Below are 44,180 nucleotides of genomic sequence, written 5' to 3'. Positions count from 1 at the left end.
CAAGAATCTTCCATGGAATTTTCCGTCGAAAGCCTCGAAACGCCCGCGCTCACCAAAGCGCATCTTGCCGAATTGTTGTTTGAGCAAATCGGGCTGAACAAGCGTGAATCCAAAGACATGATTGACGCGTTTTTTGATCTGGTGTCTGACAGTCTTGTTGAGGGCAAAGACGTAAAAGTTTCCGGCTTTGGCAACTTTCAGATTCGGACCAAGGCCCCGCGACCCGGTCGCAATCCCAGAACCGGAGAACCTATTCCTATCCAGGCTCGCCGGGTCGTAACGTTCCATGCGAGCCACAAACTCAAAGACCATATTCAGGGTAGCGGCTCGGCCAATTGAGTCGGCACCGTCCTTGCGCTTGGGATGTCGCAAGACACGGCACCGGACGTAAATAAATGTCATGATTGTGACAAAACAACACTTTACCGAAAGTGTCTGTAACTATTTGCGCTTGCTTTAGAGTTGGAGTAGATTTAGAGGTTTCCTCTCTACCGCATTGATTTAATTGGAGAAAACACTCCCTCCCATTCCCGCGAAACGCTACTTCACTATTGGTGAAGTTGGTGATCTATGCGGCGTCAAACCTCACGTGCTCCGTTATTGGGAGCAAGAGTTTACGCAGTTGCGTCCGATGAAACGGCGTGGCAATCGCAGGTATTACCAGCACCATGAAGTTTTGATGATCCGCCGAATCCGCGATCTTTTGTACGATCAGGGATTCACCATCAGTGGTGCTCGTAACAAATTGCAGGAGATCGTTCAGGTTGAGCGGGACAAACGCCGCAATGGGGAAGTCATGCTCGAGGGCGTTGAAGTGCTAGAGGGGGGCGACTCAGTTCTGGACGACTTTGAAGACTCTACAGATTTTGAGGAAAGTGAATTTGTAAGCGCCGATCTACCAACCGGATCTCTGGCGCAGCAGCGATTGGAACTGTTGAGACGTGAACTGGTTGAACTCAGGGACCTGTTGGGCCCCGGCTTCTAACGCACAAGAAAAATCGCAATCGGGGAGCGCTATACTTGCGGTTTTATCGGTGTGTGGCGCAGCCTGGTAGCGCACTTGCATGGGGTGCAAGGGGTCGCGAGTTCGAATCCCGCCGTCCCGACCAAGAAGACCAAAGCCCAGCAGGCGGTGCCTGCTGGGCTTTTTGTCGCCGTGCGACGACGTCACGGGCCCGCGTTAGGCGAATTTGTCGACGGCCTTTGCTCAGGGCGTCAGAAGATGCCGGATTGAGAGCAGTTCATCGCGCAACGACGCAATCGAGCCCGGTGGGCTCACCCGCACCAACGTGACTGCTGCCGTTGATGACCGAGCCGCCAACGCGTCGGCCATTGCCTCGTTTGTTACAGCGTTAATGGCGACGTGATCGGCTTGGAGCGGCTGCGTGAGCGCTTCACTGGCCTCACCGGACGCATGGCGCAACGCCGACTCAGACAGGCGGTTGCGCGCCCCGCTGATGGTGAAGCCTTGCTCGTACAGCAACTCACGGATGCGCCTGATGAGCAAGACCTCGTGGTGCTGGTAGTAGCGGCGATTGCCCCTGCGCTTCATCGGCTTGAGCTGCGAGAACTCTTGCTCCCAATAGCGCAGCACGTAAGGCTTTACGCCGCAAAGCTCGCTGACCTCGCCAATCGTGAAATAGCGCTTGACGGGGATCGGTGGGAGCAGTTTTTCCATTTCAAATCAATGCGATGCATAACATTATCTAATACTTTACTCGAACTTTGATGGCGCGGTTCAAGTGACGACACAGCACAGCGTCGCCAGAGGCGCAAAAGCGAGTCTCTGTTCAAAAAACATCACACAAATAAACTAAATACTTATTTAAAATCAAAAACTTATATGACTTATGTGTTTCATCACTCGAACTCGTCTCCAGTCGGTGTGTCCCCCTGAACGACGCCTTTGAGCTTGTGGCTCGCATGGAAGGTCACGACGTTGCGCGCCTTGATCGGAATGGCTTCGCCGGTGCGTGGGTTGCGTCCCGGTCGCGGCGCCTTGCGGCGGATCTGAAAGTTGCCGAAACCCGACAACTTGACATCGGCAGCCCCGACCAACTGGCCATGGATCAACTCGAAAAAAGCCTCGACCATGTCCTTCGACTCACGTTTGTTGAGGCCCAGTCGCTCGAACAGCAAGTCGGCCAACTCTGCCTTGGTCAGCGTTGGCGTGTCGAGGGTGGGAAGCAATACACGGTCCATCGTCCATTTCTCCACTGAGGTGTCAGCCGCGCAAACGCACGATCACGCCGTCGGCGGTCAGTCGGTCGAGCAAGGTCTTCACCGCGGCGTCGATGCGCTCATCCGTCAGCGTAGCGTCGTCGTCGCGCAGTTCCAGCCGCACTGCCAGGCTGCGTTGTCCGCTCGCCAGTTCGGCCGTCGGCCGCTGCGGGCGGTAAACGTCGAACAGCCGAGCGCTGCGCACGATGCCCTCGGACGACGCGGTGTCGATGGCTTTCATCAAGGTGGCGTGGCTGATCGCATCGTCGACGATCAGTGCCACATCGCGCAGAGCGGTCTGTTGCTTGGCAAGCGGCACGTGGGTTGGTAGCGCCCGATCGCTCAGCGATTCGACGTCGATTTCAAACATTACCGGAGCCTGGGGCAACTCGTAACCCTGGCGCCAGCGCGGATGCAATTCACCGATCCAACCGATCGCCCTGCCGTCGAGTTCGATACGCGCACTGCGGCCCGGATGCAGAGCCGGATGCTCGGCCGGCAAGAAGCGCGCAATCCGAGGTGCGAGCAGCGCTTCGAGGTCGCCCTTGAGATCGTAGAAATCGACGCTGCGCTCCACGGCGCCCCATTGCAGGCCGTCGGCAGGCCCGTAGGCGAGCGCGCCGAGCCTCGTCGGCTGGTCGATGCCAGCGACGCTGCGCTCGCCGTCGACAACGCGGCTGTCACGCCGGAACACGCGGCCGATCTCGAACACACGCACACGCGGCGCGCGGCGCGCAAGGTTCACCTTCAGCACAGCCAGCAAGCTACCCAGAACGCTGCTGCGCATCACCGCCAGCGGTGCAGCGATCGGATTGAGCAAGCGAATCGGATCGGCGTTGCCGGCGAGTTCTCGTTCCCAGCGCTCTTCGACGAAGCCGAAGTTGACCGTCTCCTGATAGTCGAGAGCGACCATCAGGCAGCGTAGCCGCCGCAAACCCTGCCGGGCAGCGGGCGGCAGTCGCGGCGTCACCGCAGCGAGCGGCGGCACGTCGGGCAGGCGCGAATAGCCGAGGATGCGGATCACCTCCTCGACCAGATCTTCTTCCGTCTGCAGATCAAAACGCCAGCTCGGCGGCGTGATGGTGATCGTGCCGTCGCCTTCGACAAAGCCCAGTCCGAGCCGATTGAACACGTCGGCGCATTCCGCCTGGCTGACGGGCATGCCGATGACGCGGCTCGCCCGCTCGATGCGCAGCGTGACGGGCGCGCGGTCGGGCATCGCGCAAATGCGGTCGTATGTCGGCCCTGCTTCACCACCGCAGATGTCGATGATGAGCCCCGTGATGCGCTCCACATGATCCAGCGTGCGCGCCGCATCGACGCCTCGCTCGAAGCGGTGACCGGCATCGGTCGTGAAGTTGAAGCGCCGCGAACGCCCGGCCACCGCCTGTGGCCACCAAAACGCCGCTTCGACATACACGTTGCGCGTGCCCTCGCCCACCGAGGTGGCCTCGCCGCCCATGATGCCGGCGAGCGATTCGACCTGCAGGTCGTCGGCGATCACGCCCACGCCCGCGTCGACTTCAATGGTGCTGCCATTGAGCAGGGAAATCGTCTCGCCGCCACGCCCCCAGCGCACGCGCAGGTCGCCGTGAATCTTGTCAAGATCAAAGATGTGTGAGGGCTGCCCCGACTCGAACATGACGTAGTTCGATATGTCGACCAAGGGGCCGACCGGACGCTGTCCGCACCGGGCAAGTCGCTCGGCCATCCATTGCGGCGTCACCGCCAGTGCATTGACGCCACGCACGACACGGCCCGAGAAACGGCCGCACAGGTCCGGTGCATCGACATGGACTGGCAGACGGGTGTCATGCGTCACGGCCACTGGCGGGTAACTCGGAGCCCGTAACTCCGCGCCGGTGAGTGCGGCCAACTCGCGCGCCACCCCATGCACGCTCAGACAATGCGCCAGGTTGGGTGTGAGTTTGAGCGTGAAGATCGTGTCGTCGAGACGAAGGTGCGCGCGTAGGTCAACGCCGATCGGCGCGGCGCCGGACAGCTCCAGCAGGCCGCCATGCGCGTCAGAGAGCTTCAACTCACGCGCCGAACACAGCATGCCCTGGCTTTCGACGCCACGCAATTGACCGAGCTTGATCACGAACGCCGGTTCGCCTTGCTTGGCCGGCGGCAGCGCCGCGCCCACCAGTGCGCACGGCACTTTGATGCCCGGCCTGACGTTCGGCGCGCCGCAGACGATCGCAAGCGGCGAACCGGTGCCGACATCAACCTGACAGACATTGAGGCGGTCGGCGTTGGGATGTCGCTCGATGCTCAACACCTGCGCCACGACGACACCCGAGAACGGCGGCGCCACCGGGCTCAGCGCCTCCACCTCGAGGCCCGCCATGGTCAGCGTCTCGGCCAGTTCGGCGGTGGACAGCGGTGGGTTGCAAAACTCGCGCAACCAGGATTCTGGAAATTGCATGGTCGGTGCGTTGCCTTACTTGAACTGCGTCAGGAACCGCAGGTCGCCCTCGAAGAACAGCCGCAGATCACTCACGCCGTAGCGCAACATCGCGAGCCGGTCGACGCCCGAACCGAAGGCAAAACCGATACAGCGCTCGGCATCGAGACCCATGTTGCGAATCACTTGCGGATGCACCTGACCGGAGCCCGAGACTTCCAGCCAGCGCCCTTGCAGCGGCCCACTGCCAAACATCATGTCGATCTCGGCGCTGGGCTCGGTGAAAGGAAAGTAACTGGGCCGAAAGCGAATACGCAAATCGTCGGTCTCGAAGAAAGTGCGGATGAAGCGCAGGTAAACCGCCTTCAGGTCCTTGAAGCTGATGTTCTCGCCGACCCACAGACCCTCCACCTGATGAAACATCGGCGAGTGGGTCGCGTCGCTGTCGACGCGATAGGTACGGCCGGGCGCGATGACGCGAATCTCCGGCATCGGGTCGGCGCCAGCGTGTTTGCGCGCATGCGCCTGGGCGTAACGAATCTGCATCGGCGAGGTGTGCGGGCGCAGGTTCAGCGGCCGCCCTTCGCCGTCATTGACGTCGACGTAGAAAGTGTCTTGCATCGAGCGCGCCGGATGGTTCTCCGGGTTGTTCAGCGCCGTAAAGCTGTACCAATCGGTCTCGATCTCGGGGCCATCGGCGACGTCAAAACCCATCGATCCGAAGATCGCTTCGATGCGCTGCGCGGCCAGCGTGATCGGATGCAGCCCACCGGTTCCGCGGTGGCGCCCCGGCAAGCTCACGTCGAGCGATTCGGTGCGCAATTGCTGCGCCAGCTCGGCATCGGCGAGCGCCTGCCGACGCTGCCCAAGCAGGAATTCGACCTGCTGCTTGGCCGCGTTGATTTCGGCGCCGCGGGTTTTTTTTTCATCCGCCACCAAGGTGGCGAGTTGTTTGAGCTGCATGGTCACCGCCCCGCTCTTGCCCAGAAAACGCGCCTTGGCGTCCTCGAGCTCGGCCGGCGTGCGTGCAGCCGCGAATGCCTGCTCGGCTTGTCCGACCAGCAGACTCAATGCTTCCATCATGAAAGTCGTTTCAAGAAAAACGAAGGGCCGACGCTTGCGCCTCGGCCCTGACGGTGCATCGCGGGCCCGCAGGCCCACAACTGCATCAAGCGAGCTGGGCCTTGACCTTCTCGACGATGCTGCCGAATGCAGCCGGATCACGGACCGCCATGTCGGCCAGGACCTTGCGGTCGAGGTCGATGGCGGCTTTTTTCATGCCAGCCATGAAGCGGCTGTAGGTGATGCCGTGGCTGCGTGAAGCGGCGTTGATGCGCGCAATCCAGAGGCGCCGAAATACGCGCTTGCGGTTGCGGCGGTCACGGTAGGCGTACTGGCCTGCCTTCATCACCGCCTGCTTGGCGATGCGATAGACGTTCTTGCGGCGGCCGCGGTAGCCCTTGGCAAGTTCCAGGACCTTTTTGTGGCGGGCGCGTGCGGTTACACCACGTTTTACGCGAGGCATGTTTCTATTCCTTCAAGCGTTGAATCTCGAGACGGGTCGTGCGCGGCTCAGAGGCCAGCAAACGGTAGCATCTGGGCCATGTGGCCCATGTTGGTCTCGTGCACCGAGGTCGTGCCACGCAGGTGGCGCTTGTTCTTGGTGCTCTTCTTGGTGAGGATGTGGCGCTTGAACGCCTGACCCCGCTTGACGGTGCCACCCGGGCGAACGCGGAAACGCTTGGCAGCGCTCTTCTTGGTCTTCATCTTGGGCATGACTGCTCCTTCTTGCTTGTTCCCGAGAGGCGCCGCGAACCATTCGCGAACTTTCCAGGTGGCCATCGGGAACTTGTACCGTCGCTGTGGTGACCAGACCGCAGCGACGCTGAACACTTTCCAAACTACTTCTTCCGCTTCGGCCCCAGCACCATGATCATCTGGCGGCCTTCGAGCTTGGGCATGTTCTCTACCACGGACACGTCGGTCAGTTCATCGCGGATCCGCTCCAAAAGGCGCATGCCGATGTCCTGGTGTGTGATCTCGCGGCCCCGATAGCGCAGGGTGACCTTGCCCTTGTCGCCCTCTTCCAGGAAACGCCGAAGATTGCGCATCTTGATCGCGTAGTCACCCTCATCTGTGCCCGGACGGAACTTCACTTCCTTGATGTCAATGACATGCTGCTTGGCCTTGGCCTCGGCAGCCTTCTTCTGCTCCGAATACTTGAACTTACCGTAGTCCATCAAACGGCAAACCGGAGGGTCGGCTGTTGCAGCGATCTCGACCAGATCGACGTCGGCCTCACCGGCCAAGCGCAAGGCCTCCTGGATGCTGACGATGCCCAAGGGCTCGTTCTCGGGGCCGTTCAGGCGCACTTCCAGCGCCATGATTTCCCGATTCAGTCGGTGCTTGCGTTCGTCATTGCGGGTACGACGATCAAAGAAATTAGCGATGGTCAGAATCCTTTCGAGCCCTGTTCATTTGCGAGATCAGGCTCCACGTTGAACACACGCGCGCCGGGCAACCAAGCGCAATCAGCAAAAAACTCTGCCGCATCACACCCAATCACGACTTGAGGGCGACGTCACTAGCGATTCTCTGGGAGAAGGCATCTAGGGGCATCACGCCGAGGTCCTGGTTGCCGCGGGCGCGCACCGCAACCGCCGCCGCAGCTTTCTCCTTGTCACCAACGACCAGGATGTACGGCAGCTTCTGCAACGAATGCTCGCGTATTTTATACGTTATTTTCTCGTTGCGCAAATCAACCACCGCTCTAACTCCTTGTTTTTGAAGAGTTTTCGCAATGTGGATCGCGTATTCGGCTTGGCTGTCGGTGATATTGAGAACTACCACTTGCGTGGGCGCAAGCCAGGCGGGGAAGGCGCCCGCATGCTGTTCGATCAAGATGCCAATGAAGCGCTCGAAACTGCCCACGATGGCACGGTGCAGCATCACCGGATGGCGGCGCTCACCGGTCTCTGACACGTACTCGGCGCCCAGCCGCTCGGCCATTGAGAAATCGACCTGCATTGTGCCGCACTGCCACGGGCGCCCGATGGCGTCCTTAAGCGTGTACTCGATCTTCGGGCCGTAGAAGGCGCCATCGCCGGGGGCAATCTCAAATTTGCAAGCGGAGCGGCGCAGGCTCTCCATCAAGGCGGCTTCGGCCTGATCCCAGATCGCGTCGGAGCCGATTCTCGCTGCAGGCCGCGTCGCGACCTTGTAGACGATGTCGTTGAAACCGAAGTCGCGGTACACGTGCTGCAGCAGCGCCGTGTAGTTAACGCACTCCTCGAGGATCTGTGCCTCGCTGCAAAAGACGTGACCGTCGTCCTGGGTGAATCCGCGCACCCGCATGATCCCGTGCAGGCTGCCGGTGGGCTCGTTACGGTGGCACTGGCCGAACTCGCCGTAGCGCAACGGTAGATCGCGATAACTCTTGATGCCCTGCTTGAAGATCAGGATGTGACCAGGGCAGTTCATCGGCTTGAGCGCGTAGTCGCGCTTCTCGCTCTCGGTGACGAACATGTTTTCGCGGTACTTGTCCCAGTGTCCCGTTTTCTCCCAAAGACCTCGGTCAAGCAGTTGCGGCCCCTTGACTTCGAGGTAACCGTTGTCGCGGTAGACGGCGCGCATGTACTGCTCGACTTGCTGCCACACCGTCCAGCCTTTGGGATGCCAAAATACCAGCCCCGGCGCATGCTCGTCAAGGTGGAACAAGTCGAGCTCTCGGCCGAGCTTGCGGTGGTCGCGTTTCTCGGCCTCCTCGAGTCGGTGCAGGTACTGTGCAAGCTCATCCTTTGTGGCCCATGCGGTGCCGTAGATGCGCTGGAGCATTTCATTGCGGTGGTCGCCGCGCCAATAGGCACCCGCGACTTTCATCAGTTTGAAGTGCCTGAGCTTGCCGGTGCTGGGCACGTGCGGGCCGCGGCAGAGGTCTTCGAAGCCACCTTCGCTATAGAGCGACACATCTTCGCCTGCCGGAATGCTGGCAATGATCTCGGCCTTGTAGTGCTCGCCGAGGCCTTTGAAATAGGCGATGGCCTCGTCGCGCGGCAACACGCGCCGCTGGACTTTCTCGTCCTTGCGGGCAAGCTCAGTCATCTTGGCTTCGATCGCAATTAGGTCCTCGGGCGTGAAGGGCCGCTTGTACGAGAAGTCGTAATAGAAGCCGTTGTCGATCACCGGGCCGATCGTCACCTGCGTCTCGGGAAACAGCTCCTTGACGGCGTAGGCAAGCAAATGGGCGGTGGAGTGACGGATCAGCTCCAGGCCATCGGTGTCCTTGTCGGTGACGATCGCCAGCGCGGCGTCGCTTGCAATCGTGTAGCTGGTATCGACGAGCCGAGCCTGGTCGCCCCGCCCCAGGCGCCCGCCGAGCGCTGCCTTGGCCAGCCCCGCGCCGATCGCCGTCGCCACGTCACCCACCGTGACCGGGCCGGAAAACTCGCGCTTGGACCCGTCCGGCAATTCGATCGAAATCATGCTTTGAGCCTTCTGAGAAACAAAAAAGCGCGGTGGGAACCGCGCTTGGAGACGAGACAGGGAGACGTGCTCAGGCCGCGGTCGGGAACAGTTGCTGGAAGCCAGTGTTAGTTCGCAGTGTCATAACCCGTCTCGCCTTTCTCGCTCTTGTCGGTCGCGCAAGGGGGCAATATTAGCAGCGCTTGCGACGAAGCACTTGAATCCGGACACCAACTGCTGGCGCCCGTCCGACGCCTGCACTAATGTCTTCGTACCCAATGACAAAGGAGGTGTCCCATGCAGTTTCGCTGGCTTCTTGCTGCCCTGCTTGCTGCCGCGTCAGCTTTGACGCAGGCCGCGCCAAGCCGCACTGTCACTGATGGCGCGCTCGACGTGCCAGTCAACGCACGAATCCGGCTGACCTTTGAATGCCAGCAAAGCACCACGGGTGCTTGCCACAACACGCTCGTCGGCGAGTCTGGCTGGGTGGCAGAGCGATTCTCGGTGCCGGTCGGACAAAAGCGCGTGCTGTACGACGTATCCGAATCGCTGAGGCTCTGGATGACCGATGCGCCGATACATGACGCCTCGCAGTGCAATGCGCAGCCGCTTCGCGCGTTGTGGGCGCCGCTCGTGCGCAACTGAAGCGCGCTCCTCTTGTGCAACTGCCCACGCTGACGGCGGCAGCGTGGGCGGCTGACTTGACTGCGCGGTCAGATCAGCGGCGCCTCTTAGCCGTGCTTCTGGTCGAAAAACTGCTCGTCTTCGGTCGAGCCCTTCAGCGCGCCCGTCGACGCTTCTTTCTCGATGGTGGTCGTGACGGCGTCGAAATAACCGGTGCCGACCTCGCGCTGATGCTTCACGGCGGTGAAGCCCCGCTCGGCCGCCGCAAACTCGCGTTCTTGCAACTCGACGAAGGCGCTCATGTTGTTGCGTGCGTAGCCGTAGGCCAAGTCGAACATCGAGTAATTGAGGCTGTGAAAGCCGGCCAGCGTGATGAACTGGAATTTATAGCCCATCGCGCCGAGCTCGCGCTGGAACTTGGCGATGGTGGCATCGTCCAGGTTCTTCTTCCAGTTGAACGAGGGCGAGCAGTTGTAGGCCAGCAGCTTGCCCGGAAATTTCTTGTGGATCGCGTCGGCGAAGGCTTTCGCGAACGCTAGGTCGGGCTTGCCGGTTTCGCACCAGATCATGTCGGCGTACTCGGCATAGGCCAAGCCGCGGCTGATGGATTGGTCCAGACCGTTCTTCGTGCGGTAAAAGCCTTCAATGGTGCGCTCGCCGGTGCAAAACGGCCTGTCGTTGTCGTCGACGTCGCTCGTCACCAGATCGGCAGCCTCGGCATCGGTGCGCGCCAGCAGCACGGTCGAGACGCCCGACACATCGGCCGCAAGACGCGCCGCCACCAGCTTGGCAACCGCTTCCCGCGTGGGCACCAAGACCTTGCCGCCCATGTGACCGCACTTCTTGACCGAAGCGAGCTGATCTTCGAAGTGCACGCCGGCAGCGCCAGCTTCGATCATCGATTTCATCAGCTCGAAGGCGTTGAGCACGCCACCGAAACCGGCTTCGGCATCGGCCACGATCGGCGCGAAGAAGTCGGTGTCGTTCTTGCCTTCGGACCACTGGATCTGGTCGGCGCGTTGAAAAGTGTTGTTGATCCGGCGCACCACCATCGGCACCGAGTTGGCCGGGTACAGCGACTGGTCGGGGTACATCTCACCCGCCAGGTTGGCGTCGCCCGCAACCTGCCAGCCCGACAGGTAGATGGCCTTCAAGCCGGCCTTGACCTGCTGCATGGCCTGGTTACCCGTCAATGCGCCAAGCGTGTTGACAAAGGGTTCGGTGTTGACGAGGTTCCACAACTTCTCGGCGCCACGCTTGGCCAGCGTGTGCTCGATTGGTAGCGAGCCGCGCAGACGGACCACGTCGGCCGCGGTGTAGCCGCGCTTAATGCCCTTCCAGCGGGGGTTCTCGGCCCAGTCCTTCTCGAGGGCGGCGGCTTGCTGTTCACGGTTGGGTTGCGTCATTTAAAGCTCCAGATGGTTGAGAAGCGCGGTCGGAAACAATGGATCAAGCGTATCCGGCGCACACGCCTTTTGCAAACTTATATCTTATATAAGAGTAAACAATATTCTTATTGTAATCAATTACTTACCGACAAAATTTCCGCATGTGAAATGGCGTTCTCCACAATGAAAAAAATGCGGCATTGCAGCATCGTCGTTTTTCGCGATCCGAAATCGACGCTGCTCATCGTGAAACGGTGGCTTCCGATCGGGGGCCTTGGCAATGCGCGCTGCGGCCCAGCGGCTCACCGAGCGTGGTGGCTGGCGTCGCGAGTCGTACGCGCCCGCCGGCCAGTGCGTGCGCCACGCCATGCGGCAAGCAGTGGCCACAGGAGCAGCAACGCTGCAGCCGCAGCCAGCAGCGCGCGCAGGTCGACACGGGTGGGCGCAGGACGTGCGAGCGAGCTCTCAAGTGCAGGCTCGGCAAGTATGTTCGCCAAGCTCGCTTCACCAGCCAACCGGACATAGATCAATCCGGTCTCCGAGGCGAGAAGCTCGAGGTAGCCCTCGCGCAAGGACGACAGGTGTTCGTTGCCGGGCGAGGCCCCCGGCAGGGGCGCGACGATGCGCTCGTCGTCGTCTGCCATCTGCTCGCCGCTGACGCTGCCGCCGCGGCCCTGGCTGCGCGGGTCGATCTGCAAGACTTCGTCGGCGCCCCATTCGCCCAGTGGCCGCCCGAGGGGGTCGACCTTGGGAATCGGCAGCGGCGTCTCGCCGCCCACACCGACGATCAAGCCACGAACATCGCCACGCGCGAGGCTGAAATTCGGTCGGTAACGCGGGTTGATCGGCGGCGCCTCGTGGCCGTCGGTCACGAACACAAGCGCGGGCTGGGCGTCGAGCGCCTTGGCGATCTGCATGCCGCTGTTCAGTCCCTTGGCCACCTCGCTGTTGCCCGACCAGGCCATGCGACCGTCGATGCGCCGCAGTTCGTCGCGCAACTCGCGGTGGTGCTCGCAGACTTCAATGGGCGAGAGCAACAGGAAGCTGCGGTGCTCGGTGAACAGGCCCCAGCCGATCTTCGAGCCGCAGGGCAAGGCGTCGAGCAAATGCTCCAGCGCCAGCTTGGCCGCGGCCAGGCGAGAAACCGGCTTGCCCGCCACGGAGGCATCGACCACGTTCATACTTTGCGTGATGTCGAGCACGACGACGAGTTCAAGCTGTGGCCGCAGCGCCTGCACGCCCGGGCCCAGGAAGGTCGCCGCGAGCGCCAGCGCCGCCAACGCCAGCAACAGCGCCTCGCGACGCTCGCCAAGGGCACGCACCAGCCGGCCCACGCGACCTCTGCCCATCATGGCAAGCCGGGCGAGATGCCGCGCATGGTGGTCGCGGCGCGCTCGGCATCGTTGCGCGGCTCGGCGATCGCCGGGTCGCTGCCGTCGGGATCGGGTTGCAGGCGCTGGGCGCGTTCGTAGTTGTAGCGCGCGTCCCAGTGCAAAGGCTCGGAGCGAAGCACGTCGCGGTAGCCCTGCTTGGCCAGCTCGATGAGCGGTATCGCCTGCCCGGGTGAGGGAGAGTCGCGCAGCACGAGGCCCTGGCGCATCAGCAAATTGGCGCTGTTGTAGCGCGCCGCCGTGCCGACGACCGGGTCGCTCTGCAAGCCGCGGTAGAGCGCCAGCGCGGCCTCGACGTCGCCGCGCTCGGCGAGTGCATGGGCGCGGGCAAAGCGCAATGCCGGCGACTCCGCGGCGCTCGCCGCATCCACCGGCATCGCGGCGCTTGCCGCGCCTGCCAGCGCCTCGGCCCCCGCCGCGATGAGTGCGTTGTCGCGTGCCTTGGAATACCAAGACAGACCGGCGCTCGTCGCAAGGACGACCGCGAGCGCAAGCAACCGCCAGGCGGTGCGGGTGCCCAGGCGTAAATCCAGCCCGCCCGGCTTCAGCGCCATGTGCGCAGCTCCATTAGCCTGGCGGCAAAGAGAAGCAGCACGGAGGCAAGCGCTGCGCCATAACACCATTGCGACAGGTCACGCCGGGGGACCGTGTCGCGATACGTGATTGGCAGGTTTTCGAGCCGGTTCACGTCGACGATGGCGCGCTGCAGCGCCTCGGGGTCTTCGGCTTCGTAGGCGCGGTAGGGCGTGCCGATGCCACCGAAGAAGCGATGCAGGAACACCTCGGGCACGGTCTCGGCGTTTTGCGCAGTGACCTCGCTGTCGGCGATCAGGCCGGGGCTGTTGAAGGAGCGGATGTAGATCCAGTAGAGCGAGACGCGGTACTCGCGCATCAGCTTGGCAATCTCCTGGCGCGCATCGGGGTCGATGTGATCGCCGCCATCTGACACCAGCATCATGATGCGCGAGCCGCTGTAGGGTCGGTCACGAAAGGAATCAAGCCCGGCGAGCAGCGCCAGCCCGATGTCGGTTTCAGACAGGCCCCGGCCGATCTCGCCGGCCGTAATGGCGGCCTGCACCGCGGCGGGCTTTTGGGTGAAGTCGAGCACCCGGATCGGCAGGGTGCTGAACACCAGCATCGAGAAGCGGTCCGCCGTGCGCTGGGCGGCAAACTCCGCCAGCAGGCGCCGCGCCGCCGTCTGCTTGGAGGCGCGATCCTTGTCGGCGCGCTCACGCCCGAGGGTGTAACTCAGGAGGTTGGGATCCTGGCTCTGGAGTCTGGCCTGCTTGCTCACGAAAGCCTGGTCCATGCTGCGGCTGCGGTCGACCAGCAGCACGATCTCGGCCCCCTGCCCGACCCGCTCGACCTCATAGGCCGGCCGGTACGCACCCGCTACGCCCAGCACGATGGCAGCCAGCGCCAGCATGGCGAAGAGCCGCAGTGCAATGTCGACCGCCCGCGAGGCGCGGTCGACCGGAAGCAAGGCCAGCCAAGAGTACGTCAGGGCGCGCTGCGGTCGACGCCACAGCGGCAGCAGCGCTAGCGGCAAGGCCAGCAGCAGCCAGGGCATGGCAAAAGGGACATCGGACGCCGCCAGCAACATGCCCCAGACTCCCGCGCTACGCCGTGCCGCGCTCCGCATCGCGGCAGGCGCGTGCGAAGGCGAGCAACCAGTCGCGCTGCCCGGCTGCCGAAGCCGCGGCCGACGGGACGAAGAACGCGGCCCGCGAGCGCGCGAAGAAGGCGAAGATGTCGTTTCGCAGCGCGGCGAAACGCGGCGCCTGCGCGACAAAGGCGTCGACCGATTCGGCGAATACGACGCGCCCTGCCGTCTGGTCGAAGGCCGCGTGCATCACGCGCCAGCCCGACTCGGTGGGCGAGCGCTGCGCGCGCAGCGTGCGATAGGCCTGCGAGAACGGGCGCCGCCCGCGGTCGCGCCACGGCAGGCCCCAATAAACCGCCGCCAGGTAGAGCAGTAGCGCCGCGCCCACGCCGGCTGCCACACGCAGCACGTCGCGCTCGAAGCCGGTGTCGCGCAGCGGCGGCGGGTTGTCGGGGCGCAGTTCGCCGAGGCCGCGGCGCGCCGAAGGCGGCTCCGGCGCAAGCGGCGCGACCACCACCGGCCAGGCGTCCACGCGCAGTTCTTCCGCGCGCGGCGCGCCCTCGAAACGCAGCAGCAGCGGCGGCAGCTCATAGCTGCGCGTGGCGCTCGGCGCGCCGAAAAGCTGGTATTCAAAGCGCAAGCGCAGTCGCGTGCCCGACGCTGCGCCGCCCTCGGTCCCGCGCGAGATCGCGCGAAGCTCCAGCGCATGACCGATCCGGCCCACGGACGGCAACGAGGCTTCGTCGAGTTGCAGGCGCTGCGGCAGATCGATGAGAACCTCGCGCGTGACCAGATCGCCCACGCGGTAGCCAAAGGCACGCGGCTCGTCGACGTTCGCTCGCAACGGCGCGGGCTCGTTGGCGCGCGCGCCCACCGCGAGCACAGCGGCGCCGATGAACAGCGCGCTAGCGATGGAAGTGCGCGGTGACCGCATCGGCATCAAAGCCATCGAGCATCACCAGCGGGCGCAGGCGCTGGCGCCGAAACAGCGCCTCGAGTGCCTCGCGGCGCGCTTGAAGCTGGCGCTTCCAGCGCTCGCGCAGCGAGCCACGCAACCACAGCAGCCGACGCTGCCCGGTCTCGGCATCGACCAGCGAGGCGAGCCGGCCGATGCCGGGCGCAGCCGGCGGCTCGAACTCGGCGCGATCCCACAACAGCACCGGCACGACCTCGTGGTGGGCCAGCGTTGCCAGCACCGCCTCGATGTCGGCCAACGGCAGATGAAAGTCCGACAGCACGAACACCAGCGAACGCTCGCGCCGCAGCAGCCGGTGTGCGTCGCGCAGGCCCGCGGCGTTGCGGCCGGTCGGCTGCAAGGCGCGCAGTCGGCGCGCGAGCATGGCCCCGGCGCCTTGCGAGCGCATCAGCGGCACGAGCCAGTCGCCGCGCGCCGTCTCGTCGCAGCCGACGAAGCCGAAGGCGTCACCGGTGCGCCACGCCGACCACGCCAGCGCCTCGATGAAGTCGGCCAGTACGTCGAGCTTGCGGCGCTCGCCCGCATAGCCCATCGACGCCGACAGATCGGCCACCGCGTAGACCGGCACCGCCTTGCGCTCGCTGGCCACGCGCACCAGCCACTGGCCAAACGGATCGCGCAGGCTCGCCAGCAGGTCGAGCCGCCGCGCGTCCGGCGCGTCCTGCAGCGGTACGTGGCCGCGAAACTCGTGGCCGCTGTCGCCGCGACGGCTGCGATGGTGGCCCGGAAAATGGCCCAGCGACGGTCGTGCGACGCGGTAGCTGAACTCCTTCATCACGGGGCGGCGACGTGGTCCAGGATGCCGCGCACCAACGCGCCGATGATTTCGGGGCGCCGCAGCTCGTAGACCGGCTGCAGGCACAGGCGGTGTGCGACGGTCTCGGTGAAGACGCCGCGCACGTCTTCTGGCGTGAGGTAGTCGCGGCCGTCGAGCCAGGCACCCACGCGCGCGGCGCGCAGCAACAGGCTCATGCCGCGCGGGCTCGCGCCCGCCAGCATCACCTCGTTGGCGCTGGCGTCGTGCAGGTCGAGCGCGTCAAGCCGCACGCCGTGGTCGGCGGGCGCCGCCGTGGCGCGCCACAGGCGCAGCGCGTAATCCTGCAGCGCGGGACTGGCCTGCACGTGCTGCTGCACCGCCGCGGCGATGTCGCCGAGTTCCTGGTAGGGCAGCACCGCCGCGGGCAGCTGCCCGATCAGCGCATCGGCGTCGTGAAAACGCGGCTCGAAAATCAGCGCACGGCGATCAGCCTCGCCCTCGGGCGCATCGATGGTGATCTCCATCATGAAGCGGTCGCGCGCCGCCGACGAGATCTCGAAGGTCTCTTCGCGCTCGACGCGGTTACGGTCGGCGAACACCAGCAGGTGCGGCAGCCGCAGCTCGCGCTGAAAGGCGGTGAGGCTGCGCTCGGCCATCACGCGCAGCAGCAGCGCATGCACCTGCGGACGAGCGCGATTGATCTCGTTGAAGAAAAAAATCGTCAGGTCTTCGCCATGCTCGGTGAGCGGACCGGGATTGATCGCCGGCTTGCCGTCGTTGCCGATGTGGGTGTGGTAGACCAGATCGTTGGGCATCAGGTCGATGGTGCCTTCGGCGCGCGAGAAGGCGCCGCCAATGAGCCGGGCGAAGGCGCGCAGCAAGGTCGTCTTGCCCACGCCCACATCGCCCTGCAGCAGCACATGGCCGCGCGCAAACACCGCGGTGGTGACGAGCCGGATCACGCGCGGCTGGCCGATCACCGCTTGCGCGGCGAGCGCTTCGAGTTGCAGGGCACGCGCTCGCCAGTCGGCCAGCAGTGCGTCGTGTCGGTCCATGGTGGGGGCTTGGGGGCTGCTGCGGCCGGGCACGATCATCAAAAGGCGTGATGCTGCGCGGCACCCACGCCCTGCGTCAACCGCGGGGAAGCCCCTGCGCTGTGCCAGCCCGGCACACGGCCGGCCGCGCCGCTAGACTGGGATTTCTGCCGGGTTGCGCACGCCGCCACCCAGGACCGAAACGCCAAGCCAGGAACACCGCGCATGACCACCGATCTCGATGCCTACTGGATGCCGTTCACGGCCAACCGCCAGTTCAAGAAAGCGCCCCGCCTGCTGGTTAAGGCGTCGGGCATGCACTTCTGGACACCCGAGGGCCGCGAGGTGCTCGACGGCATCGCCGGCCTGTGGTGCGTGAACGCCGGCCATGCCCGGCCGAAGATCGTCGAGGCGATCCGCCGGCAGGCCACGGAACTGGATTTCGCGCCGCCCTTCAACATGGCCCATCCCAAGGCTTTCGAGCTGGCCGAGCGGCTGGTCGAACTCACGCCGCCGGGGCTCGACAAAGTGTTCTATACCAACTCGGGCTCCGAGGCGGTGGACACCGCACTCAAGATGGCGCTGGCCTACCACCGCGTGCGCGGCGAAGGTTCGCGCACGCGCTTGATCGGCCGCGAACGCGGCTATCACGGCGTCAATTTCGGCGGCATCTCGGTCGGAGGCATGGTCGCCAACCGCAAGATGTTCGGTGCGCTGCTCAGCGGCGTGGACCACATCCGCCACACCCACGACCCGGCACGCAATGCCTTCACGGTCGGCCAGCCGGCGCACGGCGCCGAGTTGGCCGACGACCTGGAGCGGCTGGTCGCGCTGCACGATGCCTCGACCATCGCTGCGGTGATCGTCGAGCCGGTGGCCGGCTCGACCGGCGTGCTGCTGCCGCCAGTGGGCTACCTGCAGCGGTTGCGCGCAATTTGCGACCGGCACGGCATCCTGCTGATCTTCGACGAGGTCATCACCGGCTTCGGGCGCACGGGTGCAGCCTTTGGCGCGCAACGCTTCGGCGTGACACCCGATCTGATGACGGTGGCCAAGGGCCTGACCAACGGCTCGGTGCCGATGGGCGCGGTGTTCGCCACCGGCGCGATCCACGACGTTTTCATGCAAGGCCCCGAGCACCTGATCGAGTTCTTTCATGGCTACACCTACTCGGGCCACCCGCTGGCCTGCGCCGCGGCGCTCGGCACGCTCGACACCTACGCCGAGGACGGCTTGCTCACGCGCGGCGCGCAGATGGAGCCGTACTTCGCCGACGCGCTGCACAGCCTGAAGGGCCTGCCGCATGTCATCGACATCCGCAACATCGGGCTGGTGGGCGGCGTTGAGCTGGCGCCCATCGAAGGCAGCCCCGGCAAGCGCGCCTTCGACGTTTTTCTTCAATGCTGGGAGCGCGGCGTGCTGATCCGCACCACCGGCGACACGATCGCGCTGTCGCCGCCGCTGATCATCGAGAACCGGCACGTCGACCAAATCATCACCACGCTGGCCGATGCGCTCGTGCGTTCTGGGTCCGCGGCAGGCGCATGAACCCGCGCGCCCTCGCCGCCCCCGCCGCCGCACGCCCTGTCGTGCTGGTGCCAAGCTGCAACCGTCAGGTCGGCGACCACGTTTTCCATCTCGCCGGCAAGAAGTACATCGACGCGGTGCATCTGGCCGGCTGCCTGCCCCTGGTGGTGCCGGCAGCCGGGGCACAGGAGGTCGACGAACTGCTCGACCTGGCCTGCGGCGTGTTCCTCACCGGCTCACCGAGCAACGTGGACCCGCGCCACTTCAACGAGTCGGTGCGCGACGCGAGTCTGCCGCTCGACAGCGCGCGCGACGCCTGGACCCTGCCGCTGATTCCCCGCGCGCTCGAACGTGGCATACCGCTGTTGGCCGTCTGCCGAGGCTTCCAGGAAATGAACGTCGCACTTGGCGGCACGCTGCATCAAGCGTTGCACGAGCAGCCCGGCCTGATGGACCACCGCGAAGACGACACGCAGTCGCTCGCGGTGCAGTACGGCCCCGCGCATGCGGTGAAGGTCGCGCCCGGCGGTCTGCTCGAGCGCGTGCTGGGCGGCGCCGATTTCTCCGTCAACAGCCTGCACGGCCAAGGCGTCCATCGGCTCGCGCCGGGTCTGCGCATCGAGGCTACCGCGCCTGACGGCGTGATCGAAGCCTTCAGCTGGCACGCTGCCACCGGCTTTAATCTCGGCCTGCAATGGCATCCCGAGTGGGCGGCCGAGGACAACCCGGTCTCGATGAAACTGCTGCGCGCTTTCGGCGATGCCTGCCGCGGTGCGCGCGCGGCGCAGCAACGGATGAATCATGGTCGTACGCGATAACTTCACTTTCAGCGAACTCGAAAAGTGGCTCAACGAGCGCCACGTGACCGAGATCGAATGCCTGGTGCCCGACCTCACCGGCGTGGCGCGCGGCAAGATCCTGCCGCGCGAGAAGTTCACCGAAGACCGCGGCATGCGCCTGCCCGAAGCGGTGGTGGCGATGGGCGTGACGGGCGAGTTCCCGACCGAGGGGCCGTACTACGACGTGATCAGCCCCAACGACATGGACATGCACCTGCAGCCCGACGCCAGCACGGTGCGCATCGTGCCCTGGGCCACCGACCCGACGGCGCAGGTGATCCACGACTGCTACGACAAGAACGGCCGGCTGATCCCGTATGCGCCGCGCTCGGTGCTGCGGCGCGTGTGCGATCTCTACGCCGCAAAAGGATGGGCGCCGATCGTCGCGCCGGAGCTGGAGTTCTACCTGGTCGCGCGCAACACCGACCCCGACATGCCGCTCAAACCGCCGATCGGCCGCAGCGGCCGCGCCGAGACCTCGCGCCAGGCGTATTCGATCGATGCCGTCAACGAGTTCGATCCGCTGTTCGAGGACGTCTACGACTACTGCAAGCAGATGGGCCTGAATGTCGACACGCTGATCCACGAGATCGGCGCCGGGCAGATGGAGATCAACTTCTTTCATGCCGACCCGCTGAGCCTGGCCGACGAGGTGTTCTTCTTCAAGCGCACCTTGCGCGAGGCGGCGCTGCGCCACGACATGTTCGCCACCTTCATGGCCAAGCCGATCGCCGGCGAGCCGGGCAGCGCCATGCACATCCACCAGAGCCTGGTCGACAAGGCCAGCGGGCGCAACATCTTCAGCAACGAGGACGGCACGCCGAGCAAGGAGTTCTATTGGTACATCGGCGGCCTGCAGAAATACGTGCCGGCGGCAATGGCGATGTTTGCGCCCTACGTCAACAGCTACCGGCGCCTGGCGCGCAACACCGCCGCGCCGATCAACATCCAGTGGGGCTGCGACAACCGCACCGTCGGCATCCGCTCGCCGGTGGCTGTTCCCTCCGCAAGGCGCATCGAGAACCGCGTGATCGGCGCCGACGCCAACCCCTACGTGGCATTCGCCGCCACGCTCGCGTGCGGCTGGCTGGGCATCCAGCAAAAGCTCGAGCCCACCCCCGAATGCAAGGGCGACGCCTACCTCGGTGACTTCCAACTGCCGCGCAGCCTGGGCGAGGCGCTGGATTTGCTGCGCCACCAGAAGGACCTGGCGGAGGTGCTGGGCGAAGCCTTCGTGACCGTCTACACCGAGGTCAAGGAGATCGAGTACGCCGAATTCATGAAGGTTATTTCGCCGTGGGAGCGGGAGCACTTGCTGCTGCACGTCTGATCATGAGCGAGCGCACCACGGCCCAATGGCAGGCGGCAGACGCGGCCCACTTCCTGCACCCCTTCACCGACTTTCAGTCGCTTGCCGCCAAGGGCACGCGCGTCATCACCCGTGCCGACAACATCCATCTCTGGGACAGCGAGGGCAAAAAGATCCTCGACGCGATGAGCGGCCTGTGGTGCGTGAATGTCGGCTACGCACAGCAGGCCCTGATCGACGCGGCCACCGCACAGCTCACGCAACTGCCCTTCTACAACGCCTTCTTTCAGACCGCGACGCCACCGGCCATCGAGCTGGCCGAGTTGCTGGCCGAGGTGACGCCGCCGCAGTTCGAGCATGTGTTCTTCTGCAACTCGGGCTCCGAAGGCAACGACACCGTGGTGCGCATGGTGCGCCGCTACTGGGACCTGCTCGGCCAGCCCGCGCGCAAGCTGATCATCAGCCGCAACAACGCCTATCACGGCTCCACGATGGCAGGCGCGTCGCTCAGCGGCATGAGCGGCATGCATGCCCAGGGCGGCCTGCCGATACCCGACATCACCCACATCGAGCAGCCTTACTGGTACGAGCTGGGTCGCCCGCTCGGCCTCTCGCGCGACGATTTCGGCCGCCTCGCCGCGTCATGGCTGGAAGACAAGATCCTCGCGGTCGGGCCCGAACGCGTGGCCGCCTTCATCGGCGAGCCGATCCAGGGTGCCGGCGGCGTGATCATTCCGCCCGCCACCTACTGGCCCGCGGTGCAGGCGATCTGCGAGCGCTACGGCATCCTGCTGGTGTCCGATGAAGTCATCTGCGGCTTCGGCCGCACCGGCCAGTGGTGGGGCTCTGAAACCTTCGGCACGCGGCCCGACCTGATGACCTTTGCAAAGGGCGTGACCTCGGGCTACATACCGCTCGGCGGCGTGATGGTCGGCGAGCGCGTCGCGCGCGTGCTCATCGAGCGTGGCGGCGAGTTCAACCACGGCTACACCTACAGCGGCCATCCGGTCGCCTGCGCGGTGGCGCTGGCCAACATTCGGCTCATCCGACGCGAGCGATTGGTCGAGCGCGTGCGCGAGGACACCGGCCCTTACCTGGCGACGCAGTTCGCGAGCCTGAAGGAACATCCCCTGGTCGGCGACGCCGAGACCTGCGGCCTGATGGGCGCGGTCCTGCTGGTCATGGACAAGCGCGCGGGCACGCCGTTCGCTGCGGAACTCGGCGTCGGCATGCTGTGCCGCGGCCACTGCTTCGGCAACGGTCTCATCATGCGTGCCGTCGGCGACCGCATGATCATCGCGCCGCCGCTGGTGATCACGCGCGCGCAGATCGACGACATGATGGCGCTGATCCACCGCTGTCTGGACCTGACCTGGGCCGATGTGAGGGCGGCTGATGGCGCGTAAACCGTGCCGCAATGAAATGTCCCCACGCTCACTTCGTTCCCTGCCCCTCGCAAGGACGCCAAGCGTCCTCGGGGCAGCCCGGCGGGCGCTGAGCCCCCTTCCCCTTTCGTTGACGCAACCCCCGACACCATGAGCATCACCACCATCGACTGGCATGCCCGTGCCGCGCAACTGAGTCTGGACGGCCGCGCCTTTATCGGCGGCGAGCGCCGTGCCGCGCTGGCCGAGGAAAGCTTCGATTGCATCTCCCCGATCGATGCCCGCGTGCTCGGCCGCGTGGCCCGCTGCCAGGCGGCCGACGTGGACGCCGCCGTCGCGAGCGCGCGCGCTGCCTTCGACGACGGCCGCTGGGCGCGCAAGTCACCGGCCGCCCGCAAACGTACCCTGCTCGCCTTCGCCGAAAAGATCATGGCCGCGCGCGAGGAACTGGCGCTGCTGGAGACGCTCGACATGGGCAAGCCCATCCAGTTCTCGATGAGCGTGGATGTTCCCGCGGCGGCGCGCTGCGTCGCCTGGTACGCCGAAGCCATCGACAAGGTCTACGGCGAAATCGCGCCCACCGGCCTTAATGCGCTCGGCTTGATCCAGCGCGAAGCCATGGGCGTCATCGGCGCCATCGTGCCCTGGAACTACCCGATGATCATGGCGGCCTGGAAGCTCGCGCCGGCACTGGCCGCCGGCAACAGCGTGGTCCTCAAGCCCAGCGAAAAGAGCCCGCTCACGGCGTTGCGCCTGGCCGAACTGGCGCTTGCCGCCGGGCTGCCTGCGGGCGTGTTCAACGTGGTGCCCGGCTACGGTACGGAGGCCGGCGAGGCGCTGGCGCTGCACCCCGATGTCGACGCAATCGGCTTCACCGGCTCCACGCGCGTGGGCCGCAAGATGCTCGAGTACGCGAGCCGCAGCAACTTGAAGCGCGTCTACAACGAACTCGGCGGCAAGAGCGCCTTCCTCGTCTTTCCCGACTTCGATGACCTCGAGCGCTGCGCCAAGACCGTCGCCGCCAGCATGTTCTTCAATCAGGGCGAGAGCTGCAACGCGCCCTCGCGCTTGCTGGTGCATGAAAGCATTGCCGACGACTTCGCGAAGCGGGTCGCCGCCGAGGCGCCGAACTACCGACCCGCCAACCCGCTGGATGCCAAAACGGTCATGGGCGCGCTGGTCGACGACGGGCAGCTGCGCACCGTCATGGGCTACATCGACGCCGGCCACCAGGAAGGCGCACGGCTGCTGACGGGCGGCACGCGCGCGTTGGGAGAGAGCGGCGGCTACTACGTCCTGCCGACCGTGTTCGACGGTGTGCGCAACGACATGCGCATCGCGCGCGAAGAAATCTTCGGGCCGGTGCTCTGCATCATCCGCTTCAAGGACGAGGCCGAGGCGATTGCCCTGGCCAACGATTCCAGCTACGGCCTGCAAGCCAGCGTCTGGAGCTCGCACATCGACCGCGCGCACCGGGTGGCGCGCGCGCTGCGGGCCGGCACCGTGCATGTGAATCAGTACGACGAAGACGACATCACCGTGCCCTTCGGCGGCTACAAGCAAAGCGGCAACGGCCGCGACAAGTCGCTGCACGCACTGGACAAGTACACCGAACTCAAGACCACGTGGCTGCGCATCAACCCCTAACACGGGGCGCCGCGACCGCCTGCGGGCACGGGTCGGCCGCGACAATCGAGCGACGCCGCGCCAGCGGCAACAGCAACAGGAGTGGCTCCCAGCATGATCCTCGTCACCGGCGGTACCGGCTTCATCGGCTCGCACACCTGCGTGGCACTGGCCAACGCCGGCCAGCGTTTCCTCATCCTCGACAACCTGCAAAACAGCCGGCGTGACGTGCTCGACCGGCTCGAGCGCCTGTGTGGCGCGCGGTCGACGTTCATCGAGGGCGATGTGCGCGATTCGGCGCTGCTCGACCGCGTGTTCGCCCAGCACGAAGTCCGGGCGGTGATCCACTTTGCGGCGCTCAAGGCGGTCGGCGAATCAATCGCACAACCGCTGGGCTACTACCAGAACAACCTCGCCGGCACGCTCGCGCTGCTGCAGGCGATGCAGCGCGCTGCGGTTAACACGCTGGTGTTCTCTTCATCGGCCACCGTCTACGGTGACCCGGCCTCGGTGCCGATCCGCGAAGACGCTCCGCTCTGCGCCACCAACCCCTACGGCTGGACCAAGCTCATGGTCGAGCAGATGCTGGCCGACCTGGTGCGGGCCGAGCCGCACTGGCGCATTGCGCGGCTGCGTTACTTCAACCCGGTGGGCGCGCACGAAAGCGGGCTGATCGGCGAAGACCCGACGGGCATACCCAACAATTTGATGCCCTATGTGGCGCAGGTCGCGGCCGGTGTGCGGCCCGAGTTGCAGGTGTTCGGCAACGACTATCCGACGATCGACGGCACAGGCGTTCGCGACTACATCCATGTCATGGACCTGGCCGAAGGACACGTCGCGGCGCTCGACGCCCTGAAGCGTCACGCTGGGCTACTGACGGTGAACCTCGGCACCGGGCTAGGCGCGTCGGTGCTGCAGCTCGTGGCCGCGTTCGAGGGGGCCAGCGGGCGTCCGGTGCCCTATCGCATTGCGCCGCGCCGCCCCGGCGACGTGGCCGCCTGCTGGGCCGACCCGGCGCTGGCCAGCACCCTGCTCAACTGGCGCACCCGGCGCGATCTGGCGCAGATGTGTGCCGACGCCTGGCGCTGGCAAAGCCACCGCGCCACCGAGGCCTGACCCGCACGATAGTTTCTGGCCGACCGGCCAAGGTCATCGTCAACCACGTGTGTTTCGCCTCGTCATCATGCTCACGTCGTCGACGTCTCAGCCAACGTTTGGAGCAGCGCCGCGCCAGCGCGCTGCTGCACTTCGAGCGGCGCTCGATCCTTGAGCTGGTGATCGCTCCACACCTGGCGCCAGCGGCGCGCGCCGGGCGTGCCGTTCCAGAGACCCATCATGTGGCGCGCGCTACGCGACCACGGCTCGGCATGATCCTGCTGGCGATGCGTCATGTAGACCACCATTGCGGCCTCGACCGCGCCGCGCTCCGGGGGCCGCACCGCATCGCCGAAGAAGCGCTCATCCCAGTCGGCCATCAGCCACGGGTGGTGGTAAGCCTCGCGGCCAAGCATCACGCCGTCGACGTGAAGCAACTGCTCTGCTATCTGTGCGTTGCTCGTGATGCCGCCGTTGAGCACGATGGTGAGCGCCGGAAAATCGCGCTTGAGCCGATGCACCACTTCGTAGCGCAGCGGCGGTACTTCACGGTTCCCCTTCGGGCTCAGGCCGGCGAGCCAGGCATTGCGTGCGTGAACGATGAAGACCTCGCAACCGGCGTCGGCGAGCGTGCCGACGAAGTCGCGCACGAATTCGTAGCACTCGGTCCGGTCGAGGCCGATGCGGTGCTTGATCGTCACTGGCACGCAGACTGCGTCACGCATCGCCTTCACGCAATCGGCCACCAGCGCCGGCTCTGCCATCAGGCAGGCGCCGAAGGCGCCGCGCTGAACGCGCTCGCTCGGGCAACCGCAGTTCAGGTTGATTTCGTCATAGCCCCAGCGTTCGCCGAGCTTGGCGCACGCCGCCAGGTCGGCCGGCTCGCTGCCACCGAGCTGTAGCGCCACGGGATGCTCGGTTTCGCCGAAGTCCAGGTGGCGCGGCACATCGCCGTGCAGCAGCGCGCCGGTGGTTACCATCTCGGTGTACAGACGTGTGTGACGGCTCAGCAGGCGGTGGAAGTGGCGGCAGTGGCGGTCGGTCCAATCCATCATGGGGGCGGTACACAGCCGCCATGGGCCAAACGGTTGAATCAACTGCATGTTTTTTCGGTGAACTTCCTGCTGCTCATCGCCCGGGTTTGATTGCTATCGGGCGTCGCTAGAGGTCGCAGCCGAGGTCGCATTGCGTACCGACCGTGGCCGGCTCACAGGCTTACATGTCGAGCAAATAGACCCGCGCCGCGACCCGCTCGGCTTGGCTGTGGCCGGCCAGAGTGCGCTGCCAGACCGGCGCGTCGGCATCCTCGGTGGCAACCAGGCCACGCGTCATCACGGCCACTTCTTCGGAGGCGGCGTCGAACTCCACCAGTGGACGATGTCCGGCGTCGAAAAGCCGGGCCAGCATGGCACCGTCGGACTCGATCAGCACAAGGTAGCGCGCGGGCTCTTGCATGTCGTGCGAGACCGATCAGGCCGCCTCGCGGGACGCCTTCTTGCGGTCATGCTCCTTGAGGTAGCGCTTGCGCAGGCGGATCGATTTGGGCGTGATCTCGACCAGCTCGTCGTCGGCGATGAACTCGACCGCGTACTCGAGCGACAAGATGATCGGCGGCGTGATCTTGATCGCGTCCTCCTTGCCGCTGACGCGAAAGTTGGTGAGTTGCTTGGCACGCACCGCGTTGACCACCAAGTCGTTGTCGCGCGAGTGGATGCCTACCAGCATGCCTTCATAAACCGGGTCGCCGGCCTTGACGAACATGCGACCGCGGTCGTCGAGCTTGCCCAGGGCGTAGGTGACGATTTCGCCGTCGTCCTGGCTGATCAGCACACCATTCTTGCGGCCCTCGATCTCGCCCTTGTACGCTTCGTAGCCGTCGAAGATGTTGCTGATGAGGCCGGTGCCGCGCGTCAAGTTCATGAACTCGTTGGAAAAGCCGATCAGCCCGCGCGCAGGAATGCGGTACTCCAGGCGCACGCGGCCCCTGCCGTCCGACTCCATGTTCACCAGGTCGGCCTTGCGCAGGCCCAGCGCCTGCATCACGCCGCCCTGGTGCTGCTCCTCGACGTCGGCGGTCACCAGTTCGATCGGCTCCTTGCGCACGCCGCCCTCTTCGTGGAACACCACGCGCGGCTTGCTGACCGCGAGCTCGTAGCCCTCACGGCGCATGTTCTCGAGCAGGATGGTCAGATGCAGCTCGCCGCGGCCCGACACCTCGAAAATGCCGTCTTCGTCGGTGTCTTTCACGCGCAGCGCCACGTTGCTTTGCAGTTCGCGGTCGAGGCGGTCCCGGATCTGCCGGCTGGTGACGAATTTGCCTTCACGACCCGCCAGCGGCGAGTTGTTGACGCAAAAATTCATGGTCAGCGTCGGTTCGTCCACCTCGAGCATCGGCAGCGGCGCGGGGTCGTCGATGTCGGTCAGCGTGACGCCGATGCCAATGTCCTCGATGCCGTTGATCAACACGATGTCGCCGGGGCCGGCCGAGGTGGCCTGCACCCGCTCGAGACCGTCGAACTTGAGCACCTGGTTGACCCGGGCCTTGAAGGGAATGCTGTCTTCGCCTGCGAACACCGCCACGTCCTGCATCGGCTTCAAGCTGCCCTGGTTGATGCGGCCGATGCCGATGCGTCCGACGAAGGTGGAGTAATCAAGCGAACAGATCTGCAGCTGCAACGGGCCGTCGGGGTCACCCTCATGCGGCGGCACGTGCTGCAGCACGGCGTTGAATAGCGGCGCCAGGTCGGTGCCGATCTCGCCCGGATTCAGCGTGGCCCAGCCGTTGAGGCCCGAAGCGTAGATGACCGGGAAGTCGAGCTGCGCCTCGGTGGCGTGGAGCTTGTCGAACAGGTCGAAGGTGGCGTTGATCACGTAGTCGGGACGCGCGCCGTGGCGGTCGACCTTGTTCACGACCACGATCGGCTTCAAGCCCAGGGCCAGCGCCTTCTTGGTCACGAAGCGCGTCTGCGGCATCGGGCCCTCGACGGCGTCGACGAGCAGCAGCACGGAGTCGACCATCGACAGCACGCGCTCGACCTCGCCGCCGAAGTCGGCGTGGCCGGGCGTGTCGACGATGTTGATGTGCGTGCCCAGCCATTCGACGGCGCAGTTCTTCGACAGGATCGTGATGCCACGCTCCTTTTCGATGTCGTTGCTGTCCATCACGCGGTCGGCGACCTTCTCGTTTTCGCGGAAGGTGCCGCTCTGGCGCAGCAGCTGGTCCACCAGCGTGGTCTTGCCGTGGTCGACGTGGGCAATGATCGCGATGTTGCGGATCTGGCGGGCGTTGTCGCTGGTCGTCATGTCGTACTCACTTGCTTCTTGATCAATTCAATTGGGCGACCTGCTGCGGCGGATGCAGCAGGGCCTGGACTTCGGGCGGGCTCAAGAGCCGCCCCGGGATCAGCTCACCGGACTTGACGTGCGCGCTGCCGAGAAAAGCGCTGGGCTCGGGTCCGTAGACGCGTACCGCGGTGCAGTCGCCGAGTTCGGTGCGACGGCGCAAGCCGGACAGGAAGCGCCCGGCCTCGTCGGCGCCGAGCTGCACCGCTGGCCAGCCGCCGAGCAACACGTCCGGCGGCAACAAGCGCGCTTCGCGCTCGGCGGGCTCGAGCGCGGCGAGCGCTTCGATGGTGATGGCCGCCTGCACGCCGAGCGCGCCGCTCGCCACCCTGCGCAATGCGCCCAGGTGCGCGCCGCACCCCAACGCTCGGCCCAGGTCCTCGGCGAGCGTGCGGATGTAGGTGCCCTTGCTGACGCGCACTTCGATCTCGAGCTCGTCAGCCTGCCAGCGCAGGATGTCCAGACGATGAATCGTCACGCGGCGCGGCGAGCGCTCGATATCGATGCCGGCGCGCGCGTACTTGTAGAGCGGCTTGCCCTCGTGCTTGAGTGCTGACTGCATCGGCGGCACCTGATCGATCTCGCCTCTCAGGGCAGCGCAGGCGGCCTGCAGTGCCGCTTCGTCGACATCGACCGGGCGGGTTTGGAGCACCTCGCCTTCGAGGTCGCCGCCAACGCGCGTGACGCCCAGCTTCACGGTGGCGCGATAGGTCTTGTCGGCGTCGAGGCTGGTCTGCGAAAACTTGGTCGCCGCACCAAAGCACAGCGGCAACAAGCCGGTGGCCAGCGGGTCCAGGGTGCCGGTGTGGCCGCCCTTCTCCGCACGCAGCATGCCCTTGACTTTTTGCAGCGCGTCATTGCTCGACCAGCCCAGCGGCTTGTCGAGCAACAACACGCCGTGCAAGGCGCGGCGCGGCAATTGCGGCGGACGGGGCTGCATGGATTCAGTCTTCCTTGGCACGTGTGGCATTGGCCTGGTGGATCAACGCGTTCAGGTCGGCGGCGCGCTCGGTGGTGCGGTCGAACTGGAAGTGCAGCGTCGGCACCGTATGGATCTGCAATCGCTTGAACAGGCTGTTGCGGATGAACCCCGCCGCCTCGTTGAGCGCCACTTCGCACTCCTCGGCGTTGCCGACCAGCAGCGAGAAAAACACTTTCGCATGCGCATAGTCGGGCGTGACATCGACGGCATTGACCGTGACCATGCCCACGCGCGGATCCTTCAACTCGCGCACCAGCACAGCCACGTCGCGCTGGATCTGGTCGGCGACGCGAAAGCTGCGGTTCGGAATGGCTCGCTTGTGCTTCATGGTGTGCTGTTCAGTGTGCTCAGCAAGGACAAACCCCGCCGTCTCGCGAGGGCGGGGTTTGCGGTCGGGGCGAAGTCCGCCCGGGCCGCGGACACCGCGGCCCGCGTCAAATCAAAGCGTTCGAGCCACTTCCTTGATCTCGAAGACTTCCAGTTGGTCGCCTTCCTTGATCTCGTTGTAGTTCTTGAGCTTGATGCCGCACTCGAAGCCTTCCTTGACCTCGCGCACGTCGTCCTTCATACGCCGCACCGACTCGACCTCGCCGGTGTAGATCACCACGTTTTCGCGCAGCAGGCGGAAGCGCGCGCCACGGCGCACCACGCCCGAGGTAACCATCGAGCCGGCCACGGTGCCGATCTTGGAGGCCACGAACACGGTGCGAATCTCGGCCGTGCCGATGAGCTCTTCTTTTTGCTCCGGCGCCAGCATGCCGGTCATCGCCAACTTGATCTCGTCGACCGCGTCGTAAATGATGTTGTAGTAGCGCAGATTGACCTGGTTTCCCTCGGCCAGCTTGCGCGCACCCAGATCGGCACGCACGTTGAAACCGATGATGACCGCCTTGGAGGCGATGGCGAGGTTGACGTCGCTCTCGCTGATGCCACCGACGGCCGCATGCACGATCTGCACCTTGACCTCGGCCGTGCTGAGTTTGAGCAGCGACGAGGCGAGCGCCTCCTGCGAGCCCTGCACGTCGGCCTTGATGATGAGCGGCAAGGTCTGCACTTCGCCCTGGCCCATGTTCTCGAACATGTTCTCGAGCTTGGAAGCCTGCTGCTTTGAGAGTTTCACGTCGCGGTACTTGCCGGAGCGGAAGGTCGCGATCTCGCGCGCACGTCGCTCGTCGGAGAGCACCATGAACTCGTCGCCGGCTTGGGGAACGCCGGTGAGGCCCTGGATCTCGACCGGAATCGACGGTCCAGCCTCGGTGGACGCCTTGCCGTTCTCGTCCAGCATGGCGCGCACACGCCCGTAGGTGGAGCCGGCCAGCACGACGTCGCCGCGCTTCAAGGTGCCCGACTGCACCAGTACGGTGGCGACCGGGCCGCGACCCTTGTCGAGCTGCGCTTCGATCACCAAGCCCTTGGCGGGCGCGTTCTTCTGCGCTTTCAGTTCCAACACCTCGGCCTGCAGCAGCACTTGCTCAAGCAGGTTGTCGATGCCCTGGCCGGTCTTGGCCGAGACCTGCACGAAGGGCGAGTCACCGCCGAAATCTTCGGGCACCACCTGTTCGGCGACCAGCTCGCTGCGCACACGCTCGATGTTGCTGCCGGGCTTGTCGATCTTGTTGATCGCCACGATCAACGGCACGTTGGCCGCCTTGGCGTGGTGGATCGCCTCCTTGGTCTGCGGCATGACGCCGTCGTCGGCGGCCACCACCAGGATGACGAGGTCGGTCGCCTTGGCGCCGCGTGCACGCATCTGCGTGAACGCCTCGTGGCCCGGCGTGTCGAGGAAGGTGATCATGCCGCGCGGCGTCTGGACGTGATAGGCGCCGATGTGCTGCGTGATGCCGCCCGCTTCGCCAGCCGCCACGCGCGTGGTGCGAATGTAGTCAAGCAGCGAGGTCTTGCCGTGGTCGACGTGGCCCATCACGGTGACGACCGGCGCACGCGGCTCGGACGGCACATCGGTGATCGCCACGTCTTCTTCGAGGAAGGCGTCCGGATCGTCGAGCTTGGCGGTAAAGGCCTTGTGGCCCATCTCTTCCACCAGGATCATCGCGGTCTCCTGGTCGAGCTGCTGGTTGATGGTGACCATCTGACCGAGCTTCATCAACTGCTTGATGACCTCGGAAGCCTTGACCGACATCTTGTGCGCCAGGTCGGCTACGCTGATGGTCTCGGGCACATGCACCTCGTAGACCTGCGCCTCGGCCGGTGCGACATACGCCGACGCACCTTCGCCCCGGTCGCCGCCACGGCGCCCGCCACGCGGCGCCTTCCAGCCACCGCGACCGCCCGTGTCCGGCCGGCCGCGCAGCGCGGCGCGCTTCTTGGCGGCGTCATCGGCCCAGCTGGAGGAAAGCTTCTCGGACTTGACCGACTTCTTGTCGCCTGGCTTGGCCACTCCCGGTGCCGCTGCACCTGGCGCGCCAGGTTTGACGGTGGGCTTGTGGATCGTGCCTTTGATGCCTTCGGCCGGCTTGGGCTCTTCTTTCTTGGCGACCAGCACTTTCTTGGGCGCGTTCATCATCGCGCGAATGGCGGAGGCTTCGTCTTCGGCCGCCTTGCGGCGCTTGGCCAAGTCGGCAAGGCGTTGCTTCTCTTCGTTCTCGATGTCGGCCGCCTTAACCACGCGCAGCGCCGGCTTGGGTACCTCGACGGGTGCCGGTGGCACGGGCGGCGCGGCTTCTGCCGCCGCGGCGGCGTTCTTGGCGGCAGCCTTCTTCTTGGCAGGCGTCTCGACCGGCGCGGCAGCCGCCGCGGCCAGTGCCGAAGCCGCCTCCTCGGCGGCGGCCCGCTGGCGTGCTTCGGCGGCCTCGCGATCGGCCTGCTCTTGCGCTTCGCGCAGGCGACGCTTCTCGGCGATGTCTTCTTCCTGGCGGCGCAGCTGCTCGGCCTGACGGCTCGCTTCTTCTTCGCGCTTTTGAAGCTCGGCTTCATCGACCAACGGCGCGGGCGGTGCCGCCTCTTCGGCCGCTGGGATCTCGTCGCGCTTGACGAAGGTGCGCTTCTTGCGCACCTCCACCTGGATCGTGCGTGCCTTGCCGGAGGCGTCGGCTTGCTTGATCTCGGTGGTCGACTTCTTGGTCAGCGTGATCTTCTTGCGCTCGCCGCTGCCGGTGCCATGCGCGGTACGCAGGTAGTCGAGCAGCCGCTCCTTGTCGCCGTCGGTCAACGCGTCGTCCGTCGACGCCTTCTTGACGCCAGCGGAGTGCAGCTGCTCGAGCAGTGCCGTGGCCGGGCGGTTGAGCTCGGCAGCAAACTGTGCGACGGTGGTCACAGCCATTGTTGGGTGTCCTTGGTGTATCGGGGGCTAGCTCGGGTACAAGCGGTGCGCAGCGGTCGGTCGTGCCGACTCAAGCGTCGAACCAGTGTTCGCGCGCCTTCATGATGAGCAACTTGGCCTCTTCGTCGGCCATGCCGGTGAGTTCGGTCAGTTCATCCACGGCGAGGTCGGCGAAGTCGTCGCGCGTGTGCACGCCGCCTTCGGCCAACTTGGCAATCAGCGCCGCGTCCAGGCCGTCGAGGTCACGCAGGTCCTGCGAAACGCCTTCGAGCTTTTCTTCGCGAACGATCTCCATCGTCAGCAACGCGTCCTTGGCACGGGCGCGCAGCTCATGCACGGTGCCTTCGTCGAAGCTCTCCATCTCGAGCATCTCCTGAAGCGGCACGTAAGCCACCTCTTCGAGCGTCGTGAAGCCCTCGGCGATCAGGATGTCGGCGACCTCGGCGTCGACGTCTAGCTTGTCGACGAAGAGCTTGCGGATCGAGTCGGATTCGCCGGCCTGCTTCTCGGCGGACTCCTCGGCGCTCATGATGTTGATGCGCCAGCCCGTCAGCTCGGAGGCCAAGCGCACATTCTGGCCGCCGCGGCCGATGGCGATGGCGAGGTTTTCCTCGTCGACCACCACGTCCATGGCGTGTTTTTCTTCGTCGACCACGATCGACTGCACGTTCGCCGGCGCCAGCGCGCCAATCACGAACTGAGCCGGGTCGCTCGACCACAGTACGATGTCCACGCGCTCGCCGGCCAGTTCGTTCGTCACCGCGTTCACGCGCGAGCCGCGCACACCCACGCAGGTACCGATCGGGTCGACCCGCTTGTCGTGCGAGACCACGGCGATCTTGGCGCGCGAACCGGCGTCACGGGCGCAACTCTTGATTTCGAGCAGGCCCTGCTCGACCTCGGGCACCTCGTGGCGAAACAGCTCCATCATGAAACCAGGCGCACTGCGCGAGAGCATGATCTGCGGCCCGCGCTGCGTGGTGTCGACCTCGGTGATGTAGGCACGCACGCGGTCGCCAGTGCGCAGGTTTTCCTTGGCGATCAACTCGCTGCGCTTCAAGCGCCCTTCGACCCGGCCGCTCTCCACCACGAGGTCTCCCTTGTCGAGCCGCTTGACGGTGCCCACGAAGATCTTGTCACCACGCGACAAGAAATCGTTGAGCAACTGCTCACGCTCGGCGTCGCGGATTTTTTGCAGGATCACCTGTTTGGCGGCCTGGGCGCCGATGCGGCCGATGGAGACGGAATCGACCTGCTCCTCGATGTAATCGCCCTCTTCGATGTCGGCGATGTCTTCCTGCGCCTCGAACAGCAGCTTCTCGGAATCGGGCAACTGCAGGCCGGCCTCGTTGGGCACCACGTGCCAGCGTCGGAAGGTCTCGTACTGGCCGGTTTCGCGGTCCACGGCAACACGCATGTCGACCTCGCCGCCATGCAGCTTCTTGCTCGCCGAGGCGAGCGCAGCCTCGACCGCGCCGAACACCACTTCGCGTTCGACACTTTTCTCGCGTGCGATCGCATCCACCAGCATCAACAATTCGCGGTTCATTCTTCTTGACCTCCGGGTACTTCGGTCGCCGCCGCGGCTTGCGCTCGCCCCTTGCGACCCTTGAAATTCACCACCGGCACCAGCCGCGCTTCACGCACCTCATCGAGCGCAAAACCCATAACCTGGTCTTCCTTGCCGTCGTTGAAATGCAGCGCCCAGCCTTCACTGGCACCGCCGACAACCGCGCGCAGCACGCCCTGGTACCGCTTGCGCCCCTGGAACGGCAGCTTGAGAGTCAGGTCGATGCGCTCGCCTTCATAGCGAGCGTAATCAGCCTGCTTCTTGAGCGGCCGATCGAGCCCCGGCGACGACACCTCCAGCCGGCTGTAGTCCAGGCCATCGACTTCAAGCACATACTGCAACTGACGCGTCACCTTCTCGCAGTCCTCGACGGTAACGAACTCACTTTCGCCGGTGTCGTAGGCCTGCCCGGACACACGGTCAATAAACACGCGCAGCAAGCCCTGCGAGCCGCGCTCGCACTCGATCAACTCGTAGCCGAATCCGGTCACGGTTTTTTCGACACTCAACTGCCAATTCATCGAAATTCTTACTGACGGGCAAACCGCTCGTGCTTGGCTCGTGCGGGTTTTCATGGCGCTCGCTCCCAAAAGCGATCGCCCAAAAAAAATGGGCTGGAATATCCCGCCCAATCTATGGCCTAGCGAAAGATGGGATTGTAGCTTGAGCGCCCCTTACCGGCAAGCTCATGGAGTGTCAAGAGCCCCTCGGGGCGACGTTCGCGTGCCAAAATTTCGGGCTTTAAACACCCTGGACGGAACCACCATGGGCTTTCTTGCCGGCAAGCGCCTGCTAATCACTGGAGTGCTCTCCAACCGCTCGATCGCCTATGGCATTGCCCGCGCCTGCCGCCGCGAAGGCGCGGAGCTGGCCTTCAGCTACGTCGGCGAGCGCTTCAAGGAACGCACGCGTGATTTCGCCAAGGAATTCAACTCCGGGCTGACGTTCGATTGCGACGTCGCACGGGACGACCAGATCGAAGCGATGTTCAGCGACCTCGGCGAGGCGTGGCCGAGTTTCGACGGCTTCGTCCATTCGATCGGTTTCGCGCCTCGCGAAGCCATCGCCGGCGACTTCCTCGAGGGCCTTTCGCGCGAAGGCTTTCGCATCGCGCATGACATCTCCGCCTACAGCTTCGCGGCTCTGGCCAAGGCCGCCGCCCCGCGCCTTAGCAACAAGGCGGCGCTGCTCACCCTGACTTACCTGGGCTCGGAGCGGGTGGTTCCCAACTACAACACCATGGGCCTGGCCAAGGCCTCGCTGGAAGCCAGCGTGCGTTACCTGGCCGCCAGTCTCGGGCCCCGCGGCGCGCGCGTGAACGGCATCTCGGCCGGCCCGATCAAGACGCTCGCCGCCTCCGGCATCAAGGGTTTCGGCAAGATTCTCGACGTGGTCGCGCACAACGCGCCGCTGCGTCGCAACGTCACGATCGATGACGTGGGCAACGTGGCCGCCTTCCTGCTCAGCGATCTGGCAGCCGGTGTCACGGCTGAAATCACTTACGTGGATGGTGGCTTCAGCCGCGTGGCCAGCGGCATGGCAGAAACCTGAGGTTCAAGTCCGCGGCTGACGCGGAAGTTTGCGCCGGCCGGCTTCGCCACAGCCCCGACCGTCGCCTGTCCAGCCGCCCTCACCGGCGTCGAGCAGCCCTTACTGTCTGATGCAGTCGACGTAGTAACGGTTCTCGCCGTTCTCGGCCTCCTGTTCGACCAGGCCATGCACGTCGGTGTCGAAGCCGGGGAAGCGTTTATTGAACTCGTGCGTGAAGCGCAAGTAGTCGACGATCTTGCGGTTGAAGCGCTCACCCGGAATGAGCAGCGGAATACCCGGCGGATACGGCGTGAGCAACGAGGTCGTGATGCGCCCTTCAAGGGCCTCGATCGCTACCCGCTCGGTCTTTCGGTGCGCAATGTGCGCATAGGCCTCGCTCGGCTTCATCGCTGGCTGCAGGTCCGACAAATACATATCAGTCGTGAGCCGCGCGATGTCACCCTTGACGTAGGCCTCGTGGATGCTCTGCGCCAGGTCGCGCAGGCCCATGCGTTCATAGCGCGGCTGCGAAGCAATGAATTTAGGCAGGATCCGCCACAGAGGCGCATTGCGGTCGTAGTCATCCTTGAATTGCTGCAACGCCGTGAGCAGCGTGTTCCAGCGGCCTTTGGTGATGCCGATGGTGAACATGATGAAGAACGAGTACAGACCGGTCTTCTCCACGATCACGCCGTGCTCGGCCAGGAACTTGGTAACCATCGAGGCCGGGATGCCGGTCTTGGCGAACTTGCCGGCCACGTCGAGCCCCGGCGTCACGATGGTCGACTTGATCGGGTCGAGCATGTTGAAGCTCTCGGCCAGCGGGCCGAAGCCGTGCCACTTGGCATCGGCCTTGATCATCCAGTCTTCGGGACGCCCGATGCCATCTTCGGTGAGCCGGTCGGGACCCCAGACCTTGAACCACCAGTCCTTGCCGAATTCCTTGTCGACCTTGCGCATGGCGCGCCGGAAGTCGAGTGCTTCGCTGATGCTTTCCTCGACCAGTGCCGTGCCGCCGGGCTCCTCCATCATGGCCGCTGCCACGTCGCAGCTCGCGATGATCGCGTACTGCGGCGAGGTCGAGGTGTGCATCAGGTATGCCTCGTTGAACAGGTGCGTGTCGAGCTGTCGGTTCTGCGAGTCCTGCACGAGCACCTGCGAGGCTTGGCTCAGACCGGCGAGCAGTTTGTGCGTCGACTGCGTGGCGTAGACCATCGCCTCCTTCGGTCGCGTGCGGTACTTGCCCATGGCGTGATAGTCGCCGTAGAAGCGGTGGAAGGCCGCATGCGGAAGCCAGGCTTCGTCGAAATGCAGGTTGTCGATCCAGCCGTCGAGCATGCCCTTGATCGTCTCGGTGTTGTAGAGCACGCCGTCGTAGGTGCTCTGCGTGATGGTCAAGATGCGTGGCCTGGCGGTGGCAGGGTCGACGTGTTTGAGCAGCGGATTGGCGGCGATCTTGCGGCGGATCGTCTCGGGCTCGAACTCGCTCATGGGAATGGGCCCGATGATGCCGAGGTGGTTGCGCGTGGGCGTCAGGAACACCGGCACCGCGCCGGTCATGATGATCGCGTGCAGGATCGACTTGTGGCAGTTGCGGTCCACCACCACCACGTCGTCGGGCGCCACCGTGTGGTGCCAGACCATCTTGTTGCTGGTGCTGGTGCCATTGGTGACGAAGAAGCAGTGGTCGGCGTTGAAGATGCGTGCGGCGTTGCGCTCGCTTTGCGCCACCGGGCCGGTGTGGTCGAGCAACTGGCCGAGTTCGTCGACCGAGTTGCAGACGTCCGCGCGCAGCATGTTCTCGCCGAAGAACTGGTGGAACATCTGGCCGACCGGGCTCTTCAGGAAGGCGACGCCGCCCGAATGCCCGGGGCAGTGCCAGGAGTAGGAGCCATCTTGCGCATAGTCGACCAGCGCCTTGAAGAACGGCGGTGCCAGCCCGTCGAGGTAGCTCTTGGCCTCCCGGATGATGTGGCGCGCCACGAACTCCGGCGTGTCCTCGAACATGTGGATAAAGCCATGCAGCTCGCGCAGCACGTCGTTGGGCAGGTGCTGCGAGGTGCGCGTCTCGCCGTAAAGGTAAATCGGAATCTCGAGGTTCTTGCGCCGGATCTCGCGGATGAACTGGCGCAAGTTCACGACCGCCGGCGCCAGCTCGGGTCCTTCATGGACGAACTCGTTGTCGTCGATCGACAGGATGAAGGCGCTCGCCCGGCTTTGCTGCTGCGCGAACTGGCTCAGATCGCCGTAGCTGGTGACCCCCAGCACTTCGAAGCCCTCTTTGACGATTGCGTCGGCCAGCGCGCGGATGCCAAGACCCGACGTGTTCTCGGAGCGGAAGTCCTCGTCGATGATGACGATCGGGAAGCGAAAACGCAGCATCGAAGCGGCTCCGGGGAACGCGAGAAAGCGCGAAGTGTAGGACGTATCGACGCTGCGGCTTGCCCCCGAAGAAGCACGCAATTCGCGGCGTACACTGCCGCGCAAGACGTGGCCGGAGAGCCCTTATGGACTGGAATTCCGCCACATGGTGGTGGATCGCCGCTGGCGCCCTGGTTGCCATTGAAATGGCAACCGGCACTTTCTACCTGTTGGTGCTGGCGCTCGGTGCGGTCGCCGCCGCGCTGGCCGCTCACGCATCGATGGGCACGAGCGCACAACTCGTGGTTGCAGCATTGGTGGGCGGTGGCGCCGTCGCCGCTTGGCACCTGCGTCGCCAACATGCGCCGGCCGCGGAGCCGGCCGGCTCCAACCGCGACGTCAACCTCGACATCGGCGAGCGTGTCCATGTCGGCAGCTGGCAAAGCGACGGCTCCGCGCGGGTCGACTACCGCGGCGCGCAGTGGAGTGCGCGCTATGCCGGCGACGGCTCGCCCGAACCCGGCGAGCACGTGATTCGTGCCATTGACGGCAGCCGACTCCTGCTCGGCCGCTGATTCCCTTGCTAGCTTTCTACAGAAGTCCCATGGAAATCATCGCCATCGTCCTGGTCGTCATCGCCTTCGTGTTCATCGTGCGCTCGATCAAGGTCGTGCCGCAGCAGCACGCCTTGGTTGTGGAGCGACTGGGCAAGTACCACGCAACGCTCGTTCCGGGGCTCAACTTCCTGGTGCCCTTCGTCGACCGGCTTGCCTACCGGCACTCGCTCAAGGAAATACCGCTCGACGTGCCGAGCCAAGTCTGCATCACGCGGGACAACACCCAGCTCACCGTCGACGGCATCCTGTATTTCCAGGTCACCGACCCGATGCGTGCCAGCTACGGCGCCTCCAACTACATCGTCGCGATAACCCAGCTCGCGCAGACCACCTTGCGCAGCGTAATCGGCAAGATGGAGTTGGACAAGACCTTCGAGGAACGCACGTTGATCAACACGGCAGTGGTGAACGCGCTTGACGAGGCCGCGCTCAACTGGGGCGTCAAGGTGTTGCGCTATGAGATCAAGGACCTGACGCCGCCAGCGGCAATCCTGCATGCGATGCAGGCGCAGATCACCGCAGAGCGCGAGAAGCGCGCGCTGATCGCCGCCAGCGAGGGCCGGCGCCAGGAACAGATCAACATCGCCACCGGCGAGCGCGAGGCCCTCATCGCGCGCTCTGAAGGCGAAAAGCAGGCCGAGATCAACAAGGCCCAAGGCGAAGCAGCCGCCATCACCACGGTGGCCGACGCGACGTCGGACGCCATCCGCAAGATCGCCGCGGCCATCCGCGAGCCGGGCGGCGACCAGGCGGTTCAACTCAAGGTCGCGGAGCGCGCCGTCGACGCCTTCGCGCAACTCGCACAGAAGAACAACACCATGATCGTGCCCGGCAACATGAGCGAGGTCTCTGCCCTGATCGGCACCGCCATGACGCTGTTCAAGGCGGCGACGCCCTTGCGCTGAGCCCGGTCGCTGACGCGCGTGAAGCGCTCGACACCGCGCTGCACCTCATCGACAACACTTTTCGCTGATTGCAGCCCGGATCGTGAATCCGTTTGCGCAGCGAACGCCTCTATGCAAGTTCAGCGCGCGTCGCTCCGTACACTACCCGAGGCTCGCCATTCAGGCCGAGTTCAACGCGTTGGGAGCCAACATGAAAACCACGATCCTGCGCGCCCTGTGTGCCGCAGTACTGCTCGGTGCTTCGTCGTCGCATGCGCTGGTCTTTGCCATCAACGAAGGCGTCACCTACCGCGTGCCGGCCGACGAGATTCGCGGCAAGTACGCTGCGATCGCCGCCGATCTCTCCAAGCTCCTTCGCCAGCCGGTACAGATCGAGCCCATCGGCGATTACCCGAGCTTGCGTCAGGGCCTGTCCGACAAGGCCTACGACCTCGCCATGGTGCATCCCGCGCACCTGTCGATCGAGGCGATAAAGAAGTCGGGCTACAAGCTCGTCGCCGTCACCAAGGGCTTCCAGGGGTACGCGGCCAGCTTCATGGTCAAGGCCGATTCGCCGCTCAAATCTCTGTCCGACCTCAAGGGCCTGCACCTCGGCGCGCCCGATGAAGACTCAATCACCTCATGGATGGTGCGTGCGACGCTGCGTGACGCACTGGGTGATCCAAAGCAAGTGAAGTACACCTACACCCGCTACCAGGACGCGGTGCCCTTCTTCGTCGAGAACAACCTGACGAATGCCGGCGCTTCCGCGTCGTCCGCCGTCGTGAAGGACTGGCAAGCCAAAGGCGGCAAAGTGATCGGCAAGTCAAAAGCAGTACCGATCAAGCACGTGATCGCCAGCCCGAACCTTGCACCCGATCAAGTGGAGCAGGTGCGCGACTATCTACTTTCGCTTGACGGCTCCGAGGACGGCAAGAAGAAGCTCGCACCGACCAAATACCAGGGCTTCGAGCGCTACGACGAAGCCGCGATGCTGGCCCTGGGCGCTTGGCTCGGGCTCTGACCGCACCGCTTGCGCCGCGCCGGCCAAGCTTGCAGTTCAGGCGACCGACGCTCCGCGCAGGCGGATCACTTGGTGCCCGACGTCCATTGCATGCGCCAAGGCCGCAGTGGACCCGTCGAAGCGATGACCTCCAGAGAGGCAGTCGTTGCTGAACACGACTTCGGGCAGGAGCTCGGATTCGCCGCGCACGCGATGTACCTCTACTGCCGCGGTGTGGCCACCTCCCCGCGCTTCAAACGTGCCGGCGTAAATGCGGAAATCGCCGACGTCACGCTGCTGCAAGCTTGTCATGATCGCTCCTTCGCCGTCCTTCTTTCGTGACGACAGCTTCGATCAATTCGACGCTTCGCGGTACCCCTCAGAGAAGCTCCCCCCAAATCGGTGGGACACGGTAGACAGCGACTTCTTTGGCGCCGAATCTTGGGCAACCTGCAACGACTAGCCGGCCACCGGTCGGTCGACCCCGAATGCCAGTAACGTTCAGCGTCCGGTGGCCGGGCGTTGCTCCTGCGCTGCGGCACTGCGACGGCATTCCTGTCGAGCACGCGCGCTGCTGAGCGCTTCGCAGCGCCTCTGCGAACGCGAACCAGGCCGACGTCTCGGTGCACACGATGTGCTGCGTGCTCAAGGTCTCTGCCAGCGGCTACTACGCGTGGCGCGATCGAGCGCCATCGCGGCGGGCGATCGACAACGCCGTGCTCGTCGAGCGCATCCGCGCGGTCCATGCCCAGTCGGATGCGACCTACGGCATGCCGTGCGTGCGCGCCGAGCTGATCGATCAAGGTGTGGCCGTCAGCCGCCAGCGCGTGGCCCGGCTGATGCGTGAGACGCCATCTGCGGCATCAGCCGGCGCCGCGCCTTCATCGTGACCACGCGCTCGAAAAGCAACCGTATGTCGTGGCGTTCACTGCCAACGTGATGGTCGAAGACCATGTGGCGTGCCGCGAGGCCGGAATGAACGCCTTCATCGGCAAGCCGGTGCGACCGTCGGACCTCGAGGGGTGCTTGGCCGAGTTTGCTCGGGCCATGCCAGGTTGACGTGCGAGCGGCCTTTGGATTCGGGCGGATTGCGGTAGAGACGGTACCCAGAAGACGCAGAGTCGTTCAAGGGTTGGTCATCGAAGAACTTGGCTCGCAGCGCCCTTGGGCGCCGTGATGTCGAAAAGTTCGCGGGATGTCAAAGGTCGTCATGAGACGCCAAGAAACGAAAAAGCCCCGGCTGACGAGGCTTTAGCGTGATTTCTGCGTCTTGGTGAGACGCCTTGAGACCGTCCCCTGGCGGGAGAGCGTCGTCCGAATGATCAGCGGAAACGCGCGTCGATGCTGGCTTCCAGCAGTCTCATTTGCGGTGGATACCGCTAGTTCTACCCCCATCCGGCCGAATTGCTCAGAGGGTGCGCCAAGGGCCGTCATGGCATGCTGTTCAAACTTGCTCTCACAGGCACAAATGCGCTCGGGGACTTCGCGGCGCCGCCATCCGCTCGCTGCGCGAAGACGGCCTGCCGCTGGACCGCGCGATCCACGAGGCAAAGTCTGACACCGCAAGCGATCGGAGCGGCGCTCGACTCGAGATCCGGCGCCTGATTACCGTATCGGCCGTGCCGGCCATGAAACCCGCCCAGGTGGGCAACCGGACGAACCGATGTCAGTGCCCGTGCGCCGGAATCGCCCGCACCGTCAGCACGCCGCCGATCGAGGCGATCGCGTCGACGACATGGCGCTCGACCGGACTGTCGACGTCGACCAGCGTGTAGGCCATCTCGCCGCGCGACTTGTTGACCATGTTGTGGATGTTCAGGCCGGCCTGCGCCATCGCGGTCGAGATCTGGCCGAGCATGTTCGGCACGTTGGCGTTCGCGATGGCGACGCGGTGCGCCGACTCGCGAGGCATCTCGACACTCGGGAAGTTCACCGCGTTGGCGATGCTGCCGTGCTCGAGGTACTCGCGCAGTTGATCGACCACCATCACGGCGCTGTTCTCTTCGGCCTCGGCGGTCGATGCGCCGAGGTGCGGTAGCGCGATGGCGCCGCGCTCGTGCAGCAGCGCAGGTGAGGGAAAGTCGCACATGTAGCTCTTCAACCGCCCGGCGCGCAGCGCGGCGACTACGGCCGCCTCGTCGACGATCGCGTCGCGCGCGAAATTGAGTAGCACCGCGCCGGGCTTCATCGCCTGCAGCCGCTCGGCGTTCAGCAGGCCGCGCGTGGCCGTCAGCAACGGCAGGTGCAGGCTGACGAAGTCGGATGCCTTCAGCACCTCCTCGATGCTGTGCGCCTTGCGTACGCTCGAAGGCAGGCGCCACGCCGAGTCGACGGTGATCTCGGGGTCGAAACCGAGCACTTTCATGCCGAGCTTCAGGGCCGTCTCGGCGACCAGCGATCCGATCGCACCCAGGCCGACGATGCCCAGCGTGTGCTGCGGCAACTCGAAACCGGCGAACTGCTTCTTGCCCTCTTCGACGCGGGCCTCGAAATCGGCCGCCTCGGCCGGCAGCGACTCGACGAAGCGCAGCGCCGGCACCAGGTTGCGCGCGCTCATCAGCAGCGCGGCGAGCACCAGCTCCTTGACGGCATTGGCGTTCGCGCCCGGCGCGTTGAACACCGGCACGCCGCGCGCAGACAGCGCCGCCACCGGGATGTTGTTGGTGCCGGCGCCGGCGCGGCCGACCGCTTTGACGCTGGGCGCGAAGGCCATCCCATGCAGGTCGTGCGAGCGCAGCAGGATCGCGTCGGGGCGCTCGACGTGCTTGCCGACCGTGAACCGATCGTGCGGAAAGCGCGCGAGGCCGCGCGCCGAGATGTTATTGAAGGTCAGGACGTTGTACATGGCATCCCGCATCAACCGTTGCTGCGTTCGAAATCGCGCATGTAATCGACCAGCGCATGCACGCCTTCGACCGGCATGGCGTTGTAGATCGACGCGCGCATGCCGCCGACCGAGCGGTGGCCCTTGAGCTGCACCATGCCGCGCGCTTCGGCTCCCTTCAGGAAGGCGGCGTCGAGCTTGTCGTCGTGCAGCTTGAAGGGCACGTTCATGCGCGAGCGATCGGCGCGCTCGACCGGATTGACGTAGAAGTCGCTCGCGTCGATGTAGTCGTAGAGCAAGGCCGCCTTCATAATATTGCGCCGCTCGATCTCGGCCAGCCCGCCCTGCTCGAGCAGCCACTGGAACACCAGGCCAGCGATATAGATCGAGTAGGTCGGCGGCGTGTTCAGCATCGAGTCGTTCTCGGCCTGCAGTTGCCAGTCGAAGGCCGAGGGGGTGATCGGCAGCGCGCGGCCGAACAGCGCTTTGCGCACGATCACCATCGTCAACCCGGCCGGGCCCGCGTTCTTCTGCGCGCCGGCATAGATGACGCCGTACTTGCGCACATCGACCGGCTTTGAGAGCAGGTGCGAGGACATGTCGGCAACCAGCGGCACATCGCCGGTAGAGGGTGTCCAGTGGTACTCGACGCCGCCGATCGTCTCGTTGGTGCAGACGTGCACGTAGGCCGCGCCCGGCGATAGTTGCCACGACTCCTGCGGCGGCACGTAGCTGTAGCCGCGATCGGCGGCGCTGGCCACGACATGCACCTCGCAGTAGCGCTTGGCCTCGTTGATCGATTTCTTCGACCATTCGCCGGTATCGACGTAGTCAGCCACGCGCATCGAGCCCAGCAGGTTCATCGGCACGATCGCGTTCTCGGCGATGGCGCCGCCCTGCAGGAACAGTACGGCGTAGTCATCGGGGATGTAGAGCAGCTTGCGCAGGTCGCTTTCGGCCTGCGCGGCGATCGAGATGAACTCCTTGCCGCGGTGGCTCATCTCCATCACCGACATGCCGCTGCCGCGCCAGTCGAGCATCTCGGCCGCGGCCCGGCGGAGTACGGGTTCGGGCAGCACGGCGGGGCCGGCGCTGAAATTGAGGGTGCGCATAGTGGGGACGGTCCGCAAGTGTCAAACCGC

The 44,180-nt window shown here is 65.0% G+C and carries 41 protein-coding genes, 1 tRNA gene and 1 pseudogene; 16 read left to right on the top strand and 27 right to left on the bottom strand.

Translation table 11 applies throughout. From position 1 onward, the window contains the following. The first annotated feature begins 12 nt into the window (after nucleotides 1-12). The 3 genes from RMO12_RS12870 to RMO12_RS12860 all read left to right on the top strand — a co-directional run bounded on the left by RMO12_RS12870 (nucleotide 13) and on the right by RMO12_RS12860 (nucleotide 1,109). Complete coding sequence (locus RMO12_RS12870) at nucleotides 13-339, top strand: integration host factor subunit alpha (protein ID WP_309639588.1); 327 nt, start codon at nucleotides 13-15, stop codon at nucleotides 337-339. A 166-nt stretch (nucleotides 340-505) separates the two neighbouring features. Then, entirely contained in the window at nucleotides 506-985 is a 480-nt protein-coding gene (locus RMO12_RS12865) for a MerR family transcriptional regulator (protein WP_309639586.1), read from the top strand. Between the two features lie 47 nt (nucleotides 986-1,032). Further along, nucleotides 1,033-1,109: transfer RNA gene (locus tag RMO12_RS12860), tRNA-Pro, on the top strand. A 98-nt stretch (nucleotides 1,110-1,207) separates the two neighbouring features. Here RMO12_RS12860 and RMO12_RS12855 read toward each other — a convergent pair. The 8 genes from RMO12_RS12855 to thrS all read right to left on the bottom strand — a co-directional run bounded on the left by RMO12_RS12855 (nucleotide 1,208) and on the right by thrS (nucleotide 9,109). After that, a complete protein-coding gene (locus RMO12_RS12855; protein ID WP_309625135.1) occupies nucleotides 1,208-1,678 on the bottom strand; it encodes a MerR family transcriptional regulator in 471 nt (156 codons plus the stop codon). A 182-nt stretch (nucleotides 1,679-1,860) separates the two neighbouring features. Then, nucleotides 1,861-2,202, bottom strand: coding sequence for an integration host factor subunit alpha (locus RMO12_RS12850; RefSeq protein ID WP_309625134.1), 342 nt, complete (start codon nucleotides 2,200-2,202; stop codon nucleotides 1,861-1,863). 22 nt (nucleotides 2,203-2,224) lie between these two features. Continuing rightward, nucleotides 2,225-4,648 (bottom strand): phenylalanine--tRNA ligase subunit beta, encoded by a 2,424-nt coding sequence (pheT, locus tag RMO12_RS12845; RefSeq protein ID WP_309639585.1) that lies wholly within the window; start codon nucleotides 4,646-4,648, stop codon nucleotides 2,225-2,227. A 15-nt stretch (nucleotides 4,649-4,663) separates the two neighbouring features. Then, complete coding sequence (gene pheS, locus RMO12_RS12840) at nucleotides 4,664-5,707, bottom strand: phenylalanine--tRNA ligase subunit alpha (RefSeq protein WP_309625144.1); 1,044 nt, start codon at nucleotides 5,705-5,707, stop codon at nucleotides 4,664-4,666. Nucleotides 5,708-5,795: 88 nt separating this feature from the next. Continuing rightward, nucleotides 5,796-6,152, bottom strand: a complete 357-nt coding sequence (gene rplT, locus RMO12_RS12835; RefSeq protein WP_309625132.1) for a 50S ribosomal protein L20 — start codon at nucleotides 6,150-6,152, stop codon at nucleotides 5,796-5,798. A 47-nt stretch (nucleotides 6,153-6,199) separates the two neighbouring features. Beyond that, nucleotides 6,200-6,403 (bottom strand): 50S ribosomal protein L35, encoded by a 204-nt coding sequence (rpmI, locus tag RMO12_RS12830; RefSeq protein WP_309625131.1) that lies wholly within the window; start codon nucleotides 6,401-6,403, stop codon nucleotides 6,200-6,202. A gap of 125 nt (nucleotides 6,404-6,528) precedes the next feature. Beyond that, entirely contained in the window at nucleotides 6,529-7,086 is a 558-nt protein-coding gene (infC, locus tag RMO12_RS12825) for a translation initiation factor IF-3 (protein WP_405029675.1), read from the bottom strand. Nucleotides 7,087-7,189: 103 nt separating this feature from the next. Beyond that, nucleotides 7,190-9,109 carry a threonine--tRNA ligase gene (gene thrS, locus RMO12_RS12820; RefSeq protein ID WP_309639584.1) on the bottom strand — a complete coding sequence of 640 codons (1,920 nt, stop codon included), beginning with the start codon at nucleotides 9,107-9,109 and terminating at the stop codon, nucleotides 7,190-7,192. Between the two features lie 276 nt (nucleotides 9,110-9,385). Here thrS and RMO12_RS12815 point away from each other — a divergent pair, with 276 nt between their 5' ends. After that, nucleotides 9,386-9,733: a hypothetical protein gene (locus RMO12_RS12815; RefSeq protein ID WP_309639583.1), complete on the top strand. Its 348-nt coding sequence runs from the start codon at nucleotides 9,386-9,388 to the stop codon at nucleotides 9,731-9,733. Nucleotides 9,734-9,819: 86 nt separating this feature from the next. On the opposite strand, the gene aceA is transcribed toward RMO12_RS12815, so the two are convergent. The 7 genes from aceA to RMO12_RS12780 all read right to left on the bottom strand — a co-directional run bounded on the left by aceA (nucleotide 9,820) and on the right by RMO12_RS12780 (nucleotide 16,882). Continuing rightward, a complete protein-coding gene (gene aceA / locus RMO12_RS12810; RefSeq protein ID WP_309626891.1) occupies nucleotides 9,820-11,118 on the bottom strand; it encodes an isocitrate lyase in 1,299 nt (432 codons plus the stop codon). Nucleotides 11,119-11,402: 284 nt separating this feature from the next. Further along, entirely contained in the window at nucleotides 11,403-12,449 is a 1,047-nt protein-coding gene (locus tag RMO12_RS12805) for a VWA domain-containing protein (protein ID WP_309639582.1), read from the bottom strand. Then, a complete protein-coding gene (locus RMO12_RS12800) occupies nucleotides 12,449-13,045 on the bottom strand; it encodes a hypothetical protein (protein WP_309639581.1) in 597 nt (198 codons plus the stop codon). The genes RMO12_RS12805 and RMO12_RS12800 overlap by 1 nt, the downstream gene beginning before the upstream one ends. After that, nucleotides 13,036-14,094, bottom strand: a complete 1,059-nt coding sequence (locus RMO12_RS12795; protein ID WP_309639580.1) for a vWA domain-containing protein — start codon at nucleotides 14,092-14,094, stop codon at nucleotides 13,036-13,038. Before RMO12_RS12795 ends, RMO12_RS12800 begins: the two co-directional genes overlap by 10 nt. A 16-nt stretch (nucleotides 14,095-14,110) precedes the next feature. Further along, nucleotides 14,111-15,028 (bottom strand): hypothetical protein, encoded by a 918-nt coding sequence (locus RMO12_RS12790; RefSeq protein WP_309639579.1) that lies wholly within the window; start codon nucleotides 15,026-15,028, stop codon nucleotides 14,111-14,113. Further along, nucleotides 15,000-15,845: an MxaS protein gene (locus RMO12_RS12785; protein WP_309639578.1), complete on the bottom strand. Its 846-nt coding sequence runs from the start codon at nucleotides 15,843-15,845 to the stop codon at nucleotides 15,000-15,002. The genes RMO12_RS12790 and RMO12_RS12785 overlap by 29 nt, the downstream gene beginning before the upstream one ends. Then, the gene (locus tag RMO12_RS12780) at nucleotides 15,845-16,882 is read right to left on the bottom strand and encodes a MoxR family ATPase (protein ID WP_309639577.1); all 1,038 of its coding nucleotides are present in this window, start codon (nucleotides 16,880-16,882) and stop codon (nucleotides 15,845-15,847) included. Before RMO12_RS12780 ends, RMO12_RS12785 begins: the two co-directional genes overlap by 1 nt. Nucleotides 16,883-17,086: 204 nt before the next feature. Here RMO12_RS12780 and RMO12_RS12775 point away from each other — a divergent pair, with 204 nt between their 5' ends. From RMO12_RS12775 to galE, 6 genes are all read left to right on the top strand, one after another. Next, nucleotides 17,087-18,409, top strand: a complete 1,323-nt coding sequence (locus RMO12_RS12775; RefSeq protein ID WP_309639576.1) for an aspartate aminotransferase family protein — start codon at nucleotides 17,087-17,089, stop codon at nucleotides 18,407-18,409. Continuing rightward, the gene (locus RMO12_RS12770) at nucleotides 18,406-19,206 is read left to right on the top strand and encodes a gamma-glutamyl-gamma-aminobutyrate hydrolase family protein (protein WP_309639575.1); all 801 of its coding nucleotides are present in this window, start codon (nucleotides 18,406-18,408) and stop codon (nucleotides 19,204-19,206) included. Before RMO12_RS12775 ends, RMO12_RS12770 begins: the two co-directional genes overlap by 4 nt. Next, a complete protein-coding gene (locus RMO12_RS12765) occupies nucleotides 19,190-20,557 on the top strand; it encodes a glutamine synthetase family protein (RefSeq protein WP_309639574.1) in 1,368 nt (455 codons plus the stop codon). Before RMO12_RS12770 ends, RMO12_RS12765 begins: the two co-directional genes overlap by 17 nt. A gap of 2 nt (nucleotides 20,558-20,559) precedes the next feature. Then, the gene (locus tag RMO12_RS12760; RefSeq protein ID WP_309639573.1) at nucleotides 20,560-21,942 is read left to right on the top strand and encodes an aspartate aminotransferase family protein; all 1,383 of its coding nucleotides are present in this window, start codon (nucleotides 20,560-20,562) and stop codon (nucleotides 21,940-21,942) included. 129 nt (nucleotides 21,943-22,071) lie between these two features. Then, nucleotides 22,072-23,568: an aldehyde dehydrogenase gene (locus RMO12_RS12755; protein ID WP_309639572.1), complete on the top strand. Its 1,497-nt coding sequence runs from the start codon at nucleotides 22,072-22,074 to the stop codon at nucleotides 23,566-23,568. 93 nt (nucleotides 23,569-23,661) lie between these two features. After that, nucleotides 23,662-24,666, top strand: a complete 1,005-nt coding sequence (gene galE / locus RMO12_RS12750) for a UDP-glucose 4-epimerase GalE (RefSeq protein ID WP_309625305.1) — start codon at nucleotides 23,662-23,664, stop codon at nucleotides 24,664-24,666. Between the two features lie 71 nt (nucleotides 24,667-24,737). On the opposite strand, the gene dusA is transcribed toward galE, so the two are convergent. The 8 genes from dusA to rimP form a co-directional block, all read right to left on the bottom strand. After that, nucleotides 24,738-25,748: a tRNA dihydrouridine(20/20a) synthase DusA gene (gene dusA / locus RMO12_RS12745; protein ID WP_309639571.1), complete on the bottom strand. Its 1,011-nt coding sequence runs from the start codon at nucleotides 25,746-25,748 to the stop codon at nucleotides 24,738-24,740. 112 nt (nucleotides 25,749-25,860) lie between these two features. Then, nucleotides 25,861-26,100, bottom strand: coding sequence for a hypothetical protein (locus RMO12_RS12740; protein ID WP_309625475.1), 240 nt, complete (start codon nucleotides 26,098-26,100; stop codon nucleotides 25,861-25,863). Nucleotides 26,101-26,115: 15 nt separating this feature from the next. Beyond that, nucleotides 26,116-27,948 carry a translational GTPase TypA gene (typA, locus tag RMO12_RS12735; protein WP_309625476.1) on the bottom strand — a complete coding sequence of 611 codons (1,833 nt, stop codon included), beginning with the start codon at nucleotides 27,946-27,948 and terminating at the stop codon, nucleotides 26,116-26,118. 22 nt (nucleotides 27,949-27,970) lie between these two features. Continuing rightward, nucleotides 27,971-28,927 carry a tRNA pseudouridine(55) synthase TruB gene (gene truB / locus RMO12_RS12730; RefSeq protein ID WP_309639570.1) on the bottom strand — a complete coding sequence of 319 codons (957 nt, stop codon included), beginning with the start codon at nucleotides 28,925-28,927 and terminating at the stop codon, nucleotides 27,971-27,973. Nucleotides 28,928-28,931: 4 nt separating this feature from the next. Continuing rightward, nucleotides 28,932-29,297, bottom strand: coding sequence for a 30S ribosome-binding factor RbfA (gene rbfA / locus RMO12_RS12725; protein WP_309639569.1), 366 nt, complete (start codon nucleotides 29,295-29,297; stop codon nucleotides 28,932-28,934). A 111-nt stretch (nucleotides 29,298-29,408) separates the two neighbouring features. Further along, nucleotides 29,409-32,249 carry a translation initiation factor IF-2 gene (gene infB / locus RMO12_RS12720; protein ID WP_309639568.1) on the bottom strand — a complete coding sequence of 947 codons (2,841 nt, stop codon included), beginning with the start codon at nucleotides 32,247-32,249 and terminating at the stop codon, nucleotides 29,409-29,411. A 70-nt stretch (nucleotides 32,250-32,319) separates the two neighbouring features. Continuing rightward, nucleotides 32,320-33,798, bottom strand: coding sequence for a transcription termination factor NusA (gene nusA, locus RMO12_RS12715; RefSeq protein ID WP_309639567.1), 1,479 nt, complete (start codon nucleotides 33,796-33,798; stop codon nucleotides 32,320-32,322). Continuing rightward, nucleotides 33,795-34,340 (bottom strand): ribosome maturation factor RimP, encoded by a 546-nt coding sequence (rimP, locus tag RMO12_RS12710; protein WP_309626494.1) that lies wholly within the window; start codon nucleotides 34,338-34,340, stop codon nucleotides 33,795-33,797. Before rimP ends, nusA begins: the two co-directional genes overlap by 4 nt. A gap of 244 nt (nucleotides 34,341-34,584) precedes the next feature. Here rimP and fabI point away from each other — a divergent pair, with 244 nt between their 5' ends. Further along, complete coding sequence (fabI, locus tag RMO12_RS12705) at nucleotides 34,585-35,370, top strand: enoyl-ACP reductase FabI (protein ID WP_309626495.1); 786 nt, start codon at nucleotides 34,585-34,587, stop codon at nucleotides 35,368-35,370. 99 nt (nucleotides 35,371-35,469) lie between these two features. Here the strand turns inward: fabI and RMO12_RS12700 are convergent, their stop codons facing one another. Continuing rightward, nucleotides 35,470-37,731: an arginine/lysine/ornithine decarboxylase gene (locus tag RMO12_RS12700; protein ID WP_309639566.1), complete on the bottom strand. Its 2,262-nt coding sequence runs from the start codon at nucleotides 37,729-37,731 to the stop codon at nucleotides 35,470-35,472. 125 nt (nucleotides 37,732-37,856) lie between these two features. On the opposite strand from RMO12_RS12700, the gene RMO12_RS12695 reads away from it, so the two are divergent. The 3 genes from RMO12_RS12695 to RMO12_RS12685 all read left to right on the top strand — a co-directional run bounded on the left by RMO12_RS12695 (nucleotide 37,857) and on the right by RMO12_RS12685 (nucleotide 40,235). Next, the gene (locus tag RMO12_RS12695; protein ID WP_309639565.1) at nucleotides 37,857-38,285 is read left to right on the top strand and encodes an NfeD family protein; all 429 of its coding nucleotides are present in this window, start codon (nucleotides 37,857-37,859) and stop codon (nucleotides 38,283-38,285) included. Nucleotides 38,286-38,314: 29 nt separating this feature from the next. Continuing rightward, entirely contained in the window at nucleotides 38,315-39,232 is a 918-nt protein-coding gene (locus RMO12_RS12690) for a stomatin-like protein (protein ID WP_309624353.1), read from the top strand. A gap of 190 nt (nucleotides 39,233-39,422) precedes the next feature. Beyond that, complete coding sequence (locus RMO12_RS12685) at nucleotides 39,423-40,235, top strand: PhnD/SsuA/transferrin family substrate-binding protein (RefSeq protein ID WP_309639564.1); 813 nt, start codon at nucleotides 39,423-39,425, stop codon at nucleotides 40,233-40,235. A gap of 36 nt (nucleotides 40,236-40,271) precedes the next feature. On the opposite strand, the gene RMO12_RS12680 is transcribed toward RMO12_RS12685, so the two are convergent. Continuing rightward, complete coding sequence (locus tag RMO12_RS12680) at nucleotides 40,272-40,526, bottom strand: hypothetical protein (RefSeq protein WP_309639563.1); 255 nt, start codon at nucleotides 40,524-40,526, stop codon at nucleotides 40,272-40,274. Nucleotides 40,527-40,813: 287 nt separating this feature from the next. Between RMO12_RS12680 and RMO12_RS12675 the strand changes: the two are divergent. Both RMO12_RS12675 and RMO12_RS12670 read left to right on the top strand, forming a co-directional pair. Next, a pseudogene (locus tag RMO12_RS12675) lies at nucleotides 40,814-41,112 on the top strand (IS3 family transposase); the annotation flags it as partial. Nucleotides 41,113-41,132: 20 nt separating this feature from the next. After that, a complete protein-coding gene (locus RMO12_RS12670; protein ID WP_309626111.1) occupies nucleotides 41,133-41,273 on the top strand; it encodes a hypothetical protein in 141 nt (46 codons plus the stop codon). A 607-nt stretch (nucleotides 41,274-41,880) separates the two neighbouring features. Here RMO12_RS12670 and RMO12_RS12665 read toward each other — a convergent pair. Both RMO12_RS12665 and serC read right to left on the bottom strand, forming a co-directional pair. After that, nucleotides 41,881-43,059, bottom strand: coding sequence for a phosphoglycerate dehydrogenase (locus RMO12_RS12665; RefSeq protein WP_309639562.1), 1,179 nt, complete (start codon nucleotides 43,057-43,059; stop codon nucleotides 41,881-41,883). An 11-nt stretch (nucleotides 43,060-43,070) separates the two neighbouring features. Next, a complete protein-coding gene (gene serC, locus RMO12_RS12660; protein WP_309639561.1) occupies nucleotides 43,071-44,150 on the bottom strand; it encodes a 3-phosphoserine/phosphohydroxythreonine transaminase in 1,080 nt (359 codons plus the stop codon). Between the last annotated feature and the right edge of the window lie 30 nt (nucleotides 44,151-44,180).

Source organism: Methylibium sp. (assembly GCF_031393925.1).
GTDB lineage: Bacteria > Pseudomonadota > Gammaproteobacteria > Burkholderiales > Burkholderiaceae_C > Methylibium.
This window is presented reverse-complemented; position numbering and strand designations above follow the sequence as displayed.

Excerpts from the sequence above, each read along its gene's own strand:
- rplT (WP_309625132.1), bottom strand. The coding sequence starts at position 6,152 with ATGCCTCGCGTAAAACGTGGTGTAACCGCACGCGCCCGCCACAAAAAG.
- serC (WP_309639561.1), bottom strand. The coding sequence starts at position 44,150 with ATGCGCACCCTCAATTTCAGCGCCGGCCCCGCCGTGCTGCCCGAACCC.
- rimP (WP_309626494.1), bottom strand. The coding sequence starts at position 34,340 with ATGAATTGGCAGTTGAGTGTCGAAAAAACCGTGACCGGATTCGGCTAC.
- RMO12_RS12685 (WP_309639564.1), top strand. The coding sequence starts at position 39,423 with ATGAAAACCACGATCCTGCGCGCCCTGTGTGCCGCAGTACTGCTCGGT.
- RMO12_RS12775 (WP_309639576.1), top strand. The coding sequence starts at position 17,087 with ATGACCACCGATCTCGATGCCTACTGGATGCCGTTCACGGCCAACCGC.
- rpmI (WP_309625131.1), bottom strand. The coding sequence starts at position 6,403 with ATGCCCAAGATGAAGACCAAGAAGAGCGCTGCCAAGCGTTTCCGCGTT.
- RMO12_RS12665 (WP_309639562.1), bottom strand. The coding sequence starts at position 43,059 with ATGTACAACGTCCTGACCTTCAATAACATCTCGGCGCGCGGCCTCGCG.
- RMO12_RS12760 (WP_309639573.1), top strand. The coding sequence starts at position 20,560 with ATGAGCGAGCGCACCACGGCCCAATGGCAGGCGGCAGACGCGGCCCAC.
- RMO12_RS12695 (WP_309639565.1), top strand. The coding sequence starts at position 37,857 with ATGGACTGGAATTCCGCCACATGGTGGTGGATCGCCGCTGGCGCCCTG.
- RMO12_RS12765 (WP_309639574.1), top strand. The coding sequence starts at position 19,190 with ATGGTCGTACGCGATAACTTCACTTTCAGCGAACTCGAAAAGTGGCTC.
- truB (WP_309639570.1), bottom strand. The coding sequence starts at position 28,927 with ATGCAGCCCCGTCCGCCGCAATTGCCGCGCCGCGCCTTGCACGGCGTG.
- thrS (WP_309639584.1), bottom strand. The coding sequence starts at position 9,109 with ATGATTTCGATCGAATTGCCGGACGGGTCCAAGCGCGAGTTTTCCGGC.
- RMO12_RS12780 (WP_309639577.1), bottom strand. The coding sequence starts at position 16,882 with ATGGACCGACACGACGCACTGCTGGCCGACTGGCGAGCGCGTGCCCTG.
- galE (WP_309625305.1), top strand. The coding sequence starts at position 23,662 with ATGATCCTCGTCACCGGCGGTACCGGCTTCATCGGCTCGCACACCTGC.
- RMO12_RS12690 (WP_309624353.1), top strand. The coding sequence starts at position 38,315 with ATGGAAATCATCGCCATCGTCCTGGTCGTCATCGCCTTCGTGTTCATC.
- RMO12_RS12800 (WP_309639581.1), bottom strand. The coding sequence starts at position 13,045 with ATGGCGCTGAAGCCGGGCGGGCTGGATTTACGCCTGGGCACCCGCACC.
- RMO12_RS12805 (WP_309639582.1), bottom strand. The coding sequence starts at position 12,449 with ATGGGCAGAGGTCGCGTGGGCCGGCTGGTGCGTGCCCTTGGCGAGCGT.
- RMO12_RS12740 (WP_309625475.1), bottom strand. The coding sequence starts at position 26,100 with ATGCAAGAGCCCGCGCGCTACCTTGTGCTGATCGAGTCCGACGGTGCC.
- RMO12_RS12850 (WP_309625134.1), bottom strand. The coding sequence starts at position 2,202 with ATGGACCGTGTATTGCTTCCCACCCTCGACACGCCAACGCTGACCAAG.
- dusA (WP_309639571.1), bottom strand. The coding sequence starts at position 25,748 with ATGCAGTTGATTCAACCGTTTGGCCCATGGCGGCTGTGTACCGCCCCC.
- RMO12_RS12700 (WP_309639566.1), bottom strand. The coding sequence starts at position 37,731 with ATGCTGCGTTTTCGCTTCCCGATCGTCATCATCGACGAGGACTTCCGC.
- typA (WP_309625476.1), bottom strand. The coding sequence starts at position 27,948 with ATGACGACCAGCGACAACGCCCGCCAGATCCGCAACATCGCGATCATT.
- RMO12_RS12755 (WP_309639572.1), top strand. The coding sequence starts at position 22,072 with ATGAGCATCACCACCATCGACTGGCATGCCCGTGCCGCGCAACTGAGT.
- nusA (WP_309639567.1), bottom strand. The coding sequence starts at position 33,798 with ATGAACCGCGAATTGTTGATGCTGGTGGATGCGATCGCACGCGAGAAA.
- aceA (WP_309626891.1), bottom strand. The coding sequence starts at position 11,118 with ATGACGCAACCCAACCGTGAACAGCAAGCCGCCGCCCTCGAGAAGGAC.
- pheT (WP_309639585.1), bottom strand. The coding sequence starts at position 4,648 with ATGCAATTTCCAGAATCCTGGTTGCGCGAGTTTTGCAACCCACCGCTG.
- pheS (WP_309625144.1), bottom strand. The coding sequence starts at position 5,707 with ATGGAAGCATTGAGTCTGCTGGTCGGACAAGCCGAGCAGGCATTCGCG.
- infB (WP_309639568.1), bottom strand. The coding sequence starts at position 32,249 with ATGGCTGTGACCACCGTCGCACAGTTTGCTGCCGAGCTCAACCGCCCG.
- RMO12_RS12790 (WP_309639579.1), bottom strand. The coding sequence starts at position 15,028 with ATGCGGTCACCGCGCACTTCCATCGCTAGCGCGCTGTTCATCGGCGCC.
- RMO12_RS12855 (WP_309625135.1), bottom strand. The coding sequence starts at position 1,678 with ATGGAAAAACTGCTCCCACCGATCCCCGTCAAGCGCTATTTCACGATT.
- RMO12_RS12870 (WP_309639588.1), top strand. The coding sequence starts at position 13 with ATGGAATTTTCCGTCGAAAGCCTCGAAACGCCCGCGCTCACCAAAGCG.
- RMO12_RS12815 (WP_309639583.1), top strand. The coding sequence starts at position 9,386 with ATGCAGTTTCGCTGGCTTCTTGCTGCCCTGCTTGCTGCCGCGTCAGCT.
- fabI (WP_309626495.1), top strand. The coding sequence starts at position 34,585 with ATGGGCTTTCTTGCCGGCAAGCGCCTGCTAATCACTGGAGTGCTCTCC.
- RMO12_RS12785 (WP_309639578.1), bottom strand. The coding sequence starts at position 15,845 with ATGAAGGAGTTCAGCTACCGCGTCGCACGACCGTCGCTGGGCCATTTT.
- RMO12_RS12795 (WP_309639580.1), bottom strand. The coding sequence starts at position 14,094 with ATGTTGCTGGCGGCGTCCGATGTCCCTTTTGCCATGCCCTGGCTGCTG.
- RMO12_RS12770 (WP_309639575.1), top strand. The coding sequence starts at position 18,406 with ATGAACCCGCGCGCCCTCGCCGCCCCCGCCGCCGCACGCCCTGTCGTG.
- RMO12_RS12680 (WP_309639563.1), bottom strand. The coding sequence starts at position 40,526 with ATGACAAGCTTGCAGCAGCGTGACGTCGGCGATTTCCGCATTTACGCC.
- rbfA (WP_309639569.1), bottom strand. The coding sequence starts at position 29,297 with ATGAAGCACAAGCGAGCCATTCCGAACCGCAGCTTTCGCGTCGCCGAC.